This window comes from Streptomyces sp. NPDC085460, from assembly GCF_044541975.1.
Classification (GTDB): Bacteria; Actinomycetota; Actinomycetes; order Streptomycetales; family Streptomycetaceae; genus Streptomyces.
Genome location: NZ_JBITTO010000002.1, coordinates 593,177 through 648,328 on the forward strand (window position 1 = coordinate 593,177; position 55,152 = coordinate 648,328).

Genomic DNA, 55,152 nt, shown 5'->3' on the forward strand with positions numbered 1-55,152 from the left:
GCAGCCCCACCGACGTCGGCACCGCCACCTCGCTCGCCCTGGTCGGCGGGCTGCTCGGCGCCACCGCCGGACCCGCCCTGATGCGGAAGATGGGCGCCCGCCGGGTGATGCTGGTGGCCGCCTGGCTCTTCGTGGCCTGCTTCGCCGCCGTGGTCTGGGTGCCGCGCCCCTGGCAGATCGGCCTGGTCCTGCTCGTCGCGATGACCAGCATGGTTCCCCTCAACGTGGTCATCGAGTCCTATCAGGTGCGGCTGGTCCCCGACGCCTATCTGGGCCGCCTCGCCGCCGTCGTCCGCTTCAGCATCCAGGCCGTGCAGTGGACGGGGCCGCTGGGCGCCGGCTTCCTCGCCGACGCGCTCGGCGTCCGTCAGGCGGTCCTGGTCCTGGCCGTGTGCATGGCGGCCCTCGCGCTCGCCCTGCACGTCGCCCGCCGCCGGCTGAGCATCCTCGACATTCCGCTGGCCGAGGTCCGGGAGATCGATCCTCCCGGCGTGCCGGCCCCGGCGCCGGTGGTTGACACCGCGGCCAACGACCGCTCGAAAGAGGACAGTTCAGGCGAGGACGAGCGCCGTGCGGAAGCAGGGTGTGGAAGGGTTGACGACATGACTGAACACTCCGGACATCACGACCAGAACAAGCAGATGGAACCCGCCAAGGCCCGGGGCAGCGAGCTCCTGGCCTCGGACGACGACCGCAACCGCGTCGCCGAGAAGGTACGGGCGGCCGTCGCCGCCGGCCGCCTGGAGATCGACGACCTCGACGCCCGCCTCGCCCAGGTCTACGAGGCCAGGACCCACGGCGAACTCGACGTGGCCGGCCGCGGACTGCCGGACATCGGCCCCCGGGACGCCCTCGTGGTGGACCGCGCGCCCACCTCGCGCTTCGCCCTCGGCATGTTCGGCGGATTCGAACGCCAGGGCGAGTGGGTGGTCCCGCCGCGCTTCACCGCCTGGTCGATGTGGGGCGGCGGCCGGCTCGACCTCAGCGAGGCGCGGTACGCCGAGCAGGAGACGGTCATCCGCGCCGTCGCGCTCTTCGGCGGCACCGAGATCATCCTCCCCGACGACATCGAGGTCGAGGTCAGGGGCTTCGGGCTCTTCGGCGTGTTCGGCAAGCGCGGCGCCCGCAAGCACAACAAGCCGGGCACCCCCCGGGTGCTCATCAAGGGCCTCGCGATGTTCGGCGGCGTCGTCACCAAGACCAGGGAGATGAACCGCTCGATCGAGAAGTAGTCCCCGCCGGACCGTGACCGCGCGGCCCGCCCCGTCCCGCCGTACCGGACCCCGCCCCTCCCCCTCGGGGCGAGACACGAAGGAAGCCATGGAAGATCCAGTGCGGACCACGTCCCTGCTCCACGTGGCCGAGAGCCTGCGCACCGGTGCCACCGGCGTGCGGGAGCACACGGACGCCACCCTCCGGCGCATCGCCGACGTGGACCGGGCGGTGCGTGCCTTCGTGGACGAGCCGGAGCGGACGGAGCGGTTACGAGCCGCCGCACAGGACGTCACGGACCGACACCCGGCACCGGACGGCCGTCCGGCGCTGTACGGCGTGCCCGTCGGCGTGAAGGACATCCTGCACGTCGACGGGCTGCCCACCCGGGCCGGCTCCACCCTGCCCGCCGAGGAACTCGCCGGCCCGCAGGCCACCGCCGTCTCGCGGCTCCTCGCCGCGGGCGCGCTGATCGCCGGCAAGACGGTGACCGCCGAGTTCGCCGTCGCCGCCCCCGGCCCCACCCGCAACCCGCACCACCTCGACCACACCCCGGGCGGCTCCAGCAGCGGCTCGGCCGCCGCCGTCGCCGCCGGACTCGTCCCGCTGGCCCTCGGCACCCAGACCATCGCCTCGCTCATCCGCCCCGCCGCCTACTGCGGCGTCGTCGGCTACAAGCCCACCCACGGCCGCGTCCCCCTCGACGGCGTCCTCCCGACCTCCCCGTCGTACGACACCGTCGGCACCCTCACCGCCACCGCGGCCGACGCCGCCCTCGCCGCCTCCGTCCTCTGCGACGACTGGCGCCCCGAGCGCGCCGGCGCGGACCGGCCGGTGCTCGCCGTCCCGGAAGGCCCGTACCTCGGCCTCGCCGAACCGGAGGCGCTCACCGCCTTCGACCGCCAGGTGACCGCCCTGCGCGACGCCGGATACGAGATCCGTACGGTCCCCGTCTTCGACGACTTCGAGCAGGACGCCTTCTCCCTCTTCGTCGTCAACCTCTACGAACTGGCCCGCGCCCACGCCGGCCTGTTCGACCGCCATGCCGACCGGTACGACCCCCGCACCGCCGAGGCGATCCTCCAGGGCCGCACCGCCCAGGAGTCCGACTACGCCGACGCCCTCAAGGCCCGCGCCGCCTTCCGCGACCGCCTGGCCGACGCGACCCACCGCCACGACGTGGACCTGTGGATCACGCCCGCCGCCACCGGACCGGCCCCCCGCGGACTCGACAGCGCCGGCGACTCGGTCATGTCCCTGCCCTGGAGCGGCGCCGGCCTGCCGATCGTCTCGGTCCCCGCCGGACGCTCCGCCGCGGGCCTCCCGCTCGGCCTCCAGTGCGCCGGCCGGACCGGCGAGGACGAGCGGCTGCTCCACTGGGCGCGCGACCTCGAAAGCACCCTGAGCGCGCCCACGGCGTGACACCGTGCCGGCGGTTCCGGCGCCCCTGGCCAGACGGGCCGAGCCCGTGACAGACGGAGAAACGAGGGACCGGCAGTGGAGATGGGCATCGTCGCCGTCGGGACGGCGTTCGGCGAACCGTGCGACGTACGGGAGACCGCGGCCGCGTACCTGGCCGACCCCGGTGTCGCCGAGAAGATGGGCTACGACACGTACTACCGGCTGCGCGAGGGCGACACCCCCACCGCCCTGGCCGCGCGCGCCGCACGCGAGGCCCTGGAGGACGCGGACCTCGACGTGGACGACCTGGACCTCCTGATCGTCGGCGTCTCCGACATCCCCGAGTACCTCGGCTGGGACACCTCCGCCGCCGTCGCCCGCGCCCTGGGCGCCCGCACCGTCCCCACCGTCCAGTTCACCCAGTCCTGCGCCGCCTGGTCGCCCGCCCTGGACCACGCCGCGGGCGCCATGGCGCTCTCGCCCGACACGGACACCGTCCTGCTCGTCCTGGTCAACGTGCTCAGCGAGGCGCACGCCAACCGGATGGACTTCAACGCCACGATCGCCAGCGACGGCGCCGTCGCCGCCGTCCTGCGACGCGACCACCCCCGGCTCCGCCGGCTCTCCTCGGCCCACCTCACCAACTCCGCCTACGCCGACCTGTTCCGCATCGAGTACGGCGGCGCCGCCGCGCCCGTCGCGCCCGAGGGCGAGGGCAACCTGGACGTGGACCCGAAGATCGCGGTCTTCCGCCACTTCGACCGCGACCCCGCCCGCTTCGAGGAGTTCGAGCAGGAGATCCGCGCCCGCCTCGCCGGAGTCGTCGACACCGCCCTGGTCCGCGCCGGACGCGAGCGCCACGAGATCGCCCGGCTCGTCTTCATCAACGACAACCAGCGCGCCGTCCAGGAGGCCGGCGAGGCCATCGGACTGCCCGTCGAGCGCACCAACGCCGACCTGGCCCGCGAACTGGGCCACATGGGCGCCGCCGACCAGCTGGTCTGCCTCTGGCGCCACGTCGAGGCCGGCGAACTGGCCAAGGGCGACCTGGTCGCCCTGGCCGGCATCTCGGCACCCGGAATGCACTGGTTCTGCACGCTCATCGAGGTGTGAGGCCGCCACCCCGGCCGGGCCGCCCCGGGCCCGGCCGGCGGGGACCCGCGACAGGAGACACCATGACCACCACCGAGCCCCGCACGCCCCCGGCACAGGCCGGCACCGTCACCGAGGAGGAGATAGCCCGCTTCGTCGTCGCCCGCTTCCTCCCCGGCGTCGACGTCGCCGAACTCGAACCCGACTACGACCTCCTGGCCACCGCCGTCATCGACAGCCTCGGCCTCCTCCGCATCGCCTCCTGGCTGGAGAAGACGCACGGCGTCGTCATCCCCGACCGCGAGCTCACCGGCCCGCGCTTCCGCAGCGTGCGCGCCATCCACGAGACCGCCGCACGGGCCGCCGCCACGGGCACCCGGTCATGAGCCGCACCCTCGCCGAGGCGTTCACCGCCCACGCCGCCGCACGGCCCACCGCGCCGGCCCTCGTCTGGGAGGACCGCCCGGTCGGCTACGGCGAGCTGTACGCCATGGCGGCCCGCGCCCGCGCCCGCGTCGAGGCCCTCCCCGGCCCCGCCGGCCCCGTGGGGCTCCTCGTCCGCAAGTCGCCGCAGGCCGTCGCCCTCGTCCTCGGCTGCCTGCTGGCCGGCCGGAGCTTCCTGCTGCCCTCCCGCGAGCTGCCCGAGGAACCCCTGCGCTCCCTGTACGCGCAGGCCGGCTGCCGCGCGGTCCTGGGCACCGAACCCCACCCGCTCGTCGACCACCCGATGGACCTCACCACCGGCCCCCGCACCGACGCGCCGCCCGCCCCGGTGCCGGAGGACACCGCCGGCTTCCTGCTGACCACCTCGGGATCGACCGGACTGCCCAAGATCGTGCCCGTCCCCACCGGCGCCGTCACCCGCTTCACCGCCTGGGCGGGCGAGTCCTTCCCCCTCGGCCCCGGCGCCCGGGTGCTGAACTACGCCCCGCTCAACTTCGACCTCTGCCTCCTGGACATCTGGAGCACCCTCGCCCACGGCGGCACCGTCGTCCTGGCCGACCCCGACCGCGGCGCCTCCCCCTCGTACCTGCGCGACCTCGTCGCCGACCACGCCGTCACCCTGATCCAGGGCGTCCCGCTCCTCTTCCAGCTGCTCATCGAGGCCACCGCCGACAGCGGCCCCCTGACCACGCCCGAACACATCGTCTTCGCCGGCGAGAGCACCCCCGGCCGGGTCCTGGACGACCTCGCCGCGGTCTTCCCCGACGCCCGCTGGTACAACAACTACGGCTGCACGGAGACGAACAACAGCTTCCTGCACGTCATCGACCGCACCGCCCCCGTCCACGCCCCCCTGCCGATCGGCCGCCCGCTCCCCGGCGTCGACTGGCTCATCACCGACGAGGACGGCAAGCCGGTCACCGGCCAGGGCCGCGGCGAACTCGTCGTCAGCACCCCCTTCCAGACACCCGGCTACCTCAACGCCCCGAACGAGGAACGCTTCGCCCCGCACCCGGACGGCGAACCGGGCCGCGTCTACTACCGCACCGGCGACGTGGTCACCCGCCACGAGGACGGCACCGTCAGCGTCCTCGGACGCGCCGACTTCATGGTGAAGGTACGCGGCTTCCAGATCAGCACCCAGGCCGTCGAGCAGGTCCTCCTGGACCACCCGGACGTCGTCGAGGCCGCGGTGATCGCCCTGCCCGACCCGGCGGCCGGCACCCGCCTGCACGCCGTCCTGCGCGTCACCGCCCCCGGCGCCGTCTCCACCCTCGCCCTGCGCGCCCACTGCGCCCGCCACACGGTCCGCGCCGCCGTCCCGACCGCCTTCGACCTGACCACCGACCCGCTGCCCAAGACCTCCACGGGCAAGGTGGACCGCAACCTGGTCCGCCGCGCCCTCGCACCCGCCGCCGACTGACCCCACCGCGCCGCCCGGGTGGCCTCTGGGCGGCGCGGAGGCGGGTGCGCGAGGATGGCCCCATGGCGAACCGACTGGCCCATGAGACCTCCCCCTACCTGCTCCAGCACGCCGACAACCCGGTGGACTGGTGGCCCTGGTCCGCCGAGGCGTTCGAGGAGGCCCGCCGCCGCGACGTCCCGGTCCTCCTCAGCGTCGGCTACAGCTCCTGCCACTGGTGCCACGTGATGGCCCACGAGTCCTTCGAGGACGACGCCACCGCCGCGCTCGTCAACGAGCACTTCGTCGCCGTCAAGGTCGACCGCGAGGAGCGCCCCGACGTCGACGCCGTCTACATGGAGGCCGTCCAGGCCGCCACCGGCCAGGGCGGCTGGCCCATGACCGTCTTCCTCACCCCCGACGCGGCCCCCTTCTACTTCGGCACCTACTTCCCGCCGGAGCCCCGCCACGGCATGCCGTCCTTCCCCGAGGTCCTCGACGGCGTCCGCGCCGCCTGGGCCGACCGCCGGGGCGAGGTCGCCGAGGTCGCCGACCGCATCGTGAAGGACCTCGCCGGCCGCTCCCTCGCCCACGGCGGCCGCGGACTGCCCGGCGAGGAGGAGTCGGCCACCGCCCTCCTCGGCCTGGTCCGCGAGTACGACGCCACCCGGGGCGGCTTCGGCGGCGCCCCCAAGTTCCCGCCGTCGATGGTCCTGGAGTTCCTGCTCCGCCACCACGCCCGCACCGGCGCCGAGGGCGCCCTCCAGATGGCCGCCGACACCTGCGAGGCGATGGCCCGCGGCGGCATCTACGACCAGCTCGGCGGCGGCTTCGCCCGCTACGCCGTGGACCGCGCCTGGGTCGTCCCGCACTTCGAGAAGATGCTGTACGACAACGCGCTGCTCTGCCGCGTCTACGCCCACCTGTGGAAGGCGACCGGCAGCGACCTCGCCCGCCGGGTCGCCCTGGAGACCGCCGACTTCATGGTCCGCGAGCTCCGCACCCCCGAGGGCGGCTTCGCCTCCGCCCTCGACGCGGACTCGGACGACGGTACGGGCCGGCACGTCGAGGGCGCCTACTACGCCTGGACCCCCGCCCAGCTCGCCGAGGTCCTCGGCGCGGAGGACGCCGCCCTCGCCGCCACCCACTACGGCGTCACCGAGGACGGCACCTTCGAACACGGCGCCTCGGTCCTCCAGCTCCCCCAGGAGGCGGGCCCGGCCGACGCCGGCCGGATCGCCTCCATCCGCACCCGGCTGCACGCCGCCCGCGAGCGGCGCGCGCGCCCCGGCCGCGACGACAAGGTCGTCGCCGCCTGGAACGGCCTCGCGATCGCCGCCCTCGCCGAGACCGGCGCCCTCTTCGACCGCCCGGACCTGGTCGAGCGCGCCACCGAGGCCGCCGACCTGCTGGTCCGCCTCCACCTCGACGACGGCGGCCGGCTCACCCGCACCTCGAAGGACGGGCGGGCCGGCGCCAACGCGGGCGTCCTGGAGGACTACGCCGACGTCGCCGAGGGCTTCCTCGCCCTCGCCGCCGTCACCGGCGAGGGCGCCTGGCTCGACTTCGCCGGCCTCCTCCTGGACCACGTCCTCGACCGCTTCACCGGCGAGGGCGGGGCGCTGTACGACACGGCCCACGACGCCGAGACCCTCATCCGGCGCCCCCAGGACCCCACCGACAACGCCACCCCGTCCGGCTGGACCGCCGCCGCCGGAGCACTGCTCTCGTACGCGGCCCACACCGGATCCGAACCCCACAGGACCGCCGCCGAGGGCGCTCTCGGCGTGGTCAAGGCGCTCGGCCCGCGCGCCCCCCGCTTCATCGGCTGGGGCCTCGCCGTCGCCGAGGCGCTCCTCGACGGCCCGCGCGAGATCGCCGTCGTCGGCGCCGCCGCCGACCCCGCCTTCCAGGAGCTGCGCCGTACGGCCCTGAGGGCGACCACCCCCGGAGCGGTCCTCGCCGCCGGAGCCCCCGACGGCGAGGAGTTCCCGCTCCTGCGGGACCGCCCCCTCGTGGCCGGGTCGCCCGCCGCGTACGTCTGCCGTCACTTCACCTGCGACGCACCCGTCACCGACCCGGAGGCCCTGGCCGGCCGGCTGCGCTGAGGCCCCGAACGGGCACGGCCCCGCCGCCCCTCCGGAGAGGGACGACGGGGCCGCGCCGTGGCCGAGCGGCGGTGCTCAGTGGTTGCCGGCGCCGTTGCCGGAGAGCACGGGGATGTCGCTGAGGATGTGCGACAGCGGCTCGTCGCCCTTGGCCTGGGTCGAGTTCTCGACGCACTGCTGGTTCTGCGGGGAGGACAGGACGTTGATGTCCTGGACCGCGATCGGGATGGCACCGATCAGCGAACCGGCGTTGACCTTGGCCGGGAGACCGATGCACGGCTTGTTCAGGGAACCCTGGACGAGCGCGAACTGCGGGCTCATGTTGCCGTAGGTGGCGGAGTTGCCGAACTCCTGGTGCGCGCCGTTGCCGGAGAGCGAGGTGGTGCCGCCGTCATCGGCGATCGCGAGAGCCGGGCCGGCCGTCACGCCGACGACCGAGGCAGCCACCGCAGCGGTCGCGAGGAGCTTCTTCATGGTTCTGGCCTTTCGGATTGCTGGCCCGAGCTGACTGTCGGGCCGCGCTGATCAACTGGTCACGGGGTCGGAGGTTCCGGCTTGTCCACCGGACGGCCTACGGGCAGATGAGCGAAGAACCCCTGGCGGGGGCGTAGTCGGCGACGGAGATCTCGCTCGGGGCGACGGCGTCGCCGGGCGGCAGCGGGCGGTCGGCGCGCAGCCGCGCGAAGACCTCGGCGGCCCCCTCCGCGTCCCAGCCCACCGTGGACCCGGCGCCCTCGACGGGCGGGTTGAAGCCCCGTACGGGCACGGTGGCGAACTCGGTACGGGAGAGGGGGACGGCCCTCAGCCGGGCGGCGAGCGACAGCAGTTCGGCCGGCGAGCTCCCGCGCTCGGCGGGCTCCGTCCCCCGCAGGGTCGAGGCGAGTGCCGCCAGCTTCCGCGGCTCCCGGAAGACCCCGCCGGACCGGAGCCGGTCCAGCGCGTTGACGACGAACCGGTGCTGCTTGCGGATGCGGCCGAAGTCCATCTCCCCGTCGGCCTTCCGGGAGCGCACGTACTGCAGCCCCTCGCCGCCGCCCACCCGCTTGGTGCCGACCGGGAGGTCGAGCCCGGTGGACGGGTCCTTCAGCGGTTTGGTGGTGCAGATCGGCACCCCGCCGTCGATCCGGTCGACGGCGTCCATGAACCGGCGGAAGTCGACCTTCAGGTAGCGGTGCACGTCGAGCCCGGTGGCCGCCTCGACGGTCTCGACGGTCAGCAGGGCGCCGCCCTCCGCGTGGGCGGCGTTGATCTTCGCGGGGTGGGAGTCGTGGACGGCGCCGTCGCGCACGTCGGTGTGGGGGCCGGGGAGTTCGGCGAGCGAGTCGCGCGGCAGCGACACCACGCTGATCCGGTCGTTCCGGGCGGAGAGGTGCACGAGCATCATCACGTCGGTGCAGTCGCAGCCCTTGCCGCCGAGCCGGAAACGTTCCTTCTCCGCGGCGGTCACGCGGGCCCGCGAGTCGGTGCCGACCACGAGCAGGTTCAGCCCCCGTGCGGGGGCGGGGAGTTCGACGGGATCGCCGAGGGCGGAGGCGAGGGCTCCGGGGGCGAGCGCGAGAAGCGCCGCCGGCGCGAGCAGGAGCCACCGCGGACGCGGGAATCTCATGTCCGCACGGTATTTCGAAGCCGCTCGCACAGAGTTCCGCGACGCGACATCGAGCGCCTCAATCACTCCGTTGCGAAGCTTGTGTAATGATGCGGGAATAGCAGCGGAAGGAGCGAGGATGGCGCCGCCGGTTCCCGGTAATCCCGGGAAATGGGAACGCATGGCCTTCATTCCGAAGAGCCGGTATGTGAGCGAGCCGACGACCGCCGATCCCCTCCGGTCGACCCGGCAATTCCCCGTCTATTCCGCCCTGGTGACCCAGTGGGCACAGGCGGGCCGGACGGTGCCGGGAATGCCGGACCGGGAATGGGAGCGGCTGATCTCCACCCCCGTCTGGCCGCGCTAGCCGGCCCCGTACGCGCGAAGGGGCCACCCTGGCGGGGCGGCCCCTCGACGCGCGGACATCGCCGCGGAGGCGGAACGTCAGCCGTTGGCCACGCCGTTGCCCGAGAGGATCGGGATGTCCTCCAGCAGGTGCGACAGCGGCTCGTCGCCCTTGGCCTGGGTCGAGTTCTCGACGCACTGCTGGTTCTGCGGGGAGGACAGGACGTTGACGTCCTGGACCGAGATCGGGATCAGACCCGCGATCGATCCGGCGTTCAGCTTCGCCGGCAGGCCCACGCACGGCTTGTTCAGGGAGCCCTGGACGAGCGCGAACTGCGGGCTCATGTGCCCGTGCGTGGCGGAGTTGCCGTACGACTGGTGGGCGAAGTTGCCGCTCGCCGAGGTGGTGCCGCCGTCGTCGGCGATGGCGAGGGCGGGGGTGGCCGCGGCGGCGGATGCGCCGACGATCGAAGCGGCGGCGGCCGCGGTGGCCATGACCTTCTTGATCACGGGAGTTCCCTTCTAGAACCGGCTCCGTGCAGGGAGCCCCCTGATCAACTCGCGCCGGAGCGGCGGGTTCCGCCCTGTCACCCCGTTGGCGGAGCGCACACGGCAGCGCTCGCGGCGGTCCCCAGTCGATCGGGTGAAGCGACGCAACCTCCCTCCGTACCCGCAGGTTGATCCGGTCGCATCAATCAGGTCGATTGGTGGGAACAGAACGGATTCACCGTGATCAAGAAGATGATGACGGCCGCGGCCGTCACCGCTTCGGCCGTGGGCGTCGCCGCCGCGGCCGCCGCCCCCGCGATGGCCATCGCCAACGACGGCGGCACGACCTCCCTCTCCGGGAACGGCGCCCACCAGGCGTTCGGCAACTCCAAGACCGCCGGTGACATGAGCCCGCAGTTCTCCGCCGTCCAGGGCTCGCTGAACAAGCTCTGCCTGGGTGCCCCGGTCAAGGGCAACGTCGGCTCGGTCGTCGGCGTCATCGCCGCGGTCGCCGTCCAGGACGTCAACGTCCTGTCCTCCCCGCAGAACCAGCAGTGCGCGGAGAACTCGACCCAGGCCAAGGGCGACGAGGCGCTGTCGCACATCCTCAGCGACATCCCGGTCCTCTCCGGGAACGGCATCGGCAACGGCTGATCCGCGGCGCGCCGCAGGGCCGGAGGAATTCCTTCCTCCGGCCCTGTGTCGTGCGCGCAACGGAGTGAATGCCGGAGCGGGAGCCGCATCCCCGGTTTCCTCCGAGGGACCTTGTCGTTGTCCCTGTGTGCAGCGGAGGCCGATCTTCCGCCGCGGAAAGGAACCAGACGAAATGAAGTGCAAGAAGGCTGCTGCCGTCATTGCCGGAGTCATCATGGCCATGGGCGCGGCCACGCCCGCCTTCGCCGACGCCGACGCGCACGGTGCCGCCATCGGTTCGCCGGGTGTCCTCTCGGGCAACGTCGTCCAGATCCCGATCCACGTGCCGATCAACGTGTGCGGCAACAGCGTCAACGTCATCGGCGCGCTGAACCCGGCCGCCGGCAACGTCTGCGTCAACGCCTGACCCAGGCCGCCGCGTTCGCGGACGGGCACGGACCGGCCCCGGGGAGAGCATCCGCTCCCCGGGGCCGGTCCGCGTCTACGCCCCCACCGGCGCCGGCCGGCCGCCGCTGCGGGGCCGGCCCACCGCGCCGCCCCGCCCGCCGGCCCGGAGCCGCAGCCGGACCCCCCGCACCAGCCGGCCCGCCGTGTAGCCCGCGCCGAACACGAACCGCATCGCGGGACCGTACGAGGGGGCGGTGAGCAGCCCCGCGAGGAAGAGGCCCGGCCAGGAGGACTCGAAGAGGGCGCCGGTCACCGGGGCCCCGATCGGCCCGGACGTCCGCAGCGCGGACCGCAGCGCCGGGTCCAGGACGCCGGCCCGGTCGAGGGACGGGACGAAGCCGGTGGCCGCGACGACGTGGTCGGTCTCCAGGACGCCGGCCCCGCCGGGCCCCTCGACGTCGAGCCGGACGCGGTCGTCGCCGGTGACCTCCGCCGCGGTGATCCGGTGGCCGAGGCGCACGTCCGTGACGGCCCCGAACCGCTCGCGCAGCCACCAGGCGCCGGCCGGTCCGAGCGCCGAGTCGAAGAGCCGCGCCCGGGTGGCGGAGGGCAGGCGACGGAAGACGCCCGGGGTGTCGGCGTACAGCTTGTTCCGCCAGCCGCAGCCGAGTCCCGTGTGCGGGGCGCGCAGGGTGGGCCACGGGCCGCGGTCGAGGGCGGGCGGCAGGGTGTTCCAGTTCAGCCGGTCCGCGCGGGCGACGATCCGGACGGCGACGGCCCCCGCCTCGGCGAGGAGCGCGGCGGTCTCCAGGGCGGCCTGCCCGGCGCCGACGACGGTGACGTCCCGCCCGGCGAAGCCGCCGAGCTCGCCGTGGTGGCTGGAGTGGGTGGCGTACCGGCGGGGGAGGTGCCGGAGCGGGCCGGGGACCTCCAGGAAGGGGAGCACGCCGACGGCGAGGGCGACCGTGCGGGCCCGCAGAGGCGCGCCGTCCTCGGCGGTGAGGAGGAAGCCCTCCGGCGCGGGCGCCACCGAGGTGATCAGCCGCTCGTCGACGGCGGGGACGGCCTGCCGGGCGAACCAGTCGCCGTAGCCGGCGAAGAAGGACACCGGCAGCGGCACGCCGTGCTCGGCGCGCACGCCCTGGCCGGCCGCGTAGGCGTCGAGCCCGTACGCGCCGGCGGGGTCGGAGAGGTGCGAGGCCCAGGGCTCGGACTTGAGGTACATCCCGGACGGCATGGCGTGCCAGGACTCCATGGGGCGGCCGAAGGTCACCGGATCGAGCCCGTGGGCCGCCGCGTGCGCGGCCACCGAGAGCCCGTACGGACCGGCCCCGACGACCACCAGGTCGTGCACCGGATTCGCCTTCGCCATCGCGTTCGCCATCGTGTCTTCCGTCTTCATCGCTGGGTGAGCTGGGTGGAGGAGCCGCGGCCCGAGGGGCCGGGCAGGGTGGCCGGATGCCGGGGCCGGCCGGCCGCGAGCCGCCGCCGGACCGCCGCGAGCGCCCTGCGCAGCAGATGGGCGGCCCAGGCGCGGCCCATGGCGAGCGCGGGCGCCGGGTCGTCGGCGGCGAACCAGGCCCGCTCGGCGGGCTGCCGGCCGGTGCCGGGCCCGGGGGCGTGCCGGCGGCGCGGGGAGGTGAGCAGGGAGAGCGCCGCGTAGTTCTCCACCACGAACCGGCGGCCGTACGCGGGGGAGTGCGGCGGCACCGGCCGGCCGGTGAGGTCCAGGTGCAGGGCCCGCACCACGTCGAGCCCGGCGTGGTCGGCGAAGAGCCGGAACTGGGCGCCGGGGCGCGGGTTGAAGTCGAGCAGGTGGTACGCGCCGGTGGTCCGGTCGAGCCGGAAGTCGAGGTCGCACACGCCCCGGTAGCCGAGCGCGTCGAGCAGCGCGCGGGCGATCCGGTCCACCTCCGGGTTGGGGGCCCAGCGTCCGACGGCGGTGAGCCCGGCACCGTCCGGCCAGGAGCGCTCCTTGCGGCCGGTGGCCCCGGCGGCGCAGCCCCCGGCGGAGTCCGCGTACCCGTGGAAGAACCAGTCCAGGCCCCGGCCGGGCGGCAGCAGCTCCTGGAGCAGCAGCCGGCTGCCCGCCTGAGGGGTGCGGTCGTACAGCTCCCGCACCTCGGCGAGGGACCGGAGGATGGTGGTACTGCGCAGCCCGGAGCCGGCCGGCAGCAGCCAGGGGCGGCTCCATTTGGCGACCACCGGAAGTCCGAGCGCCCACGCCATGGCGGCCGCCTCGTCCGCGCCGGAGGGGAGCGCGGTACGGGGGTGGGGCAGGCCGAGGCCGGCGCAGGTCGCGGCGAGCGCCGCCTTGTCCGCGACCTTCAGCAGCTGCTCCTCGGTCTGCTCGGGCAGCAGGATCCTGCCCGCGAGGCCGTCGCGGCGGCGGGCCAGCGCGAGGGCGCTGATGTCGTCCAGCGGCACGGCCAGTACGGGATCTGACGGCGCCTCGGTGATCTCCCCGGCCACCCGGAGCAGCAGCGCGGCCAGTTCGGTGGAGGCCGCCGAGGCGGGCCGGGGCCGGGCCGAGCGTACGTACCGCGAGCGGGCGACCGGACTGCCGGCCGCCTCGACGACCGCGTGGACGGGGATCCCGGCCCGGCCGAGGGAGCGGGCCGCGCCCAGGGTTCCGTGATGGAAGGGGTTCCGGTCGAGCCGCACGAGGACTGCGGGTACGCGGGTGTCGAAAGGCGGCACGGGCATTGCACCTTCATCTCGGGTGCCCCAACTGGGCGATGAAATCCTCTAATGGACTACGGAGCGGAGGAAAGCGGCGTTCACGGTCGGCTCATTAGGAATACTTTCGGAACATCGGAATGGCTGATCGTCAAGTGGCATACGTGTGAAGGAGTGGCCGTGGATCCTGTCGGAGGAACAGCGAGAAAACGAAGGAGATGGCTGGGGGTGATCACCGCGGGCCTCCTCGTCTCGGGTTCGGTCGTGCTGTCGGCACCCGCCCACGCCGCCGCATCCCTAACGACGGAGGACCCCGGTCCGACTCTCCCCGTCTCCACCGCCATGGGGGCCTTCCTCGATTCCGGTTCGGTCGGGGTCGCCCGGATCGGCCAGCTGGAGCGGTGGCTCGGCGGCCGCGAGCTCCGCGTCGGCCACACCTACCTGCCCGGCGACCTCTGGTCCAACATCGAGGGCCCGCCCGGCTTCCTCGACGCCTGGGCCGACTGGCGCAACGCCAAGCGGGACCGGCTCTTCGTCCTCAACGTCCCCATGCTGGAACGGAACGAGGCCGGGGTCTCCGACCCCGAGGTCCGCCGCCAGCTCCAGCTCGGCGCCGCCGGCTACTACGACCACCACTTCCGCACGCTCGCCCGCCGCCTCGTCGAGGCCGGGGCCCTGGACACGGTCCTCGTCCTCGGCTGGGAGATGAACGGCACGACGTACACCCACCGCTGCGGTCCCGATCCGACCGCCTGGAAGAAGTACTGGAACCGGATCGTCACGACCATGCGGTCCGTGCCCGGCCAGCGGTTCCGCTTCGACTTCAACCCGAGCCGGGGCCGGGACGCGGTGCCGTGGACCGAGTGCTACCCGGGCGACGACGTCGTCGACATCATCGGCATGGACTCGTACGACCAGCCGCCCGGCTCCGATTTCGACCGGCACGTGAACGAGCCGTACGGGCTCCAGAAACAAGTCGATTTCGCCGCCGAGCACGGAAAGCAGATCTCCTACCCCGAATGGGGGCTCTTCCGGAACGGCGACAACCCGACGTACATGCGGCGGATGCTGGAATGGATCCGCGACCACAAACCGCTGTACCACACGATCACGGACTACTGCCCGCACGGCGTCTGGCAGTGCGACAGCAATCCGCAGTCGTCCCGGGTGTTCCGGGAAATGCTGTACGGGGTGGAGCCTTCGGTGCCGGTGGATCCGGTTGACCCGGTGGATCCCGTCGATCCGGTGGACCCGGTGGATCCGGTCGATCCCGTTGACCCGGTGGACCCGGTGGACCCGGTGGACCCGGTGGATCCCGTGGATCCCGTTGACCCGGTGGATCCGGTCGACCCGGTCGACCCGGTTGACCCGGTGGACCCGGTGGATCCCGTCGACCCGGTTGACCCCGTTGACCCGGTTGACCCCGTCGATCCGGTGGATCCGGTTGACCCGGTCGATCCGACCAAGCCGGAGCCGAAGCCGGAACCCAAGCCCGAGCCCAAGCCGGAACCGAAGCCCGAGCCGAAGCCGGAACCCAAGCCCGAGCCCAAGCCCGAGCCCAAGCCGGAACCCGTGCCTGTGCCCGTGCCCGAGCCTGTCCCCGTTCCCACCCCCGTCCCCGTTCCCACCCCCGTCCCCACCCCCGTTCCCACCCCCGAGCCCAAGCCCGCGCCCGACCCCGACTGCTGGAAGGTCGAGCTCGGGGAGTGGGTGGAGAGCTGGATCGGCGGGCCGGTGTGCGTGGCGAAGCCCGGAACGGCGGACGTCGGCGCGGTGGACCTCGACCCGGCGGACCTCGAGTCGGCGGACGCCGACTGGAAGGACGACCTGAGCGAGGCCCTGAACTGGAAGGAGGCGCTGAACGGCGTCTGGCCCTTCTGACGGTCAGCCGCCGGGCGCGCGGCCGGGCAGGCGGGCGAGGAGCCGGCCGGCCCAGGCCCGCTCCCGCGCCTGCCGGGCCGCCCAGCGCCGCGCGTCGGCCGCGCCGGCGTGGAGCCAGAGCAGCGGGGCCGTACCGCGACCGGTGAGCAGCAGCCGCCGGTTGCGGACCGGCTCGGGGCGCCAGTGCTGCTTGTACGGTTCGCTGCCGCGCAGCATGCTCAGCGTGGCCCGGCCGCCCGCGCTGGTCTCGCGGGCCCCGTGCCGCAGCAGCATCGCGGCGACGTCGACCTTGCGCTCCCGGAGCACCGGGTCGGCGCCGTACAGATAGCCGCCGGCGAGGCGCGGGGACATCAGGGTGAGATCGGCGGCGACGACGTCGCCGCCGAGCCGGAACTCGGTGACCATCGCGTCGCCGCGCTCGACCATCGGCCGGACCGCGCGGGCCAGGTGCTGGGCGAACCGCTCGCTGGTGTGCTCGGCGGTGACCCCGCGCCCCCGCCACTGGAGCTGGTGGAGCGTCAGCAGCCGGTCGAGGGCGGCCGGCACGTCGGGCGCGGTGACCACGTGCGCGTCGATGCCGAGGGCGTCGAGCTTGCGCAGCTTGGCCCGGACCCGCTGGGCCTTCCCGGAGGGGATCCGTTCGAGCAGCCCCTCCATGGGGACGGCGGGCAGCTCCAGGCAGAGCGAGTCGGGGAGCCGGCGGCGCGGTCCGCGCCAGTGCGCGAAGACCCGCTCGGCGGCGGCGCCGGGCCGCACCTCCCGCAGGTCCACGACCGCGCCCCGGGCCGTCCGGGCGACCGCTCCGGCCAGCGCCTCCGCCGCGTCGGGCCGCTCGTCGTCGAGGAGGACGTCGGTGAAGTCGGTGATGGCGCCGCCGAGCTGGGTCAGCACCGGCAGCGGCCCGCGCGCCCGCATCAGGGGCGCCGCCGCCACGAGCGCGCCGGCCCCGTCCCGTACGAGCACCACCCGCAGGGCGCCGGGACGCCCGTACGAGACCCACCAGGAGTGCAGCCAGGAGTGCGACTGGAAGGGGGTCGCCGAGGAGCAGCGCCCGTACAGGGCGGTCCACTCGGCCGCCAGCCGCCCGAAGGCGTCCGTGTCCCGGCAGAGCTCGGTCCGCAGCGTTCTCGGCGAGGTCACACCGCCTCCGGTTCCGGCTGGTGGGCGGCGGGCGCGGGCACGGCGGCCCCGCCGGGCGCGGCGGCCGGGCGGGAGTGGCGGCCCTCGGCGCGTCCGGCGGCCCGCTTCGGCCGGACGAGGAGCGCGAGCCCGCCGAGGAGCCCGCCGGCACAGGCGCCGACCAGCGCGGAGAGCGGCGCGGACGGCGACACGGGGGCGGCCGGCTTGGTCGCGCGGGAGAACTGGACGACCTTGACGCCGGTGCTGGCGGCGACGTGCGAGGAGTTGACGACCAGCGAGCGGGCCACCCCGTCGGCGATGGACACCGCGCGCGAGGGCTTCGTGGCGCGGGCGGTGACGGCGATCATCGGCGCGTCGGGGGAGGTCTCCGCCCGCACGCTGTCCCGGAGGGTGGCGGCGGTGACGCCCGCCCACACCTGGGCGTCGCCGGTCACCGCGATGTCGGTGGCGACCTTCCCGTACGCCTGGGCGAAGCCGAGTGCCGCCGCCGGGTCGGACTTCTCGCCGGGGACGACGATGACGTAGCTGGTGGCCGCGTACTCGGGGGTCTTCAGGACCCCGTAGCCGCCGCCGAGCGCGGCCCCGGCGACCACGGCGGCGGGCAGCACCGCCCAGCGGCCGGGGGAGCGCAGTCGGGCGGGCAGTCGGACGGCGCGGGGTGGGGTGGTGGTCATGACGGGCTCTCTCGCTTCACGGGACGCCGACGGGGACGCCGGAGGGACGGGGCAGGGGTTCAGGGGGTGCGCGCGGGGGCGCGGCGGCCGTGGACGGCCTGGTCGTACAGGGTCATCAGCCGGTCGGCGCTGCGCGCGATGTCGTAGCGGCGGGCGGCGGCCGGCGCGGGCAGGCGTACGGGGCGCGGCCCCTGCGTGGCCCGCAGCTCGCGCAGGGCGCCGATCAGTTCGGGCACCGACTCGCCGACGCGCCGGGCGCCCGGCGCCGCGTCGGCCGGCAGGTCCTCGATCGCCGGGCACGCCACGTACAGCACGGGCAGTCCGGCGGCGAGCGCCTCGACGACGGCGAGGCCGAAGGTCTCGTCCGGCGAGGTGGAGACGAAGACGTCCATCGCGGCGAGGAGTTCGGGGAGCATCGGACCCGCGGGGCCGTCGAGGGGCGGGTCCTCGACGGCGCCGAAGAAGAGGACGCGGCCGGCGGCGCCGCACTCGCGGGCCACCGCCTTCAGCTCCTCCCGCCGCTCCCCGTCGCCGACCAGCAGCAGCCGGGCCTCCGGCACCGAGGCCACGGCCCGGATCAGCCGGTCGAACCGCTTGCCCGGCGCCAGCCGCCCCACGCCGCCGACCACGAACGCGTCCTCGGGGATGCCGAGGACGCCCCGGGTGAGGCGGCGGGCGCGCGGCGCGAAGGCGAAGCGGCCGGTCTCGATGCCGTTCGGCACGACCTCGATCCGTTCCGGCGCCACCCCCCAGTCGGCGAGCCGGCGGGCCACGCTCGCCGACACGGCGACCGTCGAGGTGCCGAGCCGCTCCGAGGCCAGGTAGAGGGCGCGGGTGCCCGCCGACAGCGGGCGGCCCTCGATCTGGGTGGTGCCCAGGGAGTGCTCGGTGGCGATGACCCGGCGGACGCCGCCGAGCCGGGCGGCGAGCCGGCCGTAGACGCACGCCCGGTAGAGATGGGTGTGGACGAGGTCGTAGCCGCCGTCGCGGACCAGCCGGGCCAGCCGGGGCAGCGCCCCGAGGTCCCGGTTCCCGGTCATGCCGAGGTGGGTGACCGGGGTGCCGTCGGCCTCGATGCCGGCCGCGACCGGGCCCGGGTTGGTGAGCGTCACCACCCGCCCCTGGACGGGCAGGTGGCGCAGGAGCAGGCGCAGCTGCTGCTCGGCGCCGCCGATGCCCAGGCCGGTGATGACGTGCAGCACCTTGAGGCCGCTCATCCCAGCACCGCCGCGGCCGGGTTCGCCTGTGCGGGGATCAGCTCGGCGGGGTGGCGGCGGCGCAGCGGGTGCAGGGCCCGCTTCGCGGTGAGCCGCCACGCGGTGTCGTCCTCCCCGATGTGGACCCGGGGCAGGGCGAACGCACTGGTCAGCGCGCCGGGATCGATGCCGCAGGCGTAGCCGTACCCGGCCTTGCGCACGGCCCGGACCACCCGCGGGTCGACCGCCCCGTACGGGTAGCAGAAGCCGTCGACGGGGCCGCCGGTGATCTCCTCCAGGAGGGTCCGGGAGTGCCGGGTCTCGTCGGCGAGGGTGGCGTCGTCGGCCTCCGTCAGCCGTCGGTGGGTCAGGCCGTGCGAGCCGATCTCCATGCCGGCGGCGGCGATCCGCTCGATGCCCTCCTCGCCGAGCAGCCGCTTGCGCGGGCCTCGGTTGTCCCAGTCGTTGGTGCCGCCGAGCCGGCCCGGCAGGACGTACACGGTGGCGGTGAAGCCGTGCCGGCGCAGCAGCGGCAGCGCGGAGTCGAGGAAGTCGGCGTAGCCGTCGTCGAAGGTGAGGCCGACGAGCCCCTTCGCCCGTCCCTCCGCGGTGGCCGCGAGCAGCTCCCGCACCGAGACCCCGCGCAGCCCCCGGTCGCCCAGCCAGTGGAGCTGCCGGGCGAAGCGCACGGGGGAGACGGTCACCCGGTACGGATCGTCAGCGGTGTCCGTGATCGAGTGGTACATCGCCACCCACAGGGGCGGCTTCGCCCACAGGGGTGGCTTCGGCAGCAGACGGCGCAGCGCGGTGGGGGCGGGCATGGGCGGTCCTTCGGCGTCGGAGGGAGCGGTGGGGGAGCGGAGGGATCTGCGGCGCCTTGGCGGCGCAGGCGATGAAGAGCAGGAAGACGGCGGCGACGACCAGGCAGGTCACGGCGAGCGCGAGCGCGGCCGGGCGGATCGCCAGGGAGCAGAGCCAGCCCGCGCCGACCGCCCAGGCGGCGGCGGTGGCGAGCCGCAGCAGGCCCTCGCCGAGCCGGTCCGCGCGCACCGGAACGGTCTGCCGGTGGGCGCCGCGCAGCAGCAGGACGGCGGTCAGGGTGATGCCGAGCGCGTTGGCGGCGGCGATGCCGACGGCGCCCCAGGCGCGGGCGCCCGGCACCCCGGCGACGGCGGTGGCGGCGAGCCCGGCGGCCATCGCGGCGGCCGGGTACCAGAGGGGGCGGGCGGCGGAGAAGTAGCAGCGGACGAGGGCGCCGACCATGGTCTGGCCGAGCAGCCCGAGCGCGTAGACGCGCATCACGGCGGCGGTGGCGACCGTGTCCGTACGGTCGAACTCACCCCGCTGGAACAGCAGTTCGACGATCTGAGGGGCGGCGGCGATCACCACGGAAGCGCCCGTCAGGACCACCACCGCCGCCAGCAGCAGATCCCGCTCGACCCGCCGCCGCGCCCCCTCCGGATCACCCGCGGCCAGCGCCCGCGCGACCACGGGGAAGCTGACCGTGCACAGCATCAGCGACAGGATCATCGGCATCTGCGCGATCTTCTGCGCGTAGTTCAGGTGCGAGATCGCCCCGGACGGCAGCGGCGCGGCCAGGAACCGCTCGATCAGCGTCTGCGACTGGCGGATCAGCGAGAAGGCGACCACCGGCGCGATCAGCCCCAGCACGATCAGCCGCCCGTCCCCGGCCGCCCCCGGAGCGAGCGCCTCGGGCTCCCGCGACGGCACCGGCCGCGCCCGCAGCTCCCTCAGCAGCGCCGGCGCCTGCACCAGCACCATCAGCACCCCGCCGACCGCGACCCCCGCCGCCGCCGACCGCACCCCCCACGGCTCGCGCAGCAGCACCATCGTGCCGATGATGCCGACGTTGTACGCCACGTAGATCGCGGCCGGCGGCAGGAAGACGTGGTGCGCCCGCAGCGCCGCCGAGCAGTAGCCGACCAGCGCGAAGGTCAGCACACAGGTCGACGTCAGCCGGGTGCAGTCCACCGCGAGCCCCGGGTCGGACAGCCCCGGCGCGAGGACCCCGACGACCGCCGGGGCCGCCACGATCAGCGCGGCGGCGACGAGCCCCACCCCGAGCACCAGCCGCGGCAGCGTTCCCCGCACCAGCTCCCGCACCGGATCCCCGAACAGCGACCCCGAACGGCGGGCGAGCGCCCGCGAGAACGCCGGCACCAGGATCAGCGCCATCGCGTCCTCGATGAGCAGCGTCGACGCGAACTCCGGCACCGTCCACGCCACCAGGAACGCGTCCGTCTCCGCGCCCGCCCCGAAGTACCCGGCGAGGATCTGGTCCCGGACGAGCCCGAGCACCGCCCCGACCGCCGTGAGCGCCGCCGTCACCGCCGCCGCCCTGGCCAGGAACCCGCGCCCCTGACCGCCCGGTGCCGGCGCCTTCACCCGCGCGTGCGCCCGCCGCCCCGCCCGCGGAGCCGCAGGCCGGGCCGTCAGCGTGCCGCCCGCTCCCGCACCGGCCCCCGGCAGCACGGCGGCCCCCGGGCCGCACGGGGAGTCCGTGGCGCCCGGGGGCATGGGGGACCAGGGGTCGGTCAGCGGTTCGCGACGCGGCGGACACGGCGGACACGGCGGTACGGCGCCGGGACCGCCGGGCCCCGGGGGCGCGACGGACGCGTCCGTGGGATCCGGCGGACCGGCCCACGGGTCACGCACCGCGCACCTCCACCGCGCCCTCCGGGCCGGGCGCCAGCGCCCACCAGGCCGCGAGGCCGAACACCACCGACATCAGCACCGTCGACGGGCCGCCGATGTCCGCGTAGAAGAAGTCGATCAGCTGCCAGGCGAGCAGCCCGCTCGCCACCAGCGCGCAGTCCGCGCCCGACCGGCGCCGCCGCAGCGCCCCCACCAGCAGCGCCAGCCAGCTGCCCGCCAGCGCGAGCAGCCCGATCAGACCCTGCTCGCTGAGGACCAGCAGGTACATGTTGTGCGGGGACAGCAGCGGCTGCTTCCGGAAACCCGCGCCCGCGCCGGCCGTGTCGCTGCCGGAGGAGAGCGCCACCGAGGCGTGCGAGTCCCGGTACTGCGGGAAACCCTTCAGCCCCACCCCGGTCAGCGGCTCCGCGCTCCACATCCGCCCCGCCGCCGCCCACATCGTGTACCGGTCCGTCACCGACTGGTCCGGCGCCGCCGTCACCCGCGTGATGCTGGCCACCCGCTCCTTCACCATCGAGGAACCGATCCCCAGACCGCCGACGAGCACCACCGCGAGCGCCCCCACCGCCAGCGTCACCCGCACCGCCCGCCGCACCCCGCCGAGCAGCAGCTGGATCCCGCAGGCCAGCACGGTCGCGATCCACGCGCCCCGGCTGAACGACAGCACCAGCGGCACCACCAGCAGACCCGCGCAGACCAGCGCCGCCGTCCGCGTCCGCCCGGCCGGGGAGCCCAGCGCGATCCCGGTGACGATCACCAGGCCGTACGCCACCACCGTCGCCATGCCCATCACGTCGGTCGCCCCGAAGGTGCCCACCGCCCGGATGTCCTCGCCCTGGTACGAGGCACCCGTCCCCGTCAGGTACTGCGTCACGCCCACCGCGCCCTGGAGCAGCGCCAGCGCCACCAGGCCCCACGCCACCACCGCGAAGTCCCGCCGGTCCCGGATCATCAGCAGCACCGCCGCCGGGACCAGCACGAAGACCTGCACGTACCGGGCCACCCCCGGCAGGCTCGACGCCGGGTCGTTCGAGGTGACCGCCGCCAGACAGACCCCCAGCACCGGCAGCCCCAGCACCACCGCGGCCGTCCGGGTCAGCGGCCGGTGGCCCCCGCGCAGGACCCGCACCAGGCAGATCAGCACCAGCAGCCCGGAGGCCGCGTCGGCGACCGTGCCGGTCCCGCCCGTCCCGCCCTGCGCCCCGCCGCCGCCCGGCACCAGGAGCAGCGCGATCACCGCGAGGACCGGGGAGAGCACCCCGGCCCGGCGCGCCCACTCCCGGGCGTCCGGCGCCCCCGCGAGGACCGGCACCGTCGTCACGGCCGTGGCCATCCTCAGCTCCCCGTCGGTCGGACGAGACCGGCCGCGGTGCGGACCAGGATGCAGACGTCCTGCCAGAGCGACCAGTGGTCGATGTAGTGGTTGTCGAAGCGGCAGCGGTCCTCGATCGAGGTGTCCCCGCGCAGACCGTTCACCTGCGCCAGACCGGTGAGCCCGACCGGCATCCGGTGGCGCGCCGCGTACCCCGCGTGGATCTTGCTGAACTGGGCGACGAAGTAAGGGCGTTCGGGACGCGGACCGACCAGGCTCATATCGCCGCGGAGCACGTTCCACAGCTGCGGCAGCTCGTCCAGCGACGACTTCCGCAGGAAACCGCCTGCCGCGCTCATCCGCCGGTCCCCGGCCACGTTCCACCGGGTCGCGGACTCCGTCTCGTCGGACGGCCGCAGCGTACGGAACTTCAGCAGCGTGAAGTGGCGCCCGTGCTGGCCCACCCGCTCCTGCCGGAACAGCACCCCCGGCCCGTCCGAGAGCCGCACCGCCAGCGCGCACACCGCGAGCACCGGCAGCGCCAGCGCCAGCGCAGGACCGGCGAGCGCGATGTCCAGCGCCCGCTTGGCCCACGCCCCGCGCCGCTCGGTCAGCGGGACCAGCCGGCGGCGGGCGTACCCCCACACGTGCTCGCCCATCGGCCCCTCGTACCGCTCCCCGCCGACCCGCCAGGTCACACAGCCGTAGTGCTGGAAGAGCGTCACCAGCTCCGGCTCGTCGCCCAGGAACACCGCCTCGCGGACCGTGTTCTGGATGACCGCCCGGCGGATCTCCTCCGCCGTCGTCAGCAGCGGGAGCCCCGGCTCCACCGGCCGCTGCTCCCCGACCGTCCCGTCCGGCACCCCCACCACGCCGACCGGCCGCATCCCGTACTCGGGGTGCTGGAGCGCCGCCGCCGCGAACCGGCGCGCCGCCGCCGGCGGGCCGACGACCAGCGCGGACCGCGGCCGCTCGCGGGCGATCCGCCGCCCGCGCGCCAGCAGCACCGCCCGCAGCACGGCCGCCACCCCGACGTGCACGGCGTACGCCCCGCACAGCCGCAGCGGTCCGATCGCGAGCTCGTGCGACCAGGCGGCGGACGCCGCCGCGGCCACGCACCACACCACCCCGGCCCGGGAGGCCAGCGCGGGCAGCTCGTCGAGCAGCCGGACGTGCGCCGCCGGGCGGTACAGACCGCCGCGCCCGTCCAGGACGAGCAGCAGCGCGAGGACCGGCAGCAGCAGCCGCGGATCCTGATGGGCGGGGCCCAGCAGCGCGGCGCCGGCGAACACGGCCAGGCAGTCGACGGCCCGCAGCACCGTCGCACCGGGAACCGGCTCCGCCGCCGTCCGGAGGCGCGGCAGCGCCAGCCGGCCGGACAGCCCCCGCCGGGGGGCGAGCACGGCGGGCCCGAACGCCGGGCCGGCGACCGGCCAGGGGCCGGGTGAGGAAGGAACGCTGGTACTTTCCGTGGTCACTGCGCAATCGGCTCTCTGTGTTCGGTGCCCCGCACTCCGGCCAGCTCGCGGTAGATCTCCGCGACGGCCGCGCCGGTGCGCCGCACATCGAAACTGCTGAGGACGTGCTCGTGGGCCTCTCGGCCCAGGCGGTGCCGCAACTCCGGCCGGCCGAGGAGGCGGCCGAGAGCGGCGGCGAGGGCGGCCGGGTCCTCGGACGGGACCAGACACGGGTCTTCATGACCGGGCGGCAGGCTCTCGCGGGCCCCGTCGACGTCGGTGACGACGACCGGCCGGCCCGCCGCCATCGCCTCAAGGGGAGCCAGCGCCATGCCCTCCCAGCGGGACGGCAGCACGACGACGTCCGCCGCCCGGTACCAGGGCACGGTGTCGCCGACGGCACCGGTGAACCGCACCGAGGGGCCGGCGGCGGCCCGCAGCCGCTCACCGTCCGGCCCGTCGCCGACCAGCACCAGACGCGCGTCCGGCACCTCGGCGAGGACGGCGGGCCAGGCGGCGAGCAGCACGTCCTGGCCCTTCTGCCGGCAGAGCCGGCCGACGCAGACCACGGTCGGCGCCGGGTTCCCGGCGGGCCCGTCGGTCGCGAACCGCGCCACGTCCACCCCGTTGTGCACCACCGACCAGGCCGCCTCGACCCCGGCGGCCTCGCCGGTACGCCGCTCCGCCCCGCTGACACACAGGATCCGGTCGGTCCAGCGGGCCCCGAACCGCTCCCAGCGGCGGGCCAGTTCGGCGGTGGTGCCGGTGACGGCCTCGAAGGACCAGGCGTGCGGCTGGTACACGGTCGGGATCCGGCCCCGCACGGCGAGCCGGGCGCACAGCCCCGCCTTCGCCGAGTGGGCGTGGACGAGCCCGGGCCGCACGGCCCGGACCACCCGCGCCAGGTCACGGGTCTCCCGGAGCAGCGCGGGGCCGGGGTCGCGGCCGGCCCGCCAGTCGTGGACCTCGGCGCCCTCGGCGCGCAGTTCCGCGGCGAGGGCGGTACCGGGCGGACAGGCGGTCACGGGACGCAGCCCGGCGGCGCGCTGGGCGCGCACCAGGTCGACGACGACCCGGGCGACCCCGCCGTCGCCGGGCTGGACCGCGTGCAGGACGGTGACGGACCCCGGGTCCGCCTCGACAGTGCCCACGTCAGCGCCGTACGTCCGCCTGCAGGAAGAGCGCGCCGAGCCAGACGGTGTCCTCGCGGCTGCCGAGCCGGACGTGGACACGGTCGGCACCTTGGCGCAGCGCTCCCCGCAGATCGAAGACGTCGGAGTCGTACCCCAGGGTGTTCCCGGCTGCCGGGAAGCGCGCGGTCCCCGACTCCCCGAATTCGGTGATGCTGGAGTTCAGCACATCGTTCACGGAATTGGCGGAATCACCGATCGGCGTGCTCTTCCGAGGGCTCGTCCGTACCTGGAGGTAATCCCCGGAAGTTCCCCGGTCGCCGTCATAGGCGACGACTCCGAGGCGCCCCTGGACGCCCTTCGGATAACGGTGCCGGTCGAGTGCGACGCGCAGCTCGCCGGAGCGCGGGCCGATCGTCTCGAAGCCGTCCCAGACGCTCAGCCGGCGCAGCGGTTCGTCCGCCTTCTCGTACGCGGCCACCAGCGTCCAGCCGCCCCAGCCGCCCACCGCGCTGCGGCCCATGGCGACGTTGACCTGGGCGACCGTCCACTGTCCCGGCTCGGCCCACCGGACCAGCTCGGTGACGTCGGCGCTGGCCTGGAAGGCGTCGGCGCCGTCGCCGGTGCGGTGCCCGACGAGGGTGTCGGCGAGGACCGCCTTGTACTGCCCGCCGGGCTCCGCGACGAGCACCCGCCCGTTGTCCTTCGGCGGCTTCTGCTCGCCCACCCGCAGGTTCCCGCCCCAGTACAGCCGGGCCCAGGCGATCCGGGCGCCGTCCGGGACCCGCAGCTCGGCACGGCTGGAGTTGTACGTGTTCGGGTCGTCGTCCACGTCGGTGTAGCCGATCGCCGCCCCGTCGTTGACCCTCTCGGTGCCCTCGCCGCCCTTCGCCGAGACGTTGGCCGCGCGCACGATCCCGCCGTGCAGTTCGGCCTGGTAGCGCGCGGCGAAGGGGACGTGTGCCGCCTCCCCCGGCGCGGGCGCGGGCGCGGCCGCGGAGGCGAGCGCCGGCGCGGCGGCCAGCACCGCGCACGACAGGGCGCCCGACACGCCGCGACGCACAGCAAGAACCGCTGAATTCCGCATACAGGTTCTCCGCTTTGATGAGAGAAGGAAGGGAAGACCCGCGAAGACCGGGGGAGGGGAAGGTGTCGTCCGCACGAAATGGGTGAACGCGCGGCGGGCCCGGAAGCAACGTTCGGGAACGTTATAACCCCGGCGCGGAGCGATAGTAAGCATTAGATGCTCGGAAACGCTAACTCCCGTATCCGTGCGGCAGGTTCCTCGTTGAGCGTGTTGCGCCATTCCCAGGGCCGTCGCCCGAATGGCCCCTCGGCAACCCAAAGATCGGTTGAACGTCACCCGTTCGGGAGAGCAACCGATGGAAATCCGGAGCGTTGTTGAGGGAGCCGGGCCGAACAGTCCGCGCAGTCCGAGTTGGAATTCGATCGAGGAGAACTTCTCCATGTCCCGTATCGCGAAGGCCGTTGTCCTGACCGTGGGTGCCGCCGCCGCGGTCGCCGGTGCCGCCGGTGCCGCCGCCGCCGACTCCATCGCCGAGGGCGCCGCCGTGAAGTCCCCCGGTGTCGGCTCCGGCAACGTCGTGCAGGTCCCGGTCCACGTGCCGGTCAACGTCTGCGGCAACACCGTGAGCGTCATCGGCGCGCTGAACCCGACCTTCGGCAACGCCTGCGTCAACGCCTGATCTCGCACGTCGGATCGGTCCTTCCGAAGCCGGTGCGCCCACCCCGTCGGGGTGGGCGCACCGGCTTTTCCCTTGTGTCCACTGGGTCGGTACTCGTTCGGACGCACCCCCGTGTGCGCCGCCCGGTGCAACGGCGTACGCCCCTCGGAGGGGCAGGCCGGCGCGGGGATTCACTCGAACGGAGGCGTGGCGCTCAGTAGTTCTGCGGTTGCGGAGGGCTATACCCGCAGGCACGGTGGGAGAGCAGTTGTCCGACGCATAAGGAAAAGGAACACATATGCGTCCCCTGGCTTCACGCCGTCTTACCGCCCTGGCGATATCCGCCGCCCTCTCCCTCGGCATGGCGGGACCCGCCGTCGCCGACCAGCTCCACCCGTCCGCCGCGGCCGACCGTGCCGCTCACGCCCCGCTCCCCGACGCGGCCGCCCTGCTGGCCCAGACCAAGGCCCTCGGTGACGTCGGGGGCGTGACGACCCCCGTGACCGAACTCGTCACCGCGGCCCTAAAGGCCGACGACGGCCAGGTCCCCGCGGCCGATGCCATGGCCCTCAAGGCGAAGATCGAGACCGCCGTCGAGCAGGCGAAGGCGACCGCCCCCGCCCCGCTGCCGGAAACCCCGGCCGCCCCGGAGGCCCCGATCGTCCCGCCGGCCGCGGAGGCACCGGTCACCCCGCCGGCCGTGGAGGCACCGGTCACCCCGCCGGCCGTGGAGGCACCGGTCACCCCGCCGGTCGGGGAGACCCCGGTCACCCCGCCGGCCGCGGAGACCCCGGTCACCCCGCCCGCCGTGGAGGCGCCGGTCACTCCTCCCGCCGTGGAGGTCCCGGCCGAGCTCCCCGTGACGCCTCCCGTCGCCCTGCCCGTCGCGGCCGGGGCCAGGGCCACGCAGGCCGCGCCCGCCGATCTGGTGGACGACGCCCTCGCCTCCGTGGAGAAGGCCGTCGCGGATCTGGTCGCCGCCGCCACCTCCGGGGACGCCGCCGGAGTCGTCCCGCAGGTCACGGCCGCGCTGACCTCGCTGGTCAACCTCGCCGTCGCCACCGTCCTCGGCAGCGGTCTGCCCGCGCCGGACCTGGCCGGGCTGCCCGCGCTGCCCTCGCTCCCGGTGGAGGCGCCCGAGCTGCCCGTGGAACCGCCGGCCGAGGTACCCGCGCTCCCCGAGCTGCCCGTGACGACGCCGCTGCCGGTCCGCTGACGCGGGACCGCACCCCCGACCCGTACCGGTCCGGCCTCCCGCCGGGCCGGTACGGGCATGCGCGTGCACGGTCATCCGGAAATCACACCGGTCCCCTTCGATCGGGTGCAGTGTCGAGAAATCCTTCCTTCTGGAGTTTCCGGGCGGCGCACCTCTCGTTACAGAAGGCAGAAGAGACGTACAGGAATTCCCCAAGAACCCTGTACGGAACGCGAGTTGAAAGTACAGAGGAAGGATTCTCCTGATGAAGCCCACCAAGGTCGCCGCGGTCGTCGCCGGTTCGCTCATGGCCCTCGGAGCCGCCGCCCCCGCCATGGCCGCCGAGGCGATGACCCCGACCAGCCTCAATGGAGGTCTGGAGGCGATCGCCGCCAACGGGCTGAAGTCGGACGTGCTCAGCAGCACCACCGACGGTTCCCCGGTCAAGACCGTCACCGACACCGCCACCCAGCTGAACCAGACCGGCAAGGGCCTCCCGCTGATCGGCGGCCTGCCGGCCAGCCCGCTGGGCGGCTGATCGAATGATTTTCTGACCGGTCGCCGTGTGGCCTCGACTCCACACGGTGCGCCGCTCCCTACTCTCTGGACCGTCCCCACGCGAACGTCGGCGGGGACGCGGCCGGACGGAGCGAGGGGGGATCCTCGCCGGTCTCTCCCTTTCTCCCGAGGAAGAGCGGAATGCGGTCCATCATCAGCAGAAAAGTACTCACCGCGGCGGCGGCGACCGGCATCCTGTCGCTGACCGGCGGCTTCGCACTGGCCGCGGCCGCGCATCCCGGTACGGGCGATTCCCCGGGACCGGGCAACGGGCAGGCCCACGCCCCCCTCCCGCCGGAACTCTGCGGCAAGGGCATGGACTTGGGCGGATACGTGGCGTCGGCCGTCGGAGACCTCTGCGCCCACTCGGCGGAGGACCCCGACGGCGGCTACGGCGAGGAGCCCACCCCGACACACCCGCCCACCAAGCCCCCCACCAAACCGCCGACGAAGCCTCCGACGCACCCGCCGACGAAGCCGCCGACGACTCCGCCGACGAAGCCGCCGACGACTCCGCCCACGAAGCCGCCGACGACCCCTCCGACGAAGCCGCCGACGACCCCTCCGACGAAGCCGCCGACGACTCCGCCCACGAAGCCGCCGACGACTCCACCGACGAAGCCGCCGACGACTCCGCCCACGAAGCCGCCGACGACTCCTCCGACGAAGCCGCCGACGACTCCGCCCACGAAGCCGCCGACGACTCCACCGACCAAGCCTCCGACGAAGCCTCCGACGAAGCCTCCGACGCACCCGCCCACCAAGCCGCCCACCACGTCTCCGCCCACCACCCCGCCGGGGGAGTGCGAGGAGCCGAAGCCGGGCTGTGAGCCCACCACTCCGCCCAGCAAGCCGCCGCACGGTCCCGGCGGCAAGCCCGAACTCCCCGACACGGGCAGCGATCCCGCCCTCTGGGGAGCGGCCGCCGTCAGCGCGGCCCTCATCATCGGCGGCACCGTCGTCCAGCTCCGCGGCGGACGCCTCGTCCGCAACCGTCGCCACTGACGTACGCGACGGACGTACGCCCCTGACGGGGCGACGGACCGACGTGACGTCAACCAAGGCCCCCGCCCTCACCGGCGGGGGCCTGCGGCGTTGCTGCACATGGGGGAACCCGGCGCGACGTTTCGGCCAAGAGACTCGTTCACACGGCATGACTCTGCGCTCCCAGGCCGGCATGGGCCTCCTCATGACCGCGCTCGCCTCCGCCGCCATGGCCGTCCCGGCCGCCGCCGTCGAGGCCCCGGTGGTCGTCCCCCTCCAGGGCCTCGAACCGGTCCTGCCGATGGACGCGCCCACCGTCGCCACCGGCGTTCCGGTACCGGTGCCCGGCGCCCCCACCGGCTTCCAGAAGGGCCTCGGCGCGCTGCCCGACGTGACCCTGCCGAGCGTCCCGCTCACCGGCACCCTCCCCGAGACCGTCGTGGACGCCCCGCTCCCCGAGCTCCTCGAGGGCAGCGAGCCCGGTAGGGCGCTCCTCGCCTCCCCGCACTCCGAGATGCGGGCCGCCACCCCCGGCGCCGTCGTCGGCAACCCCGTCGAGGCCCCCCGCGGCAACGGCCTCGCCGGACTGCCGGACCTCGCCCCGCCCCAGCTCGGCCTGATCTCCCCCACGCTCAGCGGCGCCCTCGACTCCCAGCTCGGTCTCGCCCCGGGCCGCGACTGACCACCCCAGCAAGCCCCGCAAGCCCCGCAAGCCCCGAAAACGCCGAAAGCCTCACCCCCCTCATTTCGAAATTCCGTACGACAGCGGTCCGCGCGGGTGAAGACACGATTCTTCCCCGCTACCGCAAGGGTCTTCCGTCGTTGCACCGGAAGGCTTGTCGCATGGCCGCGGCCCGCGGTCCGGTGTGCCGCCGTCGTATCCGACGGCGGCCGGCCATCGGACCGCGGGCCATTTCTCCGCCCGTCTCCGCGGACTTTTCCGATGTTCCTTCTCCCGTTCGGCCCAAGAACCGTGACCCCGCCCGTGGTACGGCGTTGAACGGAAGTGACGGCCGTGATCCCTGCGGTCGCTCGACCACCCAAGGAGTTCTGATGTCTCGCATCGCCAAGGCCGCCGCCGTTCTGGCCGGCTCCGGTGCCGTCGCCCTCACCGGAGCCGGCCTGGCCGTCGCCGACTCGGGCGCCGAGGCCGTCGCCGCCCACTCGCCCGGTGTCGCCTCCGGCAACGTCGTCCAGGTCCCGGTCCACGTGCCGGTCAACCTCTGCGGCAACACCGTCAACGTCATCGGCCTGCTGAACCCGGCCTTCGGCAACAGCTGCGCCAACGTCGACGCCCCGCACGACCACGGCGGCTACGGCGGCTGAACCCGCCCCGCTTCTCCACGGACGTCCCCCCGGCCCCACCAGGGCCGGGGGGACGCCCGCGTCCGGGGCCGTCCCGCCCCTCAGGCGTACCGGTAGATCCGGGAGTGGTCGAACAGCTCCGCCGGCGTCACGCCCCACGGAGCCATCGGCTGGTGCCGCGCCACCACCTTCCGGTATTGCGCGTCACCCGGCGGCGGCGGCTCCGCCGGCAGATACGCGGCCCCCGGATTGCGCTGCTGCCACCGCGACCACACCAGGTCCACGAAGGAGTGGTGCAGCCAGAACACCGGATCGTTCACCGAGCCGCCGCCCAGCATCAGACCGCCCACCCAGCGGTGCACCCGGTTGTGGATCCGGAACCGCTCGTTGCCCGAGCCCGGCGCCCACCCCTCCAGACGGTTGCGGAACCCCGACGGGCTCGTCGAGTTCCAGGGCGCGGTGTCGTACGCCCGCTCCCGCATCACCTCGTCCAGCTGGGCCGCCGTCGGCAGCGTCACCGGATCGCGCGGACGCCCGAAATCCCTGGTCAGATACGAGATCTCGGTCATCGCGTGCCGCACCGTCCACTTCCCCTTGGCGTACGCGAAGGGGCCGGTGGTCACCTGGAGGTCCGAGCGGCGGCCGTTGCCGCCCATGAAGTCCTCCGCCCAGATCGACGCCGCCGGCGAGGCGTCCCGGGTCCAGTCCCAGTACGGGACCGTCACCGTCGCGTCGATCAGGCGCAGCGCCCGCTCGAACTCCAGCAGGAACTTCCGGTGCCAGGGCAGGAAGCTCGGCGCCATGTGCGCGGTCCGCAGCCGCCCCGCGCCGTCCGCCGTGTAGTGGTCGATGTGCATGCGGACGAACTCGTCGTACGTCCCCCGGCGCTTCAGTTCGAGCACCGCGGCCACGAACCGGCGGCGCTCGGACGCCGTCAGGTCGCGCTGGTTCTTACGCGTGTACACCACGAGGGTTCCCTCCCGTCGGGTCGGAGTGCAGGCCGTGCCCCGCCGCGTACCGGGAGAGCGGGGCCGTGCCCGCGGCGTCGACGGCCGCGCGGACGGCGGCCACCGGGGTCGGGCAGGACGCGTAGTGGTCGAGCGGGGTCACCCAGCCGCCGTCGGCGCACCGCATCAGATGCAGCGGCCGGCCGTCGACCAGCGCCACCGGCTCACCACCCGGGCCGGTGAGGCCGCGGATCCGCCGGCCCCCGTACATCTCGTCGAAGAGGTACGGGCCGGCTTCCGTGGAGCGGGCGGCGATCCGGCCGAGGGCGCCGCCGGTGGCGGCGGTGACGGCCAGCGCGAACAGGGACCGGAGGACGGCACGGCGCGGGAAGGGCATCGGCGATCTCCTGGCGTCGACAAGGGGGCCTCAGGGCACAACGATGAAAACCCGTGTTCGTTGCGGCCGGGAGTTCGAGCGGGGGAATGTCGGCCGGATGAGTGAATTCGGTACGGGGAAAGGGTGGTTGCCCCACTAGCATCCCCTTCCATGACCACTCCCCACGTCCTTTCCGAGGCGCGCAGCGTCTCTCCGCTGGGCACGCTCACGGTGATTCCGTGGTCCAGCGAAGTCACCGAAGACTCCGCCGGCACGCCTTTCCTCATGGCGTATTCGCTCGGTGACGGCCGCGACGGGCCGGAGGCCGGTCAGCAGGCGATGCGCGCGGCCCTGGAGTCCATGGGCCTCTCCGTCGGCGACCGGCTCTTCGACCTGGAGAAGGACGGCGGGATCAGCGCCACCCTGCTCGTCGAGGCCGGCACCGCCGTCCTCACCCTGCCCTTCCTGAAGGTGCAGTGCCCGGTGCCCGACGAGTGGCAGGCCGCCGCCCGCGAGGCCGGCAAGGTCTACTTCCTGTGCTCGGTGCGCCCCTGGGCCGAGGGCGTCCCCGGACAGCCGGTGGACGAGGACCGGCTGCGCGCCTTCGTCGCCGACGAGGAGACGCTCGCGGACTGCGCCCACGTCCTGCTGCCCGTCCGGCGCGTGCAGGGCTGAGCGGAAGGGGCGGCGCCATGACGACGCTCGGGGTGCGGGACGGTGTGCCAGGACAGCGGCGGGAGGACGGGCCGGCGGAGGACGGACGGCGGGCGGACGGGACGGTCGGCGCGAGCCGGGCGCTCGGCTGGCTGCTGATCGTCACCGGCGCCGCCGGGATCCTGGCCGCGTGGGTGATCACGATCGACAAGTTCAAGCTCCTGGAGGACCCGGGCTTCCAGCCGGGGTGCAGCCTGAACCCGGTCGTGTCCTGCGGGAACATCATGAAGAGCGAGCAGGCGGCGGTCTTCGGCTTCCCCAACCCGATGCTCGGGCTCGTCACGTACGGCGTCGTCGTCGCCGTCGGCGCCGGGCTCCTCGCGGGGGCCCGGTACCGGGGCTGGTTCTGGCTCGGGCTCAACGGCGGGACGCTCTTCGGCGTCGGCTTCTGCACCTGGCTGATGCAGCAGTCGCTGTACGAGATCAACGCGCTCTGCCTGTGGTGCTGCCTCGCCTGGGCGGCGACCATCACCATGTTCTGGTACGTCACCGCGCACAACGTCAGGACCGGGGTGCTGCCCGCCCCGGCGGCCGTGCGCGGCTTCCTCGGCGACTTCGCCTTCGCCCTGCCCGTCCTGCACATCGGGATCATCGGGATGCTGATCCTGACCCGCTGGTGGGACTTCTGGACCGGATGACGTGACCCGGTCCCCGACGTGGCCGCGGGCCGCACTCCTGGTGCTGCTCGCGGCCGTTCTCGCGCTTCTGCTGGTGCCGGAGCGGCTCGCGCCCGGCGAGCGGCACACCGGCGGCCGGGCCGCGCCCGATCCCGTACCGCTGCCGGACGTGCCGTCCGGCTTCTTCACCGGCTCCGACGAGGAGGGGGTGCGGCGGATCTCCAGGGCGGAGGCGTGGCTCGGCGGCGAGCTGCGGGTCGGGCACACCTATCTGCCGGGCGACCACTGGTCCAACATCGAGGGGCATCCGGCGCTCTTCGCGCCCTGGGCGCGGTGGAAGGCCGAGCGGCCCGGGCGGCTCTTCGTGCTGAACGTGCCGATGATGGACCGCAACGAGGCCGGGCTCACCGACGCCGAGGTCCGCGGCGGGCTGCGGCGCGGCGCGGCCGGCGACTTCGACGGACACTTCAGGACGCTGGGCGAGCGGCTGGTGGAGCACGGGCTCGGGGACGCGGTCCTGGTGCTCGGCTGGGAGATGAACGGCACCACGTACGGGCACCGCTGCGGTCCCGACCCGACGGCCTGGAAGGCGTACTGGCGATCGGCGGTCGGCGCGCTGCGCGGGGTGGCGGGGCATCGGTTCCGCTTCGACTTCACGCCGAGCCGCGGCCGGGACGCGGTGCCGTGGCCCGAGTGCTACCCGGGGGACGACGTCGTCGACATCATCGGGATGGACGCCTACGACCAGCCCGAGGGGGTCACCTTCGAGGAGCAGGTGAGCGAGGAGTACGGGCTCGCGCACCACGTGGCCTTCGCCCGGGCGCACGGTAAGCCCGTCTCGTACCCGGAGTGGGGGCTGTTCAGGAACGGGGACAACCCGGCGTACGTGCGGGGGATGCTCGACTGGTTCGCCGCCTACCGGCCGGTCTACCAGACGGTGACCGACTACTGCCCGCACGGCGTGTGGGGGTGCGCGGACAATCCGCGCTCGGCCGAGGTGGTCAGGGGCGCGCTGGGAGCGCCGGCCCGGCCTTGAGGGTGTCGACGGTGCGGTGCAGCAGCGCCATCAGGTCCTCGGTGAGGCCGCGCTCGGCCCAGTAGAGGGTGGCCTCGCGGAGCGCGCCGAGGACGGCCGCGGTGAAGACCCGTACCTCCAGGTCGTCGGGGGCGCGGCCGGTGCGGTCGGCGAGGGCGCGGGCGAGCCGGCGGCCGGTCTCGGCGGTGGTCTCGGTGAGCCGGGCGCGGACGGCGGGGGTGCCGGCCATCAGGCGGGCGCGGAGCCGGATCTCCTCGGGGTCGGCCTCCAGGGCGGTGCCGATCGCCTCGGTGAGGACCGCGCGGAGCGATTCGAGCGGCTCCTCGCCGGCGGGGCGGGCGCGCAGCAGGGCTTCCAGCTCGTCGTCGCGGTCGTCGGTGAGGACGATGTCCTCGCGGACGGGGAAGTAGCGGACGACGGTGGAGGGGGAGACCTCCGCCTCGGCGGCGATGCGCTCGATGGTGGCCGCCTCCCAGCCCCGCGAGGCGGCGATGCCGCGCGCGGCCCGGCGGATCGCCGCGCGGGTCCGCTCCTTCTTCCGTTCCCTCAGCCCCTTCGACATGGGGCCATTCTGCCTGGTCAGGACTGGTAGGCGACGAGCGAGATGCCGACGTAGTGGACGATGAACGCGGCCAGGGTGAGCGAGTGGAAGACCTCGTGGAAGCCGAAGTAGCGCGGCGACGGGTTCGGGCGCTTCATGCCGTAGATGATGCCGCCGGCGCTGTAGAGCAGGCCGCCGACGATGACGAGGACCAGGACGGCGATGCCGCCGGTCCGCATGAAGTCGGGGAGGAAGAAGACGGCGGCCCAGCCCATCGCGATGTAGCAGGGGGTGTACAGCCAGCGGGGGGCGCCGACCCAGAAGACGCGGAAGGCGATGCCGGCGAGCGCGGCGGCCCAGACCGCCCACATGAGCGGCTTCGCGGTGGAGTCCGGGAGCAGCAGCAGGGTCAGCGGGGTGTAGGTGCCCGCGATGATCAGGAAGATGTTGGCGTGGTCGAGGCGGCGCAGGACGGCCTCGCCGCGCGGGCCCCAGTTGCCCCGGTGGTACAGCGCGCTGATGCCGAAGAGCAGGCAGGCGGTGAGGACGTAGATCCCGCAGGCGATGCGGGCGCGGGGGGAGTCCGCGAGGGCGACCAGGACGAGGCCCGCGACGATCACGGCGGGGAACATGCCCGCGTGCAGCCAGCCTCTGAGCCGTGGCTTGATCGGCAGGGCCGGGGCCAGGACGGAAGGAACGGGCTCGACCGGGGCGGCTTCCGGCGTGGCAGCAGTCATGACACCGAATCGTACCTACGGCCCCGTAGGTCCTCGATATGAGTGGCGATGCTCACGTGTGCACCCCCCTGGACATATGGGCGTTTCCAGCGGATGATCAAATGAGTGCGGTCGGCACCGGATGAGCAGCTACGACGCATCCGGGTCGCAGCCCCCACGGGGCATACAGCGAACACACCCCTCTACAAGGAGCAATCGTGGCGCGCGACAACGCGGCTCCCCTTCCCACCCAGCACCAGGAGCTCGTCTCCTGGGTGAACGAGATCGCCGAGATCACCCAGCCGGACAGCATCGTCTGGTGCGACGGCTCCGAGGCCGAGTACGAGCGCCTGTGCGAGGAGCTCGTCGCCAAGGGAACGTTCACGAAGCTCGACCCGGTGAAGCGCCCGAACTCGTACTACGCCGCCTCCGACCCGACCGACGTCGCGCGCGTCGAGGACCGGACCTTCATCTGCTCCGAGAAGGAGGAGGACGCGGGCCCGACCAACCACTGGAAGGCCCCGGCCGAGATGAAGGAGCTCTTCGCGGGCTCCGAGGGCATTTTCCGCGGCTCCATGAAGGGCCGCACCATGTACGTGGTCCCCTTCTGCATGGGCCCGGTCGGCTCCCCGCTCTCCGCCATCGGCGTCGAGATCACCGACTCCGCGTACGTCGCGGTCTCCATGCGCACCATGACCCGCATGGGCCAGGCCGTCCTCGACGAGCTCGGCACCGACGGCTTCTTCGTCAAGGCCGTCCACACCCTCGGCGCCCCCCTCGCGGAGGGCCAGGAGGACGTGCCGTGGCCCTGCAACTCCACCAAGTACATCTCGCACTTCCCGGAGACCCGCGAGATCTGGTCGTACGGCTCCGGCTACGGCGGCAACGCGCTCCTCGGCAAGAAGTGCTACGCCCTGCGCATCGCCTCCGTCATGGCCCGTGACGAGGGCTGGCTCGCCGAGCACATGCTCATCCTCAAGCTCACCCCGCCGCAGGGCGAGGCGAAGTACGTCGCCGCCGCCTTCCCGTCCGCGTGCGGCAAGACGAACCTCGCCATGCTGGAGCCGACCATCCCCGGCTGGACCGTGGAGACCATCGGCGACGACATCGCCTGGATGCGCTTCGGCGAGGACGGCCGCCTCTACGCGATCAACCCCGAGGCCGGCTTCTTCGGCGTCGCCCCCGGCACCGGCGAGCACACCAACGCCAACGCCATGAAGACCCTCTGGGGCAACTCCGTCTTCACCAACGTCGCGCTCACCGACGACGGCGACGTGTGGTGGGAGGGCATGACCGAGGACGAGCCCAAGCACCTCACGGACTGGAAGGGCAACGACTGGACGCCGGAGTCCGGCACCCCGGCCGCCCACCCGAACGCCCGCTTCACCGTCCCGGCCGCCCAGTGCCCGACGATCGCCCCCGAGTGGGAGGACCCCAAGGGCGTCCCGATCTCCGCGATCCTCTTCGGCGGCCGCCGCGCCTCCGCCGTGCCGCTGGTCACCGAGTCCTTCGACTGGAACCACGGCGTCTTCCTCGGCGCCAACGTGGCCTCCGAGAAGACCGCCGCCGCCGAGGGCAAGGTCGGCGAGCTGCGCCGCGACCCCTTCGCCATGCTGCCGTTCTGCGGCTACAACATGGGCGACTACATGGCCCACTGGGTCAAGGTCGGCGCCTCCGCGGACGCCGCCAAGCTGCCGAAGATCTACTACGTCAACTGGTTCCGCAAGAACGACGCCGGCCAGTTCGTGTGGCCCGGCTTCGGCGAGAACAGCCGCGTCCTCAAGTGGATCGTCGAGCGCCTCGACGGCAAGGCCGAGGGCGTCGAGACCCCCATCGGCGTCCTGCCGACGAAGGACTCCCTCGACACCGACGGCCTGGACCTGGCCGATGAGGACCTGGAGTTCCTGCTCACCGTCGACAAGGACGTGTGGCGCGAGGAGGCCGGCCTGGTCCCCGCCCACCTGGAGACCTTCGGCGAGCACACCCCGAAGGAGCTGTGGGACGAGTACAAGGCGCTGGTCGCGCGCCTGGGCTGATCCCGTAGCAGTATCGAGACTCGTGGTGGGCTGCCCCGACATTCCGCCCTGACCAGTGGGGTCACGACGGTCCATCACGACGCATCCGGCCCCGGAGCCCCCTCAGGCTCCGGGGCCGGCGCATCTTTCCGGGCGCCGCGAGCCCGGCGGGAAGCGGAAGGGACGGCCTACGCGCCCCGGTCCTCCAGATAGCGGGTGTGCGCCCGCTGGCGGAGCTCCTCCGCCTCCTGGAGCGCCGCCGCGATCAGGCCGGCCTCCTCCCGCAGGGCGGCCAGCTGCCGCTCCAGATGGCGGTCGGGCGGCTCGGAGCCCGGGTTCACCCGGGACCACCAGCGGGTCCGTACGAAGGCGTCGACCGCCTCCGGCACGTCCTGCCGCACCGCGCGGGCCAGCACGTGCAGGTGCTCCGGGTCGCTGACCCAGCCCGGTTCGAGCAGCGCCTCGAAGAGCGCGTCCAGCTCGTCGAGCCGCTCCCGCGCCGCCTCCGGCAGCTCCACCTCCGCCAGGTACTCCCGCAGGGTGGCGTGGTCCGCCCGCAGCGACTCCAGCTGCTCGTCCGCGCTCGGGAAGTCCGGCGCGTCCGGCCGCTCCGGCGGGGCGATCAGCGCGCCCGCCGTGTACAGGCCGAGCACCACCAGCGGCCACAGCCCGCCGGCCGCGCCGGTGAGACCGATGCCGAGGCCGGCCAGGCCGCAGACGCAGCCCGTGAGGTTCTTGCGGGACTCCGCGTAGCGGAGCACCGGGTTACTGGTAGCCACGGATCTCCTCGAAAGCGCCGTTCAGCGAGCCTTCCGCCGCCTCGAACAGCTTGCCGCCGGTCAGGTCCGCGATGTGCTCCAGTTCCGCCCGGTCGGAGTCGCCGAAGAGGATCGGGAAGACCGGGGTGCGCCGCTGCTCGGCGGGCAGGGCGGCGTAGAACGCGTCGAAGTCGCCCGCGCCCACCCCGTCGGTGTTCTCCCCGTCGGTCATGAGCACGACCGAGGTGAAGGTGTCGCGGGGGGCCTCGCCCAGGCTCCGGTACGCCTCGGTGAGGCTGGAGTAGATCGCGGTGCCGCCGGACGCGCTCAGCTTCCCCGCGTCGGCCCGGATCGCGTCCCGCGCCCGCGCCGGGTCCTTCGGATCGACCGTGTACGTGCGCACCTCGCCGGTCTTCACGGAGGAGCCGAAGGGCATCAGGGTGACCTCCTCGCGGTCCCGGAAGTCCCCGGTCAGCTCGGTCAGCGCCGCCTTCAGCCGGTCGAGCCGCTCCCCGCCCATCGACCCGGAGGTGTCCAGGACGTAGACCGTGCGGGAGGGCCGGCGGAGCGTGTTGTCGTACGCGTCGAGCAGGCCGTCCGCGACGGACCGGCTGCCCGGGAACGGCAGCTCGCGCCGCAGGTCGCGGTCGAGCCGGGGCGACGGCGCCACCCCGGCGACCACGGGCCGGCGCAGCGTGGTCTCGGTGATCCGGCGCTGCGCCTCCGGGGTGCGGAGGTAGGTGGTGAGCCGCTGGGCGGACTCCTTCGCCCCGGCGGAGGCGGCGGTGAGCAGGGTGAGCGGGTAGTCGGCGGTGACCACGCCGTCGGAGGGGCGGATCACGGTGAGCTCGCCGGGGGCGGAGAGCAGCACCGACTCGTAGTTGACGAGCGCGTCGACGTCCTCGCGCCGGTCGTAGGCGGTGGCGAGCCAGCCGGAGGACCCGGAGGTGAGCTTCTGGCCGGTGAAGAACTCGCGGAGCTTCGGCGTCGCCTTCCGCACGTCCGCGTCGCTGAGCGCGGACTGGGCGCCGGAGAGCCCGGAGGCCACCGAGACCAGCGCGGAGAAACCGGAGTTGGAGCGCTTCGGGTCGGTCATGCCGTACGTCAGCTTCCCGGCGGCGACCGCCTGGTGCAGCTGCGACCAGGTGACCTTCTTCGGGTTCCAGCCGAGCCGGGCGACGACCTCGGGCCGGACGCCGAGCGCCACCGGAGAGGTCATCACCGGCGTCTCGTTGGTGATCCGGCGGGAGGTGTCGGGGCGGAGCCTGAGGTAGTCGTTGGAGGAGAGCCAGACGGCGTCGTACTCCTTCTCGGCCCGGCCGGAGGCGATCTGCTCGACGGCGTCGAGGGTGCCCGCGTAGGTGGTGCGGACGGTGACGCCGGTGGCCTTTCGGGCGTCCTCCAGGACCGGGGCCATGTCGGCGAGTTCGGAGGAGGCGAGGACCCGCAGGGTGCCGGGGGCGGCGGGGGTGGTGTCCCTCTTGTCGAACTGTTCGCCGGTGCCGCCCGCCGAGTTGTCGATCGTGCCGCAGGAGCCGGCGGTGGTCGTGAGGAGCAGGGTGAGGGCGAGGCCCGTCAGGAGACGGGGGAGCGTGCGGGGTCTCATGCGGAGGGGCCGCCTTCCAGTGCGTTCGCGCGCCGGCTGCGGTCCAGGTGGGCGCCGGCTTCCCGGAGTTCGCCGGTGAGGGAGGAGACCGTCGCCGCCATCGCCTCGGTCGCCTGGACCTTGTACGTGTCGATGGCGTCGAGGGTCCGGTAGATCTGCTGGAAGGCGCCGCGCAGGGTCTCGGCGCCGACCGCCGGGTCGGCGGCGATCCGCTGGATCTCCCCGGCCTGGGTGGACAGCATCTCGGCGTTGCCCCGGATCAGGTCCTCGGTGGTGGAGCGGAGGACGTTCACCTGCTCGGTGACCTTGCGCTGGTTCTCCAGGGCGGAGGCGAGCATGACCGCGATCCGCAGCGCCGACAGGGTCGTCGTCGCGGCCCGGTCCACGCCCTTGATCAGCTCGTCGTTGTTCCGCCGGACCACGTCCATCGCCAGGTAGCCCTGGGCGCAGACGGCGAGCTGGGTGAGCAGGTCCTGGTGCTTCTGGCGGATCGGGAAGAGGACGTCGGCGCGGAGCGCGTCGGCCTGCGCCGGGTCGCCGGTGGCCGCGATCCGCTGCTCCACGGCCGCGTCGAGGGCCTCGGTGAGGACGGCGAACTCCTGGAGCTTGCCCATGGTCTCCCAGAGGCGGGCCCGCTCGGTCTGCAACGCGGCGTTGTCGCGCCGGAGTTCGTCCTGGCCGCCGCGGAGCGAGCCGACGATCCGGTGGAGGGTGGCCTGCGAGGAGGCGTACTTGGCGACGTGGTCGCGGAACCTGTTGCCGCCGGGCAGCTTCGCCAGGAGGCGCCGGGCGCCCTTGCCGGGCGCGTCGCGCGGGTCGAGGTCCTCGACGGTGCGGCGCAGCTCCACCAGGGAGGTGCCGACGCGGGCCGAGGCGTCGCCGCCGCCCTGGCCGAGGGAGCGGACGGTGCGGTCCAGCATCCGGTTGGACTGCTGGGCGGCGGCCCGCATCTCGCCGGTGCCGAGCGCGGCGATCTCGCCGATGCGGCCGGCGAACTCCGGGGAGCGCGGGTCGAGTCCGGAGAGCGAGCCGACGTACTCCTCGGCCCTGCGGGTCATCTCCCCGCGCACCGAGTCGTCCAGCGGCACCAGGCCGGCGGCCTGCTCGGCGCGGACCGCGGGGGCCGGCGCGGGCGGGGTGAGGACGAGCGGGGTGTCGTGCTCGGGCGGGGTGAGGACGAAGGTGGACTCCGGCGGACCCGCGTACGGGTTGCGGGGCTGCCCGCCGGCGCGCGGGTCGGTGTGCTCGGTCATGCGGTGGCCCCCTGGTCACGGGCCCGCCGCGCCATGTCGCGCAGCACCGCGCCGGTGGGCACGGGCGCCTGGCGGACCCCGGTCAGTGTCTGGTTGAGGTATTCGCCGTGCTTGCCGGTGGCCTCGGTGAACTCGGGCGAGGCGCCCTGCGGCCGGAAGCCGTGCCGGACGGCGAGGCGGCGCAGCTCCGGGTCCTCGGCGAGCAGCCGGCCCAGCTCCTTGCCGCCCTCGGTGAGCGGGACGAGCGTGTGGTCGCTGTTGACCGTGGTGTCCGGGTAGAGCACGACGAGGTCGCCCATGGGCCGGCCGGCGATGAGCTGGGCGGCGACCTGGGACTCGTACACGAGCACCAGCGGGTTGCCGACGCCGCTCACGAAGTCCCGGAAGGGGGCGTCGGAGCTGGTCTGCTGGGCGCCCTGCACCTGGGTCAGCTTGCGCAGCAGCGGGGCGGTGCGGCCGACGGCCTCCTTGCCGTCGGCGACCCGGCCGCCGTCGGCGACGTAGCTCGCGGCGGCGAGGTAGAGCGCGCCGGAGTTGGAGGCCACCGGGTCGGTGGAGGTGATGAAGAGGGTGCCGCTGAGCTCGGCGTGCCGGTCGGCGCCCTTGAGCTGCTGCCAGCTGCGGTCGGCGCGGACGGCGGCCAGATAGGCGTCCATCTTCAGGATGCCGCTGGTGCCGCGGGTGCCGAGGGTGGCCAGGCCGTTGCCGGCGAGGATCCGGGCGGCGTTGCTGTGCGCGACGACCACCAGCGGCGAGTAGAAGGGGCGCAGGGGTGCGGCGGCGGCCTTGTCGGTGGCCTTGGCGCGCAGTTCGTCGGCCGGTCCCTTCGAGGACGGGAACGCGAAGTCGTACCCCTCAAGGGGGAGTTGCTCCATGTCCCAGGACCCTGAGGTCTCGGTCCGCACGGTGAGGCCCTTGGCGTGCAGGGCCTTCACGACGTCGGGGTCGGCGAAGAACTCGCTCTTCTCCGAGCCGATGACTCCTCGCACGGTCTTCGTTGCCGTGCCCTTGTCCTGATCGCCGCCCGTCACGAGGACGACGGCCACGCCGCCGAGGAGCAGGACGGCCAGGACGATTCCCAGAATGCGTCTCACGCGGGCAGAGTGCTCGCGGAAACCCACATTCCAGGGGGAGTTGGGTGGACGGGCGGTGAAGGACCGATCCCGGTAGGGAACCGGAGGGAGACCGGCCGGAACGGCCCGGTGGCGTCCGGGTGGAGCGGCCCCGTGGCGTCCGGGGCGAACGGCCCGGTGGTGTCCGGGTGGTGGGCGCCCGGGCCGCGCGGTTCGTGCCGCGCGGCCCGGGGCCGTCTAGGGGGCGGGGACCAGGGGGTCCCCGGCCAGCGCCGCGGTGTGCGCGTCCATCCGCCCGGCCGCGAGGATCGCCGCGGCGGTGTCCGCGCGGGAGGCGGCGACGACCAGGGCGCGGCCCGCGAGCGCGTGCGCCTTGCGGTGCAGGGCCTCGGGGGAGGCGCCGCTCAGCCCGGCGTGGCGGGCGGGCGGCGCGCCGCGGAGGCGGGCCACCTCCCGGGCGATCAGCTCGCCGCCTTCGCCGTCGCCGAGCTCGTCGGTCACGGCGAGCAGGGCGGAGAGGTGGCCGGCGAGCTGGATGTCCAGCTCCTCCTCGCGGGAGCGGTGCGGGTACGCACCAGGGTCGCCGGCCGTCGTGTGGACCGACTTGGTGCGGATCGGTTCGTACATGGGGACGGCCTCCTGACTGCTCGGAGACCAGCCTAGCTTAGAATCCGTCTAAAGTTGATTCGGGTCCGGTTCAAGGGCGGGTCAAGACCGGAGAGGGAGGGGCCGGCGCCTCAGGGCTGGCTGTAGCCGTCCAGGAAGCGCCCGATCCGCGTCACCGCGTCCGTGAGGTCCGCCACCGACGGCAGCGTCACGATCCGGAAGTGGTCCGGCTCGTGCCAGTTGAAGCCCGTCCCGTGCACCACCATGATCTTCTCGGCCCGCAGCAGGTCCAGGACCATCTGCCGGTCGTCCTTGACCTTGTAGACGTTCGGGTCGAGGCGCGGGAAGAGGTACAGCGCGCCCTTCGGCTTCACACAGGTCACGCCCGGGATCGAGGTCAGCAGCTCGTACGCCGTGTTCCGCTGCTCCAGGAGCCGGCCGCCCGGCAGGACCAGGTCCTCGATCGACTGCCGCCCCTGGAGCGCGGCGGCCACCGCGTGCTGGGCCGGCATGTTCGCGCAGAGACGCATGTTGGCGAGGATCGTCAGCCCCTCGATGTACGAGGACGCGTGGTGCTTCGGGCCGCACACCGCGAGCCAGCCGGAGCGGAACCCGGCCACCCGGTAATTCTTGCTCATCCCGTTGAAGGTGAGGCAGAGCAGGTCGGGGGCGATCGCGGCGGTCGGGGTGTGGGTCGCCCCGTCGTAGAGGATCTTGTCGTAGATCTCGTCCGAGCAGACGACCAGGCTGTGCCGGCGGGCGATCTCGGTGAGCGCGCGGAGCGTCTCGTCGTCGTAGACGGCGCCCGTCGGGTTGTTCGGGTTGATGATCACGATCGCCTTGGTGCGGTCGGTGATCTTCCGCTCGATGTCGGCGAGGTCCGGCATCCAGTCCGACTGCTCGTCGCAGCGGTAGTGCACCGCCGTACCGCCCGCGAGGGAGACCGAGGCGGTCCACAGCGGGTAGTCCGGGGCCGGGACGAGGACCTCGTCGCCGTCGTCGAGCAGCGCCTGCATCGACATCTGGATGAGCTCCGAGACGCCGTTGCCGAGATAGATGTCCTCGACGGAGAGGTGGATGCCCTTCGTCTCGTAGTGGCTCATCACCGCGCGGCGGGCCGACAGCAGGCCCTTCGCGTCGCCGTAGCCGTGCGCCTCGGAGAGGTTCCGGAGGACGTCCTCCAGGATCGCGGGCGGGCACTCGAAGCCGAAGGCGGCGGGGTTGCCGGTGTTCAGCTTGAGGATGCGATGACCCGCGGCTTCGAGCCGCATCGCCTCTTCGAGCACCGGGCCGCGGATTTCGTAACAGACGTTGGCGAGCTTCGTGGACTGGATCACCTGCATGACGAGAGCTTACGGCGGGCGCGCGGCGCACGCCTCGTGTTCTGGGACACGTCGGGCGCCGCGCCCCCGCCCCCGGGGCCCGCTCCCGTGCGGGAGGCGGCCGGGACGCCAGGTAGGTTGGCTGGTCATGTGGGTGGTGAGTGCTTCCGGATGCCGGTGGCTGGGAGCGGCGGGGTCGCTCGCCGTGGCCGTGGGCGGGTACGCGGCCGGTGCGCTGCCCGTGCTCGGCGGCGGGTCCCTGTGGGCCCCGCGGAGCGGCGGCGCCGAGACGGCCGGAGCCGTCGTCGCGGCGCTCGGACTGACGGTCCTGGTCGCCGCCTGGTGGCGCTTCGGCGTGCTCCTCGCGCGCGGCGCCGCCGGGGGAGCCCTCGGGACGCTCGCCGCGTGGACCGCGCCGCTGCTGCTCGCCCCGCCGCTGCACAGCGCCGACGTGTACAGCTACATCGCGCAGGGCGCGATGGTCCTGGAGGGGTACGACGTCTACGGCGCCGGGCCCTCCGCGCTGGGGCCGGACCAGCTCGGCGCGGACGCGGCGGCGAGCGTCGGCGGGAACTGGACCGACACCCCCGCCCCGTACGGCCCCGTCTTCCTCCTGCTCGCCGAGGCGGTCGTCAAGCTGACCGGCGGCGCCGTCGTCCCGGCCGTCCTGCTGTTCCGGCTGGTCGCCGTCGGCGCCCTGGCGCTCGTCGTGTGGTCCGTGCGCGGGTTCGGGCGCGGCGACGGGGCCCTGTGGCTCGCCGCGCTCAACCCGCTGTTCCTCGTCCACGTCGTCGGCGGCGCGCACAACGACAGCCTCATGATCGGCCTCATGCTCGCCGGCGTGCTGCTCGCCGTGCGCGGGCGGTGGGTCCTCGGCAGCGTGCTCGTCGGCTGCGCCGTGATGGTGAAGTCGCCGGCGGCCGTCGCGCTCCTCTTCGTCGGGGTGATCGTCGCCCGGCGGAGCGGGCTCCTGAAGGGGCTGGTGCTGCCCCCGGCCGTCGCCGGCGCGGTGGCCGCCGGGGCGAGCCTGCTCTCCGGCACCGGCTTCGGATGGCTGGGGACGCAGTCCGTCGCCGGCGCCATCCACACCCCGCTCTCGCTCACCAGCGACCTCGGCCTCGCGCTCGGCACGCTCGTCGCGGACGGCCCCCAGCCGGTGAAGGGCGTGGTGCAGCAGCTGGGGCTGCTCGCCGCCGTCGCGATCATCGCGGTGCTGGCGTGGCGCGCCTACCGGGGCCGGATCGACCCCGTCCTCGGGCTGGGGTACGGGCTCGTCGCGCTCGTCGCGCTCTCGCCGATGGTGCAGCCCTGGTACCTGCTGTGGGGCACGGCCGTCGTCGCGGCCGTCGCCTGGCACAGCCGGGCCGGGCAGGTGCTCGCCGTGCTCTCGGCGGCGCTGGTGTACGAGACCCAGCCCGCCGGCCACACCCCCTGGTACGGCTTCGTCGCCGCCGGGCTCGTCCTCGCGCTCGGCCTCCTCTGGCTCCGGCGGGAGCGGTGGCCCTCGACCGCCGTCCCGCCGGCACCGCTGCCGGCGCGGGCCGGCTAGGGCCTGTCCGGCGGATCATGGCCGGGCCCTAGAGCGGCGTCCGCCGGATCGCCCGCCCCGCGAGGACGCCCGTGCGCCGCCCGTCCTCGATCACGAAACGCCCGCCGACGAGCACGTGCGGGATGCCGGTCGGCGGTGTGCGCGGGGCGTCGTACGTGGCTCCCGCCGCGACCGTCGCCGGGTCGAAGAGCACCAGGTCCGCCACGTACCCCTCCCGCACCAGACCCCGGTCGGGCAGCCGCAGCCGGGCGGCGGGACGCGAGGTCAGATGGGCCACGCACTCCTCCAGGGAGAGCACGCCCTCCTCGCGCACATAGCGGCCCAGGTACTCGGGGAAGGTGCCGTACGCGCGCGGATGCGGCTTGGCGCCCTGGAGGATGCCGTCCGAGCCGCCGGTGTGCGCCCGGTGGCGCATGATCGCCCGGACGTTCTCCTCGTGGCCGACGTGCTGGAGGATCGTCGAACCGAGCCGGTCGGCGAGCAGCAGCTCGCGCGCCTGGGCCCAGGAGCCGAGGCGCCGTCCCACCCACTGAGCCAGGGACGGGTCGGAGACCCCCGAGATCTCGATCGTCGACCAGTCGGCCGGCACGCCGTGGCAGCCGTCCGAGCCGGTCACCTCCAGGTCGTGCCGGATCCGCTCCGCCGCCGTCCCGTCCGCGAGCCGCCCGAGGACCGCCTCCGGGCCGCCCTCCTGCGCCCACGACGGCAGCAGCGCGAGCAGGGTCGTACAGCCGGGGGTGTACGGGTACGTGTCGAGGCTGAGGTCGCAGCCCGCGTCCAGCGCCCGGTCGAGCAGGGCCAGCAGCTCCGGCGCCCGGCCCTCGTTCTCCCCGAAGTTCAGGGTGGCGTGCGCGAGGTGGAGCGCGCAGCCCGCCTCCCGGGCGAGCGCGATCATCTCCTCGTACGCGCGCAGCGCCCCCGCCCCGTAACTGCGGTGGTGCGGGCAGTAGTAGCCGCCGTACGCGGCCACCACCCGGCACAGCTCGGTGAGCTCGGCGTCGGGGGCGTACATGCCGGGGGTGTACGTCAGTCCGGAGGACATCCCGACCGCGCCCTGCTCCAGGCCCTCGGCGACCAGCCGGCGCATCCGGTCCAGCTCGGCGGGGGTCGCCTCCCGGTCGGCCCAGCCCATCGCGTACATCCGGACGGTGCCCTGCGGGACGAGGTAGGCGGCGTTCACCGCGATGCCCTCGCCGCCGTGGGCGCCGTCGAGCCGGTCGAGGTACTCGCCGACCGTCCGCCAGTCCAGGTCGACGCTGGTGTCGCCGGGGCCGCCGCCGTTCCAGCCGGCGATCGCCCGCCGGACCTCCTCCCGGGTGCGCTCGTCCACGGGCGCGTACGACAGGCCGTCCTGGCCCAGCACTTCGAGGGTCACGCCCTGCGCGGCCTTCGCGCTGTGGTCCGGGTCGCGGAGCAGCGCGAGGTCGCTGTGGGCGTGCATGTCGACGAAGCCGGGGGCCAGGACCAGGCCCTCCGCGTCGACGATCCGGGTGCCCGTCGGCCGCTGGCAGCCGGCCGCCGCGGCCTCCTTCACGATCGAGACGATCCTGCCGCCCGCGACCGCCACGTCGGCCCGGTAGGAGGGCGCGCCGGAACCGTCGACGACCTCGGCGTCCCGGAAGACCAGATCCGTCATCCCGGCCCGCTCAGAAGAAGGTGCGGACGTAGTCGACGACCGTGCCGTCCGCCTCGACCAGCGGGATCAGCTGCCACTTGTCGAAGGAGGTGCACGGATGCGACAGGCCCATGCCCACCCAGTCCCCGACCTCCACGTCCGCGCCGTCCTCGGTGCGCAGCCAGGCGTGCTGGTCGGACAGGGCGGTCACGGTCACCCCGTCGGCCGGGCGGATCTCGCCCGTCCGGGCGTCCCGCACCACCTGCGCCTCCGGCAGGTGGAGGTCGTGCGCCGCGTCCCGCTTGCCCGCGTTGGTGAACGCCTGCCCGGCGGACGGCCGCGACACCACCTGCGACCAGAGGCGGAAGGCCGGCTGGAGGACGCCCTCCTCGGGGATCCGGTTGAACGGCGTCTTCTCCCGGTACTGGCCGTCGTCGTGCGAGACGTACGCGCCCGAGCGCAGCAGCTTCAGGACGGGCAGGGAGAGCGCGGGGATCTCCGCGAAGACGTCGGCGACCGCGTCGAACCAGGCGCTGCCGCCCGCGCTCACCACGATCTCGCCCGCCTCGGCGGCGAACCTGCCGTCCTTGTCGAAGGCGGCGGCGAGCCCGGTCAGCCGGCGCAGCCAGCCGCGGACCGAGTCGCCGTCGGCGCCGGGCACCTCGGCCTCGTAGCCAGCGACGCCGACCAGGCGGAGGGTCGTGGTCGCGGCGATCGCGTCGGCGACCGCCACGCACTCCGCCTCGGTACGCGCCCCGGTACGGGCCCCGTCGCCGGCGCCCAGCTCCACCACCACGTCCAGCGGCCGGCGGGCCCCGGCCGCGCGCAGCGCCTCGTCCATCAGCTCGACGCCGCGCACCGAGTCGGCGTAGCAGACGAGCCGGAACTCCGGGTGCGCGTCCAGCTCGGCGGAGAGCCAGCGCAGGGCCACCGGGTCGACGACCTCGTTGGCCAGGAAGATCCGGTCGACGCCGTGGGCGCGGTAGACCCGGACCTGGTGGGGGACGGCGGCGGTGATGCCCCAGGCGCCGTGCTCGATCTGGCGGCGGAAGAGGACAGGCGCCATGGAGGTCTTGCCGTGCGGGGCGAAGGCGAGGCCGTGCCGCTCCGCGTACTCCTCCAGGGCGCGCAGGTTGTGCTCGACGGACTCGGCGGAGAGCGCGAGGACCGGGGTGGTGAAGCCGCCGGTGAAGAGGGAGCGGCGCTGGGCGGCCAACTCGCCGACGGTCAGGCCGTCCGCGTCCGGCGGCAGGCCCTTGAACCGGTGGTCGACGCGCTCGCCCGACAGGTCGGTCGGCATGATCCCTCCTCCATGGCGTTGCGTTGTGTGCAACGCTCATTGCGTATATCGCTCACGGCTGTCTAACATCCGGGCCGAGGCCGGGTCAATGGACCGAAGCCGTGACCAGTAGACCCGCAGACCGCAGACCGCAGACCCGCAGCCCCTTAGACCCGCAGACCCGTGGATCCGCAGACCCGTGGATCTCCCAGACCCGCAGACCCGCAGGAGCGTGACCGTGGCCGGACCACCCCCCGAGGTCGTCTGCGTCGGCGAGTCCATGGTGACCTTCCTGCCCTCCCGGCCGGGCCGCCTCGCCGACGTCCCCGCCTTCACCCGCGCCGTCGGCGGAGCCGAGTCCAACGTCGCCTGCGCCCTCGCCGCCGCCGGCCACCGCGCCCGCTGGGTCGGCCGGGTCGGCACCGACGGCTTCGGCGACCACCTGCTCGACACCATCGCAGCGTACGGAGTCGACGTCCGCTCCGTCCGCCGCGACCCGCACCGGCCCACCGGCGTCTACTTCCGCACCGACGCCGACCGCGCCACCGACGCCCACGAGGTCGTCTACTACCGGGCCGGCTCCGCCGCCTCCGCGATGGACCCCGCCTCCGTCCCGTACGGCACCGTCGCCGGCGGGCGGATCCTCCACCTCACCGGCATCACCGCCGCGCTCTCGCCCGGCTGCCGCGCCCTGCTGTACGAGCTGACCGCGCCCCGCGCAGGCCGCCCGCTGGTCTCCTTCGACGTCAACCACCGGCCCGCGCTCTGGCGCGACGGCGGCGCCCCGGAGGTCCTGCTCGACCTCGCGAACCGCGCCGACCTCGTCTTCGTCGGCGCGGACGAGGCCGGACGCCTCTGGAACACCCCCGGCCCCGGCGCCGTCCGCGCCCTCCTCCCGGCACCCCGGCTCCTGGTGGTCAAGAGCGGCGACGGCCCCGCCCTCGCCCACGAGCGGCCCGCGGACGGGGCGGCCGACACGGTCACCGCCGTCCCCGCCCCCCGCGTCGACGTCGTCTCCACCGTCGGCGCCGGCGACGCCTTCGCCGCAGGATTCCTCTCCGCCACCCTCCGCGGCCTGCCCGCGCGCGACCGCCTCCGCCACGGACACCTCGCCGCCGCCGCGGCCCTCACCGTCCCCGGAGACCTCGCCGCCCCGCCCCGGCGCGCCCACGCGGACCGCCTCGCCGCACTCGACGCCGCCGCCTGGGGGAGACTGCACCTCGGCCCCGGGTGGACGACCGCCGGCACGGAGGCCGACGAGGAGGTACGTACCGGATGAGCCAGACCGTCGACCGCGCGCTCAGCATCCTGCCGCTGCTCGCGCAGGGCCCCGCCGACCTGGGCCAGGTCGCCGACCGCCTCGGCGTGCACAAGTCGACCGCCCTGCGGCTGCTGCGCACCCTCCACGAGCACGGCCTCGTCTACCGGCAGCAGGACCAGCGCTACCGCCTCGGCGCCCGCCTCTTCGCCCTCGCCCAGGAGGCCGTCGAGAACCTCGACGTCCGCGAGATCGCCCACCCGCACCTCGCCGCCCTCAACGAGCGCACCGGCCACACCGTCCACCTCGCCGTCCACGAGGACGGCGAGGTCCTCTACATCGACAAGGTCGAGAGCCGCTACCCCGTCCGCATGTACTCGCGGATCGGCAAGCCCGTCGCGATCACCGTCGCCGCCGTCGCCAAGCTCCTCCTCGCGGACCTGCCCGAGCCCGAGCGGCGCGCGCTCGCCGCCAAGCTCGACTACCCCCGCTACACGCCCCGCTCGACCCCCGACGCCGCCGCCTTCCTCCAGGAGCTGGCGACCGTGCGCGAGCAGGGCTGGGCCACCGACCTCGGCGGCCACGAGGAGTCCATCAACTGCGTCGCCGCCCCCGTCCGGGGCGGCGACGGGCGGGTCGTCGCGGCCATGTCGGTCTCCGCGCCCAACGTCGTCGTCACCGCCGAGGAACTGCTCGCCCTGCTCCCGCTGGTGCGCCGCACGGCGGAGGCGATCAGCCGCGACTACTCCGGCACCACCCCACCGAAGGAAGCAGAGGCATCCGCTGATGAGTGAGAAGACCGCGATCACCCCGGCCACCCACACCGCCCCGCCCGCGAAGTTCTCGCACGGCGTCCGCAAGGGCAACATCCTCCAGGTCGCCGGCCAGGTCGGCTTCCTGCCGGCCGTCGAGGGGCAGCCGCCGACGCCGGCCGGCCCGACCCTGCGCGAGCAGACCCTCCAGACCTTCGCCAACGTCAAGGCCATCCTGGAGGAGGGCGGCGCGAGCTGGGACGACGTGATGATGATGCGCGTCTACCTCACGGACGTGGACCACTTCGCCGAGATGAACGCGCTCTACAACCAGTACTTCGAGGAGCAGGACCTCAAGGCCCCGCCGGCCGCCCGCACCACGGTCTACGTCGGCCTGCCCAAGGGACTCCTCATCGAGATCGACGCGCTCGCCGTCCTCGACTGAGCCCGCTTGCCCCGCTCACAGGGGCGTCGGCCATACTGCCGCCGTGGAGCAGAGCAACGGACCCATACAGCAGCCCCTGCGCGCCGCTTCGGCCGACCCGGGCTTCATCCCCGGCCTCACGGGAGCGGCGAGCCCCTTCAAGGACGCCGTGCCCGGGCGCCCGGTGCAGGACGCGCCCGAGGAGACGGTGCGGGACGCCGTCCCCGAGACCGAGGCCGAGACCGAAGTCGAGGCCGCAGCCGAAGTCGAGGCTGAGGCGGAGGCCGACGCCGAGGACGTGGCGCGGCCCGCGCCGGGTGACGGGCCCTCGTTCGAGGCCGCCGACCGGCGCGGGCGGATCGTCGCCGACGCCGAGGGCGTGCGGCTGAGCTACGACGAGGAGGCGTGCGAGTTCCGCTGGGACGAGCTCGCCGCCGTCGAGAGCGAGAAGGGGCGGTTCGGCAAGCGGTTCACCGTCACCGTGCACACCCCTGACCGGCGCTGGTACCCGATCGAGATCATCGCGCCGGACAGGGGGCACATCGCGGGCTGGGAGGCCGAGCTCGACGCCGTCCTCGACGCCTACTTCGACGAGGCGTCCTGACGTCGGGTCAGCTCGCGCAGTACTGCGCCTGCTTGCCGATCGACCGGTACATGCAGTCCGCGTTCTCCAGGAGCTGGAGCACCGCGTCCCGGTTGCGGCTCGTCTCGCGCTCGATCACCTCGTCCGGCGGGTAGAAGCCGCCGTTCCAGGACGAGGCCGGGTACATCTCGAAGGTGTACCCGAAGATCTTGTGCGCGCCCCAGAGGTAGTCGTCGATCGACCCGTCGGTGATGTAGAGGTCGCTCGACTGCTCGGCGGTGTAGCCGTTGCTCGCCGCCATGCTCCGGCCGACCGCGGCGAAGGCGTCGCGGTCGTCCTGGGTCATGCCCGGCGCGGTGTCCGCGTACGTCCAGCCGAACGGCCACAGCACCAGCTCGCTGTACGTGTGGAAGTCGACGCCGGCCTTGATCTGCTGCTTGCCGCCGACGACCCGGGAGCGGACGAAGTCGGCGACGACCTTCACCTCGGGGGCGGACTCGGGGGCGGCGCCCCGGTAGGTGTCGGAGCCCTTGGAGCCGGAGGAGCCGCCGCAGCAGCCCCACTTGTAGTCCCAGTTCCGGTTCATGTCGGTGCCGATGGCGGAGGAGCCGGCGTTGGGCTGCCGGTTCTTGCGCCAGCTGCGGTAGGAGCCGGTGGCGATGTCGTACTCGCCGCCGTCCGGGTTGAGGTCCGGCACGATCCAGATCTCGCGCCCGTTCACGGCGTTGGTGACCCGGGAGTCGGAGCCGTACCCCGCGCCCAGCTCGCGCAGCAGGTAGAGCGCCATCTCGACGGTGAGGTGCTCACGGGCGTGCTGGTGGTGGGTGAAGAGGACCTCCGGCTCGTTCTCGTCCACGGCCACGTTGTCGCTGATCTTGATGGCGACGATGTCGCGGCCCTGGTAGCTCTTGCCGATGACCCGCTTGCTCATGATCGACGGGTACGCGGCGAGCCGCTGGTCGATCTCCGCCGTCATCTCGGCGTAGTTGTGGTACCTCGCGTCGGCGGAGGGGAAGTCGAGCGGGCCGAGGGAGGACCGGGCGGGCTCGCCCCGGTCCGGCGGGGCCGGGAGGGCAACGTACTTGTAGCCGAGGGCCTTGAGCCGCTCCAGCTGGGGGCCGTCGGCGCTGACCACGACCGAACGGGCGTCGACCTCGTCGATCGAGACGCCGGTGGCGGCGAGCGCGGTGCGGGCGGCGGGGGTGGAGGGCCCGGCGATCTCGTACTGCCGGATCACCTCCTCGCCGCCGCGGCGGGGGGTCGGCGCGTCGGCGCCGGCGGAGGGGGCGAGGGCGGAGAGGGGCGCCGCGAGGGCGAGCGCCACGAGGGCCGCGAGGGTGGCGGACCTTCTGCCGCGTCGGGGACGTCGCATGGTGTCTCCTGGGTGGGGAGTGTGGGGGAGTGCGACAACAGGTGCGGGTGTCCGGGGCACATGGTGAGGCCATGTCATGGACGGGTCAAGGTAGGGGGTTCGGCCATGATCGGGCCGGGACGGGGGGCCCGGCCATGATCGGCCCACGCTAGGCGACCGCCCCCGGGGACGCGGCGAGGCGCCGCCGGAAGACCGGCGACGCCTCGCGGGAAGGGTCCGTCAGGGTGACGGGCCCGTGGGGGGAACCGTCCGGGTCATGGAGCCCGTACCGGGTCACGGAGCCCGTACCGGGGTACGGGATCCGCTCGGGTACGGGCTCCGCTCGGGTGCGGGCTCCGCCGGGGTTACGGCAGGCCGTGGACGTGCGGGCCGACCGCGTTCGACCAGGCGTTGCCGGCCGTCGCGTCCCAGTTGGTCGACCAGGTCATCGCGCCCCGCAGGGTCGGCCACGCCTGGGCGGGCTTGAAGGTGCCGCAGCCGGTCAGCTTCGTCAGGCAGTCGAGCGCGTTGTTCACGACCGAGGGGGCGACGTAGCCGCTGCCCGCGCCCCGCGTGGAGGCGGGCACGCCCAGGCCGACCTGGGACGGGTCGAGGCCGCCCTGGATCTGGATGCAGGCGAGCGCGGTGAGGAAGTCCACCGAGCCCTGGCTGTACACCTTGCCGTCGCAGCCCAGCATCGAACCGCTGTTGTAGTACTGGGTGTTGACGACCGTGAGGATGTCCTTCACGGCGAGCGCGGTCTTGAAGTACTCCGTGCCCGTGTTCTGCATGTCGATGGTCTGCGGCGCCATCGTCAGGACCATCTTCGGGCCCGCCAGGGCGGACAGCTGGCGCAGCGCCTTGGTCAGGTAGGTGGAGTTGATGCCGTGTTCGAGGTCGATGTCGATCCCGTTGAAGCCGTACTCCTGGAAGAGCGCGTAGGCGCTGTTCGCGAAGGCGGTGGCGCTGGCGTCACTGTTGATCGTGACGTTGCCCTTCTCGCCGCCGACCGAGATGACCACCGACTTGCCGGCCGCCTTCTTGGCCGCGATGTCGGCCTTGAAGTCGGCGACCGAGGTGTAGCCGACGGCGGGGTCGAGGTTGAAGACGATCTGGCCCGGGGTGGCCGTCGAGTCGGCGAACGAGACCGCGATGATGTCGTACGCGGCCTGGACGTCCCGCAGCTTCTGCTTGGCGGCGCCGTTGTCGAAGTTCTGCCAGTAGCCGGTGACCGCGTGCTTCGGGACGGCCGGGTTGTCCCCGCCGCCCCCGCCGGTCTTCGCCGTACGGGCGCTCACCGCGGCCGACTTGGCGGACTCGCCGGCCGTGTTGGTGGCCGAGACCTGGAAGGAGTACGCGGTGTCGGCGGTGAGGCCGGTGACGGTCGTGGCGGTGCCGCTGACGGTCGCCGCGAGGGCGCCGTCCCGGTACACCTTGTAGCCGGTCGCGCCGGAGACCGCGTTCCAGCTCAGCGGGACGGCCGTGGTGGTGGGGGTGCCGGCGGCGAGCCCGGCCGGGGTCGCGGGGACGACCGGGTCGGGGTCCTGGCCGCCGCCCCCGTCCGGCCCGAAGACGCTCACGTCGTCCACGAAGTAGGCGGCGGTGCCGTACCACCCGTGGGTGAAGATCTCGACCGAGGTGGTCGAGGCGCCGGTGGTGAAGGTGGTGGTCAGCTGCTTCCAGGACGGCGAGTCGGGCGTCCACGTGGAGACCGAGCCGGTGCCGGTCCCGGTGCCGCTCGCGCCGAGGTAGGCGTACCCGCCCTGCACC

53 protein-coding genes (2 of these 53 only partly in view) are annotated in these 55,152 nt (G+C 73.9%); 24 read left to right on the plus strand and 29 right to left on the minus strand.

Translation table 11 applies throughout. The features are described from left to right. The 6 genes from ACIGHB_RS06920 to ACIGHB_RS06945 form a co-directional block, all read left to right on the plus strand. A protein-coding gene (locus tag ACIGHB_RS06920; RefSeq protein WP_360310789.1) for an MFS transporter crosses the window boundary here: on the plus strand, nt 1-1,232 show its 3' portion. It extends 811 nt beyond the left edge of the window; only the last 1,232 of its 2,043 coding nucleotides appear in the window; its start codon lies off the left edge, out of view; the stop codon is at nt 1,230-1,232. An 88-nt stretch (nt 1,233-1,320) separates the two neighbouring features. Further along, entirely contained in the window at nt 1,321-2,634 is a 1,314-nt protein-coding gene (locus ACIGHB_RS06925) for an amidase (protein ID WP_399910137.1), read from the plus strand. 81 nt (nt 2,635-2,715) lie between these two features. Further along, nucleotides 2,716-3,726, plus strand: coding sequence for a 3-oxoacyl-[acyl-carrier-protein] synthase III C-terminal domain-containing protein (locus tag ACIGHB_RS06930; RefSeq protein ID WP_360310901.1), 1,011 nt, complete (start codon nt 2,716-2,718; stop codon nt 3,724-3,726). 62 nt (nt 3,727-3,788) lie between these two features. Continuing rightward, the gene (locus tag ACIGHB_RS06935; RefSeq protein WP_360310785.1) at nt 3,789-4,091 is read left to right on the plus strand and encodes an acyl carrier protein; all 303 of its coding nucleotides are present in this window, start codon (nt 3,789-3,791) and stop codon (nt 4,089-4,091) included. Next, nucleotides 4,088-5,572: an AMP-binding protein gene (locus tag ACIGHB_RS06940; protein ID WP_399910141.1), complete on the plus strand. Its 1,485-nt coding sequence runs from the start codon at nt 4,088-4,090 to the stop codon at nt 5,570-5,572. Before ACIGHB_RS06935 ends, ACIGHB_RS06940 begins: the two co-directional genes overlap by 4 nt. A gap of 62 nt (nt 5,573-5,634) precedes the next feature. Then, nucleotides 5,635-7,659 carry a thioredoxin domain-containing protein gene (locus tag ACIGHB_RS06945; protein ID WP_399910143.1) on the plus strand — a complete coding sequence of 675 codons (2,025 nt, stop codon included), beginning with the start codon at nt 5,635-5,637 and terminating at the stop codon, nt 7,657-7,659. 75 nt (nt 7,660-7,734) lie between these two features. On the opposite strand, the gene ACIGHB_RS06950 is transcribed toward ACIGHB_RS06945, so the two are convergent. After that, a complete protein-coding gene (locus ACIGHB_RS06950) occupies nt 7,735-8,133 on the minus strand; it encodes a rodlin (RefSeq protein WP_360310779.1) in 399 nt (132 codons plus the stop codon). Between the two features lie 97 nt (nt 8,134-8,230). Then, a complete protein-coding gene (locus ACIGHB_RS06955; protein ID WP_399910147.1) occupies nt 8,231-9,265 on the minus strand; it encodes an LCP family protein in 1,035 nt (344 codons plus the stop codon). A 118-nt stretch (nt 9,266-9,383) separates the two neighbouring features. Here ACIGHB_RS06955 and ACIGHB_RS06960 point away from each other — a divergent pair, with 118 nt between their 5' ends. After that, nucleotides 9,384-9,611: a hypothetical protein gene (locus ACIGHB_RS06960; protein WP_399910150.1), complete on the plus strand. Its 228-nt coding sequence runs from the start codon at nt 9,384-9,386 to the stop codon at nt 9,609-9,611. Between the two features lie 77 nt (nt 9,612-9,688). Here the strand turns inward: ACIGHB_RS06960 and ACIGHB_RS06965 are convergent, their stop codons facing one another. After that, nucleotides 9,689-10,099, minus strand: a complete 411-nt coding sequence (locus ACIGHB_RS06965; protein ID WP_399910153.1) for a rodlin — start codon at nt 10,097-10,099, stop codon at nt 9,689-9,691. A gap of 219 nt (nt 10,100-10,318) precedes the next feature. Between ACIGHB_RS06965 and ACIGHB_RS06970 the strand changes: the two genes are divergently transcribed. Both ACIGHB_RS06970 and ACIGHB_RS06975 read left to right on the plus strand, forming a co-directional pair. After that, nucleotides 10,319-10,732: a rodlin gene (locus ACIGHB_RS06970; protein ID WP_360310771.1), complete on the plus strand. Its 414-nt coding sequence runs from the start codon at nt 10,319-10,321 to the stop codon at nt 10,730-10,732. A 172-nt stretch (nt 10,733-10,904) separates the two neighbouring features. Further along, nucleotides 10,905-11,138, plus strand: coding sequence for a chaplin (locus ACIGHB_RS06975; RefSeq protein ID WP_360310769.1), 234 nt, complete (start codon nt 10,905-10,907; stop codon nt 11,136-11,138). 75 nt (nt 11,139-11,213) lie between these two features. Here the strand turns inward: ACIGHB_RS06975 and ACIGHB_RS06980 are convergent, their stop codons facing one another. Then, a complete protein-coding gene (locus tag ACIGHB_RS06980) occupies nt 11,214-12,473 on the minus strand; it encodes an FAD-dependent oxidoreductase (protein ID WP_399910467.1) in 1,260 nt (419 codons plus the stop codon). 44 nt (nt 12,474-12,517) lie between these two features. Next, nucleotides 12,518-13,825: an ATP-grasp domain-containing protein gene (locus ACIGHB_RS06985; protein ID WP_399910157.1), complete on the minus strand. Its 1,308-nt coding sequence runs from the start codon at nt 13,823-13,825 to the stop codon at nt 12,518-12,520. Between the two features lie 201 nt (nt 13,826-14,026). On the opposite strand from ACIGHB_RS06985, the gene ACIGHB_RS06990 reads away from it, so the two are divergent. Beyond that, complete coding sequence (locus ACIGHB_RS06990) at nt 14,027-15,679, plus strand: glycoside hydrolase family 26 protein (RefSeq protein ID WP_399910160.1); 1,653 nt, start codon at nt 14,027-14,029, stop codon at nt 15,677-15,679. A gap of 3 nt (nt 15,680-15,682) precedes the next feature. Here the strand turns inward: ACIGHB_RS06990 and ACIGHB_RS06995 are convergent, their stop codons facing one another. The 9 genes from ACIGHB_RS06995 to ACIGHB_RS07035 all read right to left on the minus strand — a co-directional run bounded on the left by ACIGHB_RS06995 (nt 15,683) and on the right by ACIGHB_RS07035 (nt 26,351). Further along, a complete protein-coding gene (locus ACIGHB_RS06995) occupies nt 15,683-16,819 on the minus strand; it encodes a GNAT family N-acetyltransferase (RefSeq protein ID WP_399910163.1) in 1,137 nt (378 codons plus the stop codon). Further along, nucleotides 16,816-17,493 carry a lipopolysaccharide biosynthesis protein gene (locus tag ACIGHB_RS07000; RefSeq protein WP_399910166.1) on the minus strand — a complete coding sequence of 226 codons (678 nt, stop codon included), beginning with the start codon at nt 17,491-17,493 and terminating at the stop codon, nt 16,816-16,818. Before ACIGHB_RS07000 ends, ACIGHB_RS06995 begins: the two co-directional genes overlap by 4 nt. A gap of 59 nt (nt 17,494-17,552) precedes the next feature. Further along, nucleotides 17,553-18,710: a glycosyltransferase gene (locus ACIGHB_RS07005; RefSeq protein ID WP_399910169.1), complete on the minus strand. Its 1,158-nt coding sequence runs from the start codon at nt 18,708-18,710 to the stop codon at nt 17,553-17,555. Next, entirely contained in the window at nt 18,707-19,510 is an 804-nt protein-coding gene (locus tag ACIGHB_RS07010) for a polysaccharide deacetylase family protein (protein ID WP_360310759.1), read from the minus strand. Before ACIGHB_RS07010 ends, ACIGHB_RS07005 begins: the two co-directional genes overlap by 4 nt. After that, complete coding sequence (locus tag ACIGHB_RS07015; RefSeq protein ID WP_399910172.1) at nt 19,407-21,227, minus strand: lipid II flippase MurJ; 1,821 nt, start codon at nt 21,225-21,227, stop codon at nt 19,407-19,409. The genes ACIGHB_RS07010 and ACIGHB_RS07015 overlap by 104 nt, the downstream gene beginning before the upstream one ends. A gap of 130 nt (nt 21,228-21,357) precedes the next feature. Beyond that, nucleotides 21,358-22,698 (minus strand): O-antigen ligase family protein, encoded by a 1,341-nt coding sequence (locus tag ACIGHB_RS07020; protein WP_399910175.1) that lies wholly within the window; start codon nt 22,696-22,698, stop codon nt 21,358-21,360. A 2-nt stretch (nt 22,699-22,700) separates the two neighbouring features. Continuing rightward, entirely contained in the window at nt 22,701-24,155 is a 1,455-nt protein-coding gene (locus ACIGHB_RS07025) for a sugar transferase (RefSeq protein WP_360310756.1), read from the minus strand. Beyond that, nucleotides 24,152-25,285, minus strand: coding sequence for a glycosyltransferase (locus tag ACIGHB_RS07030; protein ID WP_399910178.1), 1,134 nt, complete (start codon nt 25,283-25,285; stop codon nt 24,152-24,154). The genes ACIGHB_RS07025 and ACIGHB_RS07030 overlap by 4 nt, the downstream gene beginning before the upstream one ends. Before the next feature lies 1 nt (nt 25,286). After that, nucleotides 25,287-26,351 (minus strand): DUF3344 domain-containing protein, encoded by a 1,065-nt coding sequence (locus ACIGHB_RS07035; protein WP_399910181.1) that lies wholly within the window; start codon nt 26,349-26,351, stop codon nt 25,287-25,289. Between the two features lie 379 nt (nt 26,352-26,730). On the opposite strand from ACIGHB_RS07035, the gene ACIGHB_RS07040 reads away from it, so the two are divergent. From ACIGHB_RS07040 to ACIGHB_RS07050, 3 genes are all read left to right on the plus strand, one after another. Continuing rightward, nucleotides 26,731-26,970: a chaplin gene (locus ACIGHB_RS07040; protein WP_360310750.1), complete on the plus strand. Its 240-nt coding sequence runs from the start codon at nt 26,731-26,733 to the stop codon at nt 26,968-26,970. A gap of 277 nt (nt 26,971-27,247) precedes the next feature. Next, nucleotides 27,248-28,165 (plus strand): hypothetical protein, encoded by a 918-nt coding sequence (locus ACIGHB_RS07045; RefSeq protein WP_399910184.1) that lies wholly within the window; start codon nt 27,248-27,250, stop codon nt 28,163-28,165. Between the two features lie 244 nt (nt 28,166-28,409). Next, nucleotides 28,410-28,682, plus strand: a complete 273-nt coding sequence (locus tag ACIGHB_RS07050; RefSeq protein ID WP_360310746.1) for a hypothetical protein — start codon at nt 28,410-28,412, stop codon at nt 28,680-28,682. Between the two features lie 409 nt (nt 28,683-29,091). Here the strand turns inward: ACIGHB_RS07050 and ACIGHB_RS07055 are convergent, their stop codons facing one another. Further along, on the minus strand, nt 29,092-29,541 hold the full coding sequence (locus tag ACIGHB_RS07055; protein WP_399910187.1) for a hypothetical protein: 450 nt from the start codon (nt 29,539-29,541) through the stop codon (nt 29,092-29,094). Nucleotides 29,542-29,855: 314 nt separating this feature from the next. Here ACIGHB_RS07055 and ACIGHB_RS07060 point away from each other — a divergent pair, with 314 nt between their 5' ends. Then, nucleotides 29,856-30,368, plus strand: coding sequence for a hypothetical protein (locus tag ACIGHB_RS07060; RefSeq protein WP_360310742.1), 513 nt, complete (start codon nt 29,856-29,858; stop codon nt 30,366-30,368). Nucleotides 30,369-30,739: 371 nt separating this feature from the next. After that, on the plus strand, nt 30,740-31,012 hold the full coding sequence (locus ACIGHB_RS07065; RefSeq protein ID WP_360310740.1) for a chaplin: 273 nt from the start codon (nt 30,740-30,742) through the stop codon (nt 31,010-31,012). An 80-nt stretch (nt 31,013-31,092) separates the two neighbouring features. Here ACIGHB_RS07065 and ACIGHB_RS07070 read toward each other — a convergent pair whose 3' ends face one another. Then, nucleotides 31,093-31,959, minus strand: coding sequence for a tyrosinase family protein (locus tag ACIGHB_RS07070; protein WP_399910192.1), 867 nt, complete (start codon nt 31,957-31,959; stop codon nt 31,093-31,095). Beyond that, entirely contained in the window at nt 31,943-32,335 is a 393-nt protein-coding gene (locus ACIGHB_RS07075; protein WP_360310736.1) for a tyrosinase family oxidase copper chaperone, read from the minus strand. The genes ACIGHB_RS07070 and ACIGHB_RS07075 overlap by 17 nt, the downstream gene beginning before the upstream one ends. Before the next feature lie 150 nt (nt 32,336-32,485). Between ACIGHB_RS07075 and ACIGHB_RS07080 the strand changes: the two genes are divergently transcribed. From ACIGHB_RS07080 to ACIGHB_RS07090, 3 genes are read left to right on the plus strand one after another with little or no spacing between them, the layout of a single operon-like run. Continuing rightward, nucleotides 32,486-32,989 (plus strand): DUF5949 family protein, encoded by a 504-nt coding sequence (locus tag ACIGHB_RS07080; protein ID WP_360310734.1) that lies wholly within the window; start codon nt 32,486-32,488, stop codon nt 32,987-32,989. A gap of 17 nt (nt 32,990-33,006) precedes the next feature. Continuing rightward, complete coding sequence (locus tag ACIGHB_RS07085; RefSeq protein ID WP_360310732.1) at nt 33,007-33,666, plus strand: vitamin K epoxide reductase family protein; 660 nt, start codon at nt 33,007-33,009, stop codon at nt 33,664-33,666. Nucleotide 33,667: 1 nt separating this feature from the next. Then, nucleotides 33,668-34,681 (plus strand): glycoside hydrolase family 26 protein, encoded by a 1,014-nt coding sequence (locus ACIGHB_RS07090; RefSeq protein ID WP_399910197.1) that lies wholly within the window; start codon nt 33,668-33,670, stop codon nt 34,679-34,681. Here the strand turns inward: ACIGHB_RS07090 and ACIGHB_RS07095 are convergent. Both ACIGHB_RS07095 and ACIGHB_RS07100 read right to left on the minus strand, forming a co-directional pair. After that, nucleotides 34,647-35,243 (minus strand): TetR family transcriptional regulator, encoded by a 597-nt coding sequence (locus ACIGHB_RS07095; RefSeq protein ID WP_360310728.1) that lies wholly within the window; start codon nt 35,241-35,243, stop codon nt 34,647-34,649. The two genes, ACIGHB_RS07090 and ACIGHB_RS07095, sit on opposite strands and share 35 nt — an antisense overlap. A 17-nt stretch (nt 35,244-35,260) precedes the next feature. Continuing rightward, nucleotides 35,261-35,959, minus strand: coding sequence for a hemolysin III family protein (locus tag ACIGHB_RS07100; protein WP_360310726.1), 699 nt, complete (start codon nt 35,957-35,959; stop codon nt 35,261-35,263). A gap of 197 nt (nt 35,960-36,156) precedes the next feature. Between ACIGHB_RS07100 and ACIGHB_RS07105 the strand changes: the two genes are divergently transcribed. Continuing rightward, nucleotides 36,157-37,974: a phosphoenolpyruvate carboxykinase (GTP) gene (locus ACIGHB_RS07105; RefSeq protein WP_399910201.1), complete on the plus strand. Its 1,818-nt coding sequence runs from the start codon at nt 36,157-36,159 to the stop codon at nt 37,972-37,974. Nucleotides 37,975-38,141: 167 nt separating this feature from the next. On the opposite strand, the gene ACIGHB_RS07110 is transcribed toward ACIGHB_RS07105, so the two are convergent. From ACIGHB_RS07110 to ACIGHB_RS07135, 6 genes are all read right to left on the minus strand, one after another. After that, complete coding sequence (locus tag ACIGHB_RS07110; protein ID WP_399910204.1) at nt 38,142-38,732, minus strand: hypothetical protein; 591 nt, start codon at nt 38,730-38,732, stop codon at nt 38,142-38,144. Continuing rightward, on the minus strand, nt 38,719-40,317 hold the full coding sequence (locus tag ACIGHB_RS07115) for a substrate-binding domain-containing protein (RefSeq protein ID WP_399910207.1): 1,599 nt from the start codon (nt 40,315-40,317) through the stop codon (nt 38,719-38,721). The genes ACIGHB_RS07110 and ACIGHB_RS07115 overlap by 14 nt, the downstream gene beginning before the upstream one ends. Beyond that, entirely contained in the window at nt 40,314-41,570 is a 1,257-nt protein-coding gene (locus ACIGHB_RS07120) for a toxic anion resistance protein (RefSeq protein ID WP_399910210.1), read from the minus strand. Before ACIGHB_RS07120 ends, ACIGHB_RS07115 begins: the two co-directional genes overlap by 4 nt. Continuing rightward, nucleotides 41,567-42,691: a hypothetical protein gene (locus ACIGHB_RS07125; protein ID WP_399910213.1), complete on the minus strand. Its 1,125-nt coding sequence runs from the start codon at nt 42,689-42,691 to the stop codon at nt 41,567-41,569. Before ACIGHB_RS07125 ends, ACIGHB_RS07120 begins: the two co-directional genes overlap by 4 nt. 189 nt (nt 42,692-42,880) lie before the next feature. Next, the gene (locus ACIGHB_RS07130) at nt 42,881-43,270 is read right to left on the minus strand and encodes a hypothetical protein (protein WP_360310714.1); all 390 of its coding nucleotides are present in this window, start codon (nt 43,268-43,270) and stop codon (nt 42,881-42,883) included. Nucleotides 43,271-43,380: 110 nt separating this feature from the next. Continuing rightward, complete coding sequence (locus ACIGHB_RS07135) at nt 43,381-44,592, minus strand: pyridoxal phosphate-dependent aminotransferase (RefSeq protein ID WP_360310712.1); 1,212 nt, start codon at nt 44,590-44,592, stop codon at nt 43,381-43,383. Nucleotides 44,593-44,719: 127 nt separating this feature from the next. On the opposite strand from ACIGHB_RS07135, the gene mptB reads away from it, so the two are divergent. Continuing rightward, entirely contained in the window at nt 44,720-46,120 is a 1,401-nt protein-coding gene (gene mptB / locus ACIGHB_RS07140) for a polyprenol phosphomannose-dependent alpha 1,6 mannosyltransferase MptB (RefSeq protein ID WP_399910218.1), read from the plus strand. A gap of 28 nt (nt 46,121-46,148) precedes the next feature. Here the strand turns inward: mptB and ACIGHB_RS07145 are convergent, their stop codons facing one another. Together ACIGHB_RS07145 and ACIGHB_RS07150 are read right to left on the minus strand one after the other, a co-directional pair. Next, a complete protein-coding gene (locus ACIGHB_RS07145) occupies nt 46,149-47,756 on the minus strand; it encodes an amidohydrolase family protein (protein WP_399910222.1) in 1,608 nt (535 codons plus the stop codon). A gap of 10 nt (nt 47,757-47,766) precedes the next feature. Then, nucleotides 47,767-49,035, minus strand: coding sequence for an amino acid deaminase (locus ACIGHB_RS07150; protein WP_399910224.1), 1,269 nt, complete (start codon nt 49,033-49,035; stop codon nt 47,767-47,769). 259 nt (nt 49,036-49,294) lie between these two features. Between ACIGHB_RS07150 and ACIGHB_RS07155 the strand changes: the two genes are divergently transcribed. From ACIGHB_RS07155 to ACIGHB_RS07170, 4 genes are read left to right on the plus strand one after another with little or no spacing between them, the layout of a single operon-like run. Then, entirely contained in the window at nt 49,295-50,293 is a 999-nt protein-coding gene (locus ACIGHB_RS07155) for a sugar kinase (RefSeq protein WP_399910469.1), read from the plus strand. Beyond that, on the plus strand, nt 50,290-51,066 hold the full coding sequence (locus ACIGHB_RS07160; RefSeq protein ID WP_360317935.1) for an IclR family transcriptional regulator: 777 nt from the start codon (nt 50,290-50,292) through the stop codon (nt 51,064-51,066). Before ACIGHB_RS07155 ends, ACIGHB_RS07160 begins: the two co-directional genes overlap by 4 nt. After that, nucleotides 51,059-51,469, plus strand: a complete 411-nt coding sequence (locus ACIGHB_RS07165; protein WP_360317937.1) for a RidA family protein — start codon at nt 51,059-51,061, stop codon at nt 51,467-51,469. Before ACIGHB_RS07160 ends, ACIGHB_RS07165 begins: the two co-directional genes overlap by 8 nt. 43 nt (nt 51,470-51,512) lie before the next feature. Further along, entirely contained in the window at nt 51,513-52,052 is a 540-nt protein-coding gene (locus ACIGHB_RS07170) for a hypothetical protein (protein WP_399910229.1), read from the plus strand. 7 nt (nt 52,053-52,059) lie between these two features. Here the strand turns inward: ACIGHB_RS07170 and ACIGHB_RS07175 are convergent, their stop codons facing one another. Both ACIGHB_RS07175 and ACIGHB_RS07180 read right to left on the minus strand, forming a co-directional pair. Further along, complete coding sequence (locus ACIGHB_RS07175; RefSeq protein WP_360317942.1) at nt 52,060-53,403, minus strand: M14 family metallopeptidase; 1,344 nt, start codon at nt 53,401-53,403, stop codon at nt 52,060-52,062. A gap of 344 nt (nt 53,404-53,747) precedes the next feature. Further along, nucleotides 53,748-55,152, minus strand: partial view of a chitinase gene (locus ACIGHB_RS07180; RefSeq protein WP_388865749.1) — the 3' portion only. It continues 320 nt past the right edge of the window; only the last 1,405 of its 1,725 coding nucleotides appear in the window; its start codon lies off the right edge, out of view; it ends in the stop codon at nt 53,748-53,750.

Excerpts from the sequence above, each read along its gene's own strand:
- ACIGHB_RS06925 (WP_399910137.1), top strand. The coding sequence starts at position 1,321 with ATGGAAGATCCAGTGCGGACCACGTCCCTGCTCCACGTGGCCGAGAGC.
- ACIGHB_RS06930 (WP_360310901.1), top strand. The coding sequence starts at position 2,716 with ATGGGCATCGTCGCCGTCGGGACGGCGTTCGGCGAACCGTGCGACGTA.
- ACIGHB_RS06935 (WP_360310785.1), top strand. The coding sequence starts at position 3,789 with ATGACCACCACCGAGCCCCGCACGCCCCCGGCACAGGCCGGCACCGTC.
- ACIGHB_RS06940 (WP_399910141.1), top strand. The coding sequence starts at position 4,088 with ATGAGCCGCACCCTCGCCGAGGCGTTCACCGCCCACGCCGCCGCACGG.
- ACIGHB_RS06945 (WP_399910143.1), top strand. The coding sequence starts at position 5,635 with ATGGCGAACCGACTGGCCCATGAGACCTCCCCCTACCTGCTCCAGCAC.
- ACIGHB_RS06950 (WP_360310779.1), bottom strand. The coding sequence starts at position 8,133 with ATGAAGAAGCTCCTCGCGACCGCTGCGGTGGCTGCCTCGGTCGTCGGC.
- ACIGHB_RS06955 (WP_399910147.1), bottom strand. The coding sequence starts at position 9,265 with ATGAGATTCCCGCGTCCGCGGTGGCTCCTGCTCGCGCCGGCGGCGCTT.
- ACIGHB_RS06960 (WP_399910150.1), top strand. The coding sequence starts at position 9,384 with ATGGCGCCGCCGGTTCCCGGTAATCCCGGGAAATGGGAACGCATGGCC.
- ACIGHB_RS06975 (WP_360310769.1), top strand. The coding sequence starts at position 10,905 with ATGAAGTGCAAGAAGGCTGCTGCCGTCATTGCCGGAGTCATCATGGCC.
- ACIGHB_RS06985 (WP_399910157.1), bottom strand. The coding sequence starts at position 13,825 with ATGCCCGTGCCGCCTTTCGACACCCGCGTACCCGCAGTCCTCGTGCGG.
- ACIGHB_RS07000 (WP_399910166.1), bottom strand. The coding sequence starts at position 17,493 with ATGACCACCACCCCACCCCGCGCCGTCCGACTGCCCGCCCGACTGCGC.
- ACIGHB_RS07005 (WP_399910169.1), bottom strand. The coding sequence starts at position 18,710 with ATGAGCGGCCTCAAGGTGCTGCACGTCATCACCGGCCTGGGCATCGGC.
- ACIGHB_RS07010 (WP_360310759.1), bottom strand. The coding sequence starts at position 19,510 with ATGCCCGCCCCCACCGCGCTGCGCCGTCTGCTGCCGAAGCCACCCCTG.
- ACIGHB_RS07015 (WP_399910172.1), bottom strand. The coding sequence starts at position 21,227 with ATGCCCCCGGGCGCCACGGACTCCCCGTGCGGCCCGGGGGCCGCCGTG.
- ACIGHB_RS07020 (WP_399910175.1), bottom strand. The coding sequence starts at position 22,698 with ATGGCCACGGCCGTGACGACGGTGCCGGTCCTCGCGGGGGCGCCGGAC.
- ACIGHB_RS07035 (WP_399910181.1), bottom strand. The coding sequence starts at position 26,351 with ATGCGGAATTCAGCGGTTCTTGCTGTGCGTCGCGGCGTGTCGGGCGCC.
- ACIGHB_RS07040 (WP_360310750.1), top strand. The coding sequence starts at position 26,731 with ATGTCCCGTATCGCGAAGGCCGTTGTCCTGACCGTGGGTGCCGCCGCC.
- ACIGHB_RS07045 (WP_399910184.1), top strand. The coding sequence starts at position 27,248 with ATGCGTCCCCTGGCTTCACGCCGTCTTACCGCCCTGGCGATATCCGCC.
- ACIGHB_RS07050 (WP_360310746.1), top strand. The coding sequence starts at position 28,410 with ATGAAGCCCACCAAGGTCGCCGCGGTCGTCGCCGGTTCGCTCATGGCC.
- ACIGHB_RS07060 (WP_360310742.1), top strand. The coding sequence starts at position 29,856 with ATGACTCTGCGCTCCCAGGCCGGCATGGGCCTCCTCATGACCGCGCTC.
- ACIGHB_RS07065 (WP_360310740.1), top strand. The coding sequence starts at position 30,740 with ATGTCTCGCATCGCCAAGGCCGCCGCCGTTCTGGCCGGCTCCGGTGCC.
- ACIGHB_RS07075 (WP_360310736.1), bottom strand. The coding sequence starts at position 32,335 with ATGCCCTTCCCGCGCCGTGCCGTCCTCCGGTCCCTGTTCGCGCTGGCC.
- ACIGHB_RS07080 (WP_360310734.1), top strand. The coding sequence starts at position 32,486 with ATGACCACTCCCCACGTCCTTTCCGAGGCGCGCAGCGTCTCTCCGCTG.
- ACIGHB_RS07085 (WP_360310732.1), top strand. The coding sequence starts at position 33,007 with ATGACGACGCTCGGGGTGCGGGACGGTGTGCCAGGACAGCGGCGGGAG.
- ACIGHB_RS07095 (WP_360310728.1), bottom strand. The coding sequence starts at position 35,243 with ATGTCGAAGGGGCTGAGGGAACGGAAGAAGGAGCGGACCCGCGCGGCG.
- ACIGHB_RS07100 (WP_360310726.1), bottom strand. The coding sequence starts at position 35,959 with ATGACTGCTGCCACGCCGGAAGCCGCCCCGGTCGAGCCCGTTCCTTCC.
- ACIGHB_RS07115 (WP_399910207.1), bottom strand. The coding sequence starts at position 40,317 with ATGAGACCCCGCACGCTCCCCCGTCTCCTGACGGGCCTCGCCCTCACC.
- ACIGHB_RS07120 (WP_399910210.1), bottom strand. The coding sequence starts at position 41,570 with ATGACCGAGCACACCGACCCGCGCGCCGGCGGGCAGCCCCGCAACCCG.
- ACIGHB_RS07130 (WP_360310714.1), bottom strand. The coding sequence starts at position 43,270 with ATGTACGAACCGATCCGCACCAAGTCGGTCCACACGACGGCCGGCGAC.
- ACIGHB_RS07135 (WP_360310712.1), bottom strand. The coding sequence starts at position 44,592 with ATGCAGGTGATCCAGTCCACGAAGCTCGCCAACGTCTGTTACGAAATC.
- mptB (WP_399910218.1), top strand. The coding sequence starts at position 44,720 with ATGTGGGTGGTGAGTGCTTCCGGATGCCGGTGGCTGGGAGCGGCGGGG.
- ACIGHB_RS07145 (WP_399910222.1), bottom strand. The coding sequence starts at position 47,756 with ATGACGGATCTGGTCTTCCGGGACGCCGAGGTCGTCGACGGTTCCGGC.
- ACIGHB_RS07150 (WP_399910224.1), bottom strand. The coding sequence starts at position 49,035 with ATGCCGACCGACCTGTCGGGCGAGCGCGTCGACCACCGGTTCAAGGGC.
- ACIGHB_RS07155 (WP_399910469.1), top strand. The coding sequence starts at position 49,295 with ATGGTGACCTTCCTGCCCTCCCGGCCGGGCCGCCTCGCCGACGTCCCC.
- ACIGHB_RS07160 (WP_360317935.1), top strand. The coding sequence starts at position 50,290 with ATGAGCCAGACCGTCGACCGCGCGCTCAGCATCCTGCCGCTGCTCGCG.
- ACIGHB_RS07165 (WP_360317937.1), top strand. The coding sequence starts at position 51,059 with ATGAGTGAGAAGACCGCGATCACCCCGGCCACCCACACCGCCCCGCCC.
- ACIGHB_RS07175 (WP_360317942.1), bottom strand. The coding sequence starts at position 53,403 with ATGCGACGTCCCCGACGCGGCAGAAGGTCCGCCACCCTCGCGGCCCTC.